Raw genomic sequence first — 57671 nt, 5'->3', positions numbered from 1 at the left:
CGAACTGGGCGACCCGCACGTGCCGCGGGTCGAGCGGGCGCACCAGCCGCTTGATGGCCCCTCCCTTGCCCGAGGCGTCCCAGCCCTCGAACACCACGCAGAGCGGGGGGCCGATGCGCTTGTCCGCGACCTGCCCGCCCAGGATGAGCCGCAGGCGCAGCAGGCGCTCCAGCGCGGCGTCGAGCCGCTCGGCGGCCTCTTTCTTGGCCAGTTTCCGCGACAGGTCGACCTGTGACAACCGATTCATGGACATCAGCCTCGCACCGTCCGCCGGGAGCCTGCCACCCGCCCGGCCCCGTCCGGCACCGGGTGGCGGACAGCGGGTGGCGGACGGCGGGCGGCGGGCGGCTCAGGCGACGGTGATCCGGAAGATCGCCTCGCCCGAGGCGCGCCGGCTCTGCTCGTCGGCGGGCGTCCGGCCGGCCGTGCAGCGCCGGCAGTTGGAGATCGTGACGGTGGCCGTGCCGGGACGCTTGGCGTTGAAGACGAAGTAGCGGACCCCGCCGGCCCCTTCGGCGGCGGGGCGGTACTCCTCACTGATGAACGACGCCACCATGACGTCCGGCAGGTCCGCCATCTGCCAGCTGTCTCCGGCGGAGGTGTTCTCCTCCACCGCCAGGGAGAACCGCGCGCCGGGCGTGAGCCGGACGTCCGCCGTCCTGCCGACGCCCCCGTGGACGATCGTTCCCAGGTCGTAGACGGCGGATCCGGTGCCGCACCCCGTGACGAGCGCCACCACCAGCAGCAGGACGGCCAACCCCGTTCGGTGTATCACGCAGCTCACAGTAGTGACCCCGGCCGCCGATGCCTCAGGGGGCCACGCCGTCCCACTCCTCCAGCGGGGCGCAGTGCCAGCGCCAGTCGCTCTGGCGGGGGCGGCCGGGGAGGTCCGCGCGGCCGTTGGCCCACAGCAGCGTCCGCCACGGGTCGCCGTCGCGCGGCGCCCAGGGGAACAGGCGGCGCAGGGTGGCCGCGCTCAGCTCGGCGGGCGGGGTGAACGGCAGCCCCAGCCCCAGGGCGGCGTCGTAGGTGTGCATCAGCATCTCGTCGCAGGCCATGCCCGCGAACCCGGAGGCGTCGGCCATGCCGTACGGGTGCCAGCCGCGCGCCCCCGCCGGGCTGCCCTGGACGACCCGCGCCACGACCGTGGCGAACACCCCGACGGTGGCGGCCAGGTCCGCCGGGGAGCTGTCGGGCCGCACCCGCAGGTCCATCGTGCTGAGCTCGCGTTCTCCGGCGGCGAAGTCGGTGGCGTACCACAGGAGGGTGTCGGAGATGTGCGCGACCACCTGGGCGACCGTCCACTCCATCCCGGGGATCCCGCTCCCCCAGTCGCCGTCGAGCCCCGAGCCGAGGAAGGTCTGACACTCGTCCGCCACGCGGAGAACCGTTTTCGCGTCCATCGGACGATCCTTCCAGAAGGCCCCGACAACCAGGCCTCCCGGAAGGCCCGGCCGCCGAGCGTCAGCCCAGGCGGGCCCGGTAGACCTCCCTGGCCCGCCCGATCAGCTCCAGGTGGTCGCCGAGCTGCCCGGCGGTCTCGAAGACGCCCTCCTTCCGGAGCAGCGCCTCCATGCCGTCCAGCCATCGCAGGCACCAGCGGACGTCCTGCGCCCTGGCCACGTGGCGGCCGCCGACGTCGAGGTAGACCGGGCTGGTGTGGGCGTGGACGCCGTCGGTGAAGGCGCGCTCGTGCGGTCCGCCGGCGGCCACGGCGACGACGTAGGTGGGGTCGCCGACGGCCAGCTCGGCGGTCAGCTCGCCGGGCGGCCCCTCGGCCAGGACGCCGTCGGCGGTGCGGATCTCCAGCCTCTCCACCTCGGGGCCGACCGATCTCACGGTGACCGTGACCCGGTCCCCCGGCGAGAGGTCCAGGGTGGCGCCGGGCCCGTGGCCGCCGACCGACAGCTCCAGCCAGGGGCCGGTGGTGCCGAACGTACGGCCCCGCCGGACGGCCTCGGCGAAGGATCCGGCGGTGAGCGGCCCGTCCACCCGGGCGTAGACACGGGCCCAGCCCGGCGGGCTGGACTGGTTGCCGCGCCGGGCGAAGGAGACCATCGCGTCGGTCCCCGCGGTGACCGCGAGCCGGTTGCCCGCGCCGACCAGGCGCCGGTAGACGGCGGCGGTCGCGGCGATCGAGCTGTGGTTGAGCACGTCGAGGCTGTCCACCAGGCCGAGCGCGGCATCGGCGACGATCTCCCTGGCGGAGCAGTTGCGCCCCCACGCCAGCACCCTGTCCGGGACGTCGTCGTCGTGGACCGGCGGGTGGAAGGGATGGCTGTAGCCCGTGATCGCGCCGAGGCCGCGCAGCTCCCGGCAGGCCACGCTGTTGGGCGGCCAGTCCGCGGTGCCCAGGAAACCGGTGTGGAAGCGCGAGGGCGGGGCCGAGACGCCGAAGGCGTAGAGGTGGCCGAGCAGGTCGTTGCGGTATTCGACGCCGACCCTGGCCAGGTGGGTGGCGTCCGACCAGGGCAGGTCCCGGCCGGCCCAGTGCGCCAGCGCCTCGGAGTCGTAGACCCGCTCGGAGGAGACGTTGCCGGCGACCAGGTTGAGCACGTGCAGGTCCTCGCCGTGCTGCATGGCCGCCGCGAGGGCGGGCGTGCCGACCATGTCCCCGGCCCAGTTGAGGTGGACGTGCATGTCCCCGCCGTACCAGCCCGCCGCCGCCGCGTCGTAGAGCCGCTCGGGGGTGAGTTCGACCAGGGTCTCCACGCCGGGGACGGGGCTGAGCGCGACCTCGGCGGAGCCGTACTCCATCCCTCTGGAGACCCGCACGGTCAGCGGCTCCGCCGGGACGTCCAGCACAAGGTCGTCGCCGTGGAAGTAGGGCCGGACGTGGTGGTCGCGCCGGGCGGGGGCGCCCTCGGGGTACCAGCCCTGCCCGTGCTCGCCGTACACGCTCCATCTGCAGGGGAACCCGGCGCGCAGCCGCAGGCGGGCGGCCGCGGCGGGGCGGGTCAGGGGCGCGAGGTCCACCCGCGCGCCGTCGGCGACCACCTCGCTGGCGCTGGTGATCCTGATGAGGCGGGCGCCGCGCGGGCCGACCTCGTGCGGGTGGCCGTCCACCAGCACGGTGACCGGCTCGTCCCGGGCGGAGTCGACCAGCAGCGTCGTGCGCAGGGGCCGGCCGTCCAGTACGGCGTGCGCGTGCGCCTCGACGGCGCGGCCCTCCCCGGTGAGCCGGAGGGCGGCGAGATTGTCGGGCAGGGCGCCCGCCAGGACGTCGCGCACGACCTCGTCCATGTCGAGCTCGGTCAGCCGGTCGCGCAGCTGCCGGGCAGGCGTGGCCGGGTGGCGGGCCCGGAGCGTGCCGTAGCAGACCTCCCAGAAGGTCGTGGTGCCCATCAGGTAGGCGTCGGTGGCCATGGACTTGACGTAGAAGATGGGGTCCTCGCCCCAGGTGACCCCGTGGCCGGCGAGCAGCGCCCCGTACTCCTCCAGCGCCCGCGCCACGGCGGGGGGCACGGCCGGATCGTCGCACATAGATCTCTCCCCGTGATGAGCTCCTCGTGATCGCCGTCATCGTGGCACGCCCGGAACGGGCCCCGGGCGGACCGGAGGAGCGGAAAGAGCTGTTTTATAACTGCCTGGGGGGCACAAATGATCCCCTGACGGTCAGCACTCATCCCCGGGGGGAGGCCCCGGGGACGGAGGCGTCAGGTCACCGGCGTCGCGTCCCCGGCGGTCGGCGCCGTGCCCAGGCGCATCCTCATGGCGTGCTCCACGAGAGTGATCAGCACCTTCTTGCCCGACTCCCGCCTGCGGGCGTCGCAGAACACGACCGGGATGTCCTCGTGGAGCGTCAGGCCGAGCCTGACCTCGTCGAGGTCGTAGCGGCGGGCCCCGTCGAAGCAGTTGACCGCGACGACGAAGGGCGTCTCGCGCCGCTCGAAGTAGTCGAGGGAGGGGAAGCAGTCGGCCAGCCGGCGGGTGTCGGCCAGCACGACCGCGCCCAGGGCGCCCAGGGCCAGCTCGTCCCAGAGGAACCAGAACCGCTCCTGCCCCGGGGTGCCGAACAGGTAGAGCCGGTAGGCGTCGCCGATGGTGATGCGGCCGAAGTCCATCGCGACCGTGGTCGTCTGCTTGGTCTCCACCCCGGACAGGTCGTCGATCCCGAGGCCCCGGTTGGTCAGCGTCTCCTCGGTGCGCAGCGGCGCGATCTCGGAGACTGCGCCGACCAGTGTGGTCTTCCCGGCCCCGAAGCCGCCGGCGACCAGGATCTTGATCGCCTTGGGCAGCTTGACCCGCCCGGCGTCACGGCTAGAGTGCACGGAGTCCATCGAGCACCGCCCTGTACAGCCTTTCGTCGTGCATGTCCGTCTCCGTATGAGGCTCTTGCAGGGCGATGAATCCCTGGTCGAGCAGGTCGCTGAGCAGGACACGGATGGTGCCTGCGGGAAGGTTCATGTGCGCGGCGAGCTCCGCGACCGACTGGGGCTGCTGGCAGAACCGCACGATGGCCAGGCACTCCGGGTCGAGGCCCGCCTCCCTCGGGGAGGTGGAGCGGACGGTCACCGCCAGGGTGATGAGGTCGAACCGGCCCTGGGTCGGTTCGGTCCTGCCGCGGGTGAGGACGTACGGCCGGACGATCGGCCCGGCCTCCTCGCCCACCCACTGCGTGTCGGAATGCTCCTCAAGGGGGTTCATCGCGGGACGTCGTCCATGGCGGACCCCGCCGCCCGCGCGGGCGAGGTGAGGTACTGGCCGACCCGGGTGACGAGCATGGCCATCTCGTAGGCCACCAGGCCGACGTCGGCCTCGTGCGTGCAGAGCACCGCCAGGCAGGCTCCCTGGCCGGCGGCGGTCACGACGAGATACGCCGACCGCATCTCGATGATGGTCTGGCGGACCGCACCGCCGTCGACCCGGTCGCTGACCCCCCGTCCCAGGCTCTGGATCGCCGAGCCCACGGCGGCCAGGTGCTCGGCGTCGGCCTGGCCGAACCCCGCCGACGCGGCCAGCAGCAGGCCGTCGGCGGAGAAGACGATCCCGTGCTCGGCCTCCCCGACTCGGGCGACCAGGTCATCCAGCAACCAGGCCAGGTCGGTGAAAGATCCTGTTCCCTGCACCACTCGTTGTCCTCTTTCTGCCGGTTTCTGCCGGCGGGCGTCCGGTCACCGGCCTCCGGCGGCTCGCCGGCGCCGGGCCGGCACGCGCGGATCCGAGATCATCACTGGTGTCACATGTGGGGCTCTCCGCCGCCGGCGGGATCACCACCCCGCTCCAGCAGCTGCGCCGCGTCGGAGCGGCCGCGGCGCGTGCCGTCCTGGAAGGAGGCCATGGCCGCGCGGATCGTCTCCGGCGAGCGCTGGTCGCCGTCGTCCTCCTCGGGCGAGGGCGCCACCGGCGGCGGCTCCTCCTCCTGCAGCGGAGCGGCGAGGTGGGTCTGCGGGACACGGCGCGGCAGGCCGCCCGGCGTGTGGCTGGTGTCGGGCGGGGGCATGACGGGCGGCAGCGAGGAGCCGGGGGCGCCGGACGCGCCGTTGGCCGCGTGCCGGCCTCCGGCCGGCTGGCCCGTCTCCCGCCGCCGGGGCAGCGCCGCAGCGCGGGCGCTCTCCTCGATGGGGCTCTCCTCGATGGCGCTCTCCCTCCTGTCGGACGGCCCGGCGGCCGGGACGCCGCCCGGGCCGGTGCCGCCGGTGATCTCCAGTGGGCCGCCGCCCAGGCCGCGCGGTGCCGGCAGGACCGGCGCGCCGCCGAGCGCCGTGCGGGCCTGCGGCACGCTGACGGCGGGCTCCGGCTCGGCCTGCCCGGGCTGCTCGGTGATCAGCTCCTGCGGGATCAGGACGACGACCGTCGTGCCACCGTACGGCGAGGCCTTGAACGTGACGCGGATCTCGTGCCGCTCGGCCAGGCGGCTGACCACGTACAGGCCCAGGCGGGCGTTGCCCGACAGCTTGAGCTCCGGCGGGTTGGCGATCCGCTCGTTGGCCTCCTTGATGTCCTCCGGGCTCATGCCCAGGCCCCGGTCCTCGATCTCGATGGCATACCCGTGGGCCACGGAGTGCCCGCTGACCTGCACGGTGGTATAGGGCGGGGAGAAGGAGGCGGCGTTCTCGACCAGCTCGGCGACCAGGTGGATGACGTCGCCCACGGCCCGCCCGTCCAGCGCGGCGTCGCCCAGGGGCAGCACGTCGACACGGGTGTAGTCCTCGATCTCGGCCAGCGAGCCGCGGACCACGTCGATCATCGGGACCGAGTCGCGCCAGGCGCGGCCGGGAGCCGCGCCGGACAGCACGAGGAGGTTCTCGGCGTAGCGGCGCATGCGGGTCGCCAGGTGGTCGAGCCGGAACAGGTCCCGCAGCTCCTGGGGGTCGTTCTCCCGGCGCTCCATGACGTCCAGCACGCTCAGCTGGCGGTGGACCAGCGACTGGGTGCGGCGGGCGAGGTTGCGCAGGATGTCGGCGATGTCCCGCCGGAGCTGGGCCTGTTCGGCGGCGACCTTGATCGCGGTCTGCTGGACGGCGTTGAACGCCTGGCCGACGTGGCCGATCTGGTCGTCGCCGAACTTCAGCGGCGGCGCCTCGGCCGCGACGTCCACCTCCTGCCCGTGGCCGATCCGCTCCACCACCGAGGGCAGCCGCTCGTTGGCGAGCTCCCAGGCCGCCAGGCGCAGCTTCTCGAGCTGCTGGATCAGGGCGCGGGCCGTGGTGATGGACAGGACGACGGAGGCGATGACCGCCAGCAGCCCCAGGCCGCCGGCCAGCGAGAGCCGCACGATGACGCCGACCGCGACCGGGGTGGCCCGCTGGACCACGCCGTCGCCGGCCGCCAGCACCACCTCCTGCAGCTGCGCCAGCGCGGGCTGGGTGGTGGAGGTCCACTGCCTGAGGGTGACGGGGTCGGACAGGGATATCGGAGTGCTCCGGACGAGCTGGTCCTCCATGGCGCGCATGCGGGTGAACGGCTCACCGGCGGCCAGGCGCTGGTAGGACTCGCGGTCGGCGGCCGGGAGTTCGGCCACGGTCTCCTCCAGCAGGAACCGCCGGGCGCCGACGACCTGCGCGAACAGGTCGCGTTCGTCATCGGTGAGCCGGCCCGCCGCCAGCGCGCCCGCCACCAGGGCGTCCTCCCTGGCCAGGATCTCCCGGGCCCGGCTCAACTGGATGATCGTGCGGGTGTCCTTGGCGATCTCCTTGTCGTCGAGCGTCGCCATCGAGTCGTAGATGCGGTAGAGGGAGTCGATGACCCCGGTGAACGCCGCGGCCGCCGGGATCCGGCCGCTCCGCCCGGCGTCGATGTCCTTGCGGCCGGAGCCGAGGCCGTCCAGCTCCTGGAACACCTCGGTGACGCGCTGCTCGAGGGCCGCGCTCCCCAGCAGCCGCACGTTGCCGCCGGTCGCGAGCCTGCGGAAGTCCGCGCCGGCCGCGTCGGTCCGCCTGCGCTGGGCCTGCAGCAGTCCGCGCTGCTGCCGGGCGGTGCCGGGATCACCCAGGATGACCAGGCTGAGCCTCCGCTCCGCCTGCAACTCCACCAGGAGGCGTTCGCTCGGCTCGGCGATGCCCGAGTCGAGAGTGGCCACTCCGAGCATGTTCAGACCTTCGCGCACCGTCACCCATGCGGTGAACGCCCACAGCGCGATAAGGGACACCAGAAGCGCCGTGACCTTGGTCCGCAAACGCGCGTTGCGCAAGCGCATAGCATCCATCCTGGTGAAAGTTAAAGGAAATCACAGTACGTTTCACGGCAATTAACGCGTGTGAATAATCGGCGCCGCATCATGTGATCGGCGACATCCGCTCCGCACCCGGAGAACCCTAGCAATGTCATCAAATACACTCAAGGCGGCATTGATCTCCCGGACTCATCTGTCCTTTTCCGGACAAAATTATCCACCGAATTCCGGTTACCCTCCGTCATCGCGACCGGGTCACCCGGCCGCGACGGCCCGCGCGGAACGCGCCAGGTGCAGCGCCCCCAGGACGGCCGCCGTGACGATCGCCACCGGCAGATACAGGTCCTTGTCATGCCAGAGCGGCGGCGCGCCGATCGGCGTGCCCCGGTCCCCGACCGAGCCCCGGAGGTAGCGGTACCCCCGTTCCACCGCCTCCGCCCGCTCCCGCCCGCCCGCCGGAGCGGTCAGCAGCAGGGTCTGGAGCGCGTAGGCGGTCTCCTCCGCCGTCCCCTCCCATCGGCCCCAGGACCCGTCGCCGCGCTGGGTGGCGACGATCCAGCGCACGGCCCCGTCCACGGCGCCCGCCGACTCCTCGCCGCCGAACTCCTCCAAGGCCAGCGCGCAGCAGGCCGTCGCGTAGTACGGCGAGGCGTGCCAGCGGTCCAGCCAGCTGCCGTCCGCGCGCTGGCAGCCGCGCAGCCACGCCGCCAGCTTGCCGGTGGCCTCCGCGTAGCGCGGCGCGGCCCCGGGGCGGCGGCGCGCGTACTCCCCGAAGGCGTCGAGCACATGCGCGTTGACCGTCGGGGAGGCCCCCTCCTCCCCGCGCCAGGTGCAGAAATGGGTGTCCGTCTCATACACCCGCAGGCCGTCCGGCTCGTGGGGCTCCCCCAGCAGGGCCAGGGCGTAGAGCGCGACCGAGGTGGTGTCGGCGTCCGGCGGCAGCCCCGGCCCCGCCGAGGTGCCCTCCGGGCCGAGCGCCTCCCCCAGGCTCGCCACCAGCTGGGGCGGCACGTCCACGGGGACGCCGGCCCGCCGCAGCCAGCTGAGCACCCATCCGCGTTCGAACACGGTGACGGGCAGGGCGCACGGCACCGGCCCGCCGTACCTGCCCGCGACCGCCTCCAGATACCGCCGCACCGGATCGCCGGGGCCGGGCCCGCCCGCCGGTCCGAGCCACGCGCCGCCGGCCGCGGGCGAGGCCCCGATCGTGCCGACGGCCGTGTCCCGGGCGCCGGCGGCCGTCCCGACCAGGCTGGGGACGATCCCCGGGGCCTGGACCGCCGCCTCGCCCGCGACCTCCAGCGCGTGGACCAGCTTCCGCGGGACCGCCGCCCCCGTCGCCAGCCACGTCCGGATCGCCGACAGCTTGGCGTCGTCCATGCCCGCGGGGAGGACCAGCCGTCCGGCGCCGTCCCCCTGCGCCAGATGCGCGTTGATCCGCAGGACCAGGGCCGGCACGATGAGCTCGATCGCCGGCATGTCGGGCAGGGCGGGCCAGCGGTCCTCACGTGACCAGCCGCGCAGCAGCTCCAGGCCGCGGTCGGCGGAGCGGCTCACCGCCGCGGAGTCGAGGCCGGGATCGGGGTCGTCGCGCCGCAGCTCGGCGACGAGCGCCTCGGTCGCGCTGAGCGTGGGCACCGGGGCGTAGCCGCCGGGGGCGCCCCAGCCGCCGTCCGGCCGCTGGGCGGCCAGCAGGAAGCGGACGCGCTCGGCGTGGCCGGTCAGCCACGGGGCCAGGCTCACCAGCCGCCCGGTCTCGTACACCGAGGCCGAGACCTGGCCGTACGGCTCGGCCACGAGCCCGGCGACCAGCTCGCGCGCCGCGGCGGGCACGTCGATCCCGGCCCGTCCCGCCGGCCGCGCGGTGTCCAGCAGGAGGAGATCGTCGACGCTCACAGGCTGCCCCAGTAGTCGCCGACCTGGTAGAAGCCCGCGCAGAAGTCCATCTGCCGCTCCAGGTAGCCGGCCAGCTCGGGCCGGTCGGCCCGGATCGGGTCGATCAGCTCCCGGCTCAGGGCGGCGAGCCGGGCGGCCTCACGCTCGACCTCCGCGCGGGTGACGCCGAGCAGCAGGGAGTTGAGATCCCCCCAGCTCAGGTCCCGCCCGTAGGTCCCCATGTCGTTGAGCAGGCGGATCACCCGCTGCACCGCGCGGGCCGCCTGGCGCACACGGTCGAGGTCGGTGACCGCCGCCGTCTCCTCGGTGTGGATCCAGTGGGAGACGAAGGCGAAGCAGAAACCGAGGTTGTCGGCGTTGCCGAGATACTCCCCGAAGCTCGGTGTGGCGCCCTCGCTCTTCCAGCGCCACTCCCGCAGCATCGCCTCCAGCATGAGCCGGAGCTCCTCGCGCCAGACGGGGCCGAGCACGGGGAAGGCGGGCGCGGCGGTGAGTCCGTCCCGGATGTCGGCCAGCAGGCGCGTGAGGTCGTCGCCGGGGACCGGCGGAGCGCCCTCGGCCACCTCCAGGCACCGCCGCGCGACGTCCTCGGCCTCCGCCCGCGAGGTGGCGACGTAGTCGACGAGCCAGTCCAGGCCGAACGCCCACAGGCAGACCTTGTTGGCCATCCGCAGCTGTTCGGCGGTGAACCACGGCCCGCTGAAGGCCATGGCCAGCGACAGGGTGCTGTAGAGGGCCTCGTCGAACGGCTTGGCGGAGAACAGGTCCGGATAGGCCAGCGCCCAGCCGCGCATCTCCCGCTGGGACTGCCCGGCCACGGCGCAGACCGTCCCGGAGCCCGCGGCCGCCGGCCAGGCGGCGAGGGCGGGCTGCGCCGTCATCACACCCGCCCGGGGACGCGCTGGAGGGGGTGGAGGTTCAGCTCGACCTTCTGCCTGGGGCGCAGCGAGGCGGCCGGCGCCGGGGTGAACGGACCCTGACCGGTGACCGTGGGGCGGAAGCGGCTCAGGATGGCCGCCACCAGCAGCGGCGCCTCGACGTAGAACAGGTGCTGCCCCAGGCACTGGTGCGGCCCTCCGCCGAAGGGGAAGTAGGAGTATTTGTGCCGGCGCTCATTGCCTCCGGGGGCGAACCGCTCGGGGTCGAACTCCAGCGGGCGCTCCCAGAACTCCTCCAGCCGGTGCGTGGCGTAGGGGCTGATCAGCACCTGTGAGCCCGCCCTGACCGGCACGCCGCCGATCTCCCCCGACTCCATGGCCATCCGGGGGAAGATCCAGCCCGCCGGGTACAGCCGCAGGAGTTCCTGCAGGACCATGCGGGTGTAGACCAGCTCGGGCAGGTGCGCCGGGACGGCCGGTCCGGCGCCGACCACGCGGTCGATCTCGTCATGGAGCCTGGCCGCCACCTCGGGGTGGGTCTCCAGCAGCGGCCACAGCCAGGTCAGGGTCATCGCGGTGGACTCCGAGGCCGCGCCGTAGACGCTGACCAGGTCGTCGCGGATCTGCCGGTCGACGGCCTCCCCGCCCTCGTCCCCGCGTGCCCGGCAGAGCGCGGAGATGACGTCGAGACCGCCGTCGGGGTCGGCCCGCGCCTTGCGGATCACCGGGAACACCACGTCGTCGACCGTCCTGACGGCCCTCATGAAGGCCCGGTCACCGGGCACCCGGACGGAGTAGGGCGCGAACGGCATGAGCAGCCTGAAGTTGATCGACGTGGCGGCCGTGTCGTAGGCCGGCGCGAGGCGCTCCCCGTCCGCACGGGTGATCTTGTCGCCGAACAGCACCCTGATGACGGCCTGGTTGACGATGCCGGCCATCTCCTCGGCGGCGTCGATGGGCCGCCCGTCACGGGCGTAGCTGTCCAGTTCCTCGACGCGCGCGGTGATCGTCCGCGCCATCTCCTCGGCCAGCGAGGCGACGTACCGGACGGTGAACAGGGGCTGCAGGATCTTCCTGCTCTCCTCCCAGGGCCGGCCCTCGCCGAGGATGCTGGCGCCGAGGATGCGTTGCAGGGGGCGCCAGAACATCCCCTCGCGCCGGTAGTTCGTCCAGTCGGCCCGCAGCACCTGCTGGACGTGCTCGGGGTGGGTGACCAGATAGGGCCGGAACGGCCCCAGGTTGAGCCGGACGACCTCCCCATCCGCCTGCCGGCCCAGCTCGGCCAGCGCGTTGACCGGATCCCTCATGAACCGGGGGAGGATGTGGCGGGCGGGAGCGGTCCTGGCCCGCCGTACCCCCCGCGTGCCCGTATCGATCGACATCGTTGAAGCTCCCACTTCGCATGGAACGGATCCACGCAGCGTGACCACCGCCCACGGCGAACCGGGGCGGTACGGGCGCAATCCGGGGATCCGCCACTCCGTCGTGGCCGATCCCCACACGGGAAACAGGTCAGGGCCGGTCGACCGGCGACCCTTCTGCGACCTTCCCAAGCCTCGCCATGCGCCTTATCTCACACTCACGTATCCGAAGAGTGCTTTATTGCGACATTCGTAACGCTCGGGACGAAGTATCACATGATCCACTCAGACCATCAACCCGGAAACGGAACAATAGTTTTGTCGACCCACAAATGAATCGTTCCACTAAGTGGCAATTCACATGAAATGGACACAATACACATCAAGCATCTTGACTGGAAGTCACGCAACGTAGTCATGGCCACACACTCCCGCCCGCGGCCGGGCGGCGCGGAGCCGGCGCGGGCCGGCGTCGGGCGGGCCGGCGTCGGAGACCCGCGGGGAGACGGCCGCGGCACGGGCGGGTCAGTGCGTGAAGGCCGCCAGGAGACGGTCGGCGGCCAGGGAGGGCGTCAGGGTCCCGGCCTGGACGTCCCGTTCGATCTCGGCCGTGATGGCGGCGACCTCGGGGTGCTCGCGCAGCCTGGCCAGCAGGCGCTCGGTCACCAGGGACCAGGTCCAGGCGACCTGCTGGTGCCGGCGGCGGGCGGCGAGCTCGCCGGAGGCGGCCATGGTCTCCTGGTGATGGACGAGCTGCCCCCAGAGCTCCTCCAGACCGCTGCCCTCGCGTCCGCTGCAGGTCAGCACCGGCACCGACCGCTCCGAGCGGAGCAGCCGCAGCGCCCCCGCCAGCTCCCTGGCCGCCTTCCTGGCCTCCAGCTCGTGCGGGCCGTCGGCCTTGTTGACCGCGATCACGTCGGCGAGCTCCAGCACGCCCTTCTTGATGCCCTGGAGCTGGTCGCCGGTCCTGGCCAGGGCGAGCAGCAGGAAGGTGTCCACCATGTCGGCGACGGCGGTCTCCGACTGGCCGACGCCGACGGTCTCCACGAGCACGACGTCGTATCCGGCCGCCTCCACCACGACCATGGCCTCGCGGGTCGCCCTGGCGACCCCGCCCAGGGTGCCCGAGGTGGGCGAGGGGCGGATGAAGGCCGCCGGGTCGGCGGCCAGGCGGGACATCCTGGTCTTGTCGCCGAGGATGCTGCCCCCCGTCCTGGTGGACGACGGGTCGACGGCGAGCACCGCCACCCGGTGCCCCTGCCCGGTCAGGTGCACGCCGAGGGCGTCGATGAAGGTGGACTTGCCGACACCCGGCACGCCGGTGACGCCGATCCGGCGCGCCTTGCCGGCCAGCGGGGCCAGCGCGACCAGCAGCCGCTGGGCCAGCTCCCGGTGGTCGGCCCTGGAGGACTCCACCAGCGTGATCGCCCGCGCGATCCACGCCCTGGAGCCCTCCTTCACCCCCTGCAGATAGTCCTCAAGCGCCCGCGTCATGGCCCAGCCGGGTGAGCAGGTCGCCGAGCAGCCCGCGGGCGGCGTCGGCGATCACGGTGCCGGGCGGGAAGATGGCGGCGGCGCCGGCGGCGCGCAGCTCGTCGAAGTCGCCCGGCGGGATGACGCCGCCGACCACGATCATGATGTCGCCGGCGTCCAGCTCGGCGAGCGCCTCGCGCAGGGCCGGCACCAGCGTCAGGTGCCCGGCCGCCAGCGAGGAGACCCCCACCACGTGCACGTCGGCCTCGACCGCCTGACGGGCGACCTCCTCGGGCGTCTGGAACAGCGGGCCGACGTCGACGTCGAAGCCGAGGTCGGCGAAGGCCGTGGCGATCACCTTCTGGCCCCGGTCATGGCCGTCCTGCCCCATCTTGGCCACCAGGATCCGCGGACGGCGGCCCTCCAGGCGCTCGAACTCGGCGCACGCCGTACGGACCTCGTCCACGCCCGACCCCACCTCCTCGCGGTACACCCCGGAGATCGTGCGGATCTGACCGGCGTGCCGTCCGAACACCCGCTCCAGCGCGTCGGAGATCTCCCCGACCGTGGCCTTGGCCCGGGCCGCCTCGACCGACAGCGCGAGCAGGTTGCCGTCGCCCGCCGCGCCCTTGGCCAGCGCCTCCAGCGCCTGGGCCACCCGGTCGGCGTCGCGCTCCTCGCGCAGGCGGCGAAGCTTGTCCAGCTGCTGGGCCCGGACGGCGGTGTTGTCGACCTTGAGCACGTCGATGACCTCGTCGGCGTCGGGCCGGTACTTGTTGACGCCGATGACCGGCTGGCGGCCGGAGTCGATGCGCGCCTGGGTGCGGGCGGCGGCCTCCTCGATGCGGAGCTTGGGCAGCCCGGCGTCGATCGCCCGCGCCATGCCCCCGGCCGCCTCGACCTCCTCGATGTGCCCCCAGGCCCTGCGCGCCAGCTCGTGGGTGAGCCGCTCGACGTAGTAGGAGCCGCCCCAGGGGTCGATCACCCGGCAGGTGCCGGACTCCTGCTGGAGCAGGAGCTGGGTGTTGCGGGCGATCCGCGCCGAGAAGTCGGTGGGCAGGGCCAGCGCCTCGTCGAGGGCGTTGGTGTGCAGCGACTGGGTGTGGCCCTGCGTGGCGGCCATCGCCTCGACGCAGGTGCGCACGACGTTGTTGAACACGTCCTGGGCGGTGAGCGACCAGCCGGAGGTCTGCGAGTGGGTCCGCAGCGACAGCGACTTGGGATCGGCCGCCCCGAACCCGGACACCAGGCGCGCCCAGAGCAGCCGGGCGGCCCGCAGCTTGGCGACCTCCATGAAGAAGTTCATGCCGATGCACCAGAAGAACGACAGGCGCGGCGCGAACCTGTCGATGTCCAGGCCCGCCCCCACCCCCGCCCGCAGGTACTCCACCCCGTCGGCGAGGGTGTAGGCCAGCTCCAGGTCGCACGTGGCCCCTGCCTCCTGGATGTGGTATCCGGAGATCGAGATCGAGTTGAACTTCGGCATCCGCTCGCTGGTGTAGGAGAAGATGTCCGAGATGATGCGCATCGACGGGCCGGGCGGGTAGATGTAGGTGTTGCGGACCATGAACTCCTTGAGGATGTCGTTCTGGATGGTCCCGGCGAGCTGCTCGGGCGCCACCCCCTGCTCCTCGGCCGCCACGATGTAGAGCGCGAGCACCGGGAGCACCGCGCCGTTCATGGTCATCGACACGCTCATCCTGTCGAGGGGGATCCCGTCGAACAGCTGCCGCATGTCGTAGATGGAGTCGATCGCCACCCCGGCCATGCCGACGTCCCCGGCCACGCGCGGGTGGTCGGAGTCGTAGCCCCGGTGGGTGGCCAGGTCGAAGGCGACCGACAGGCCCTTCTGCCCGGCCGCCAGGTTGCGCCGGTAGAAGGCGTTGGACTCCTCCGCCGTGGAGAACCCGGCGTACTGCCGGATGGTCCACGGCTGGTTGACGTACATGGTCGGGTACGGTCCGCGCAGATACGGCGCGGCGCCCGGATAGGTCTCCAGGAAGTCCAGGCCGGCCAGATCGTCGGCCGTGTAGAGCGGCTTGACCCCGATCCCCTCGGGCGTCTCCCACTCCAGCCCCTCCGGGTCCTGCCCGGTGGCCCGCCGTACGGCCCGCGCCCATCCGGCCGGGTCCGGCGTGACGGGGCCGCCCTCCAGCCCGATTCCGGAGAAGTCGGGAATCATCGAGCCACCCCCAGGTCGTCGAAGGTCGTGCGGAGCACGCCGAGCGCGTCGCACCCGGCGTAGAGGTTGGCGTCCACGCCCACGTACTCTCCCTTCCCCGCCAGCCACACCTTCGCCGCCCCCGCCTGCCGCAACGCGGCGGCCACGGCCTCGGCGTGCTCGACGTACAGCCTGTCGCTGGAGCACAGGCACGCGATCTTCGCACCGCTCGCGGCGAAGGCCGCGGCGATCCGGCCGGGGTCGACGCCGGACGCGGCGGCGCCGGGTCCGGCGGGATCCGCGCCCGGGCCGCCGGTCACGGTGGCGATGCCCCCGGCCTGGAACAGGTTGGCCGCGAACGACGCCCTGGCCGTGTGCGCGGCCACCGGGCCGATGACCGCCAGGAACACGCTCGGCCTGGTCTCCTGGGCGTCGGCCAGGTCGCGCAGCTCCTCGAACGCCTGGGCGTAGTGGACGCCCCGGACCGGCCCGGGCCGGGGCTCGCGGACGGGCCGCCGCTCGGCGAGGTCGGGGAACTCGCTCACCCCGGTGATCGGGTCGCGGCGGTGGGCGATGTTCTCCGCCCGCCGCGCCCAGGTGGCCGCGGTCCGGTCGGCGACCAGTCCCGCCTCCAGGGCCGCGGCCATGCCGCCGGCGCGCTCGATCTTCTGGAACCACTCCCAGGCCCGGCCGGCCAGCTCCTCGGTGAGCCGCTCGACGTACCAGGAGCCGCCGGCCGGGTCGATCACCCGGGCCACCCCCGCCTCCTCGACGAGCAGCGAGTGGGTGTTGCGCGCGATGCGCCGGGCGAAGGCGTCGGGGAGGCCGAGACGGGCGTCGAACGGCTGCACGGTCACCGCGTCGGCCCCGCCGGTGCCGGCGGCGAAGCAGGCGAGCGTGGTGCGGAGCATGTTCACCCAGGGGTCGCGGGCGGTCATCATGGCGGAGCCGGTCACCGCGTGCTGCCGCTGCCCCGCCCCGCTCCCGGCCCCGCACACCTCGGCGACCCGCGCCCAGAGCCTGCGCGCGGCGCGGAGCTTGGCGATGGTGAGGAACTGGTCGGCGGTGGCGGCGTAGCGGAACTCCAGCTGCCCGAACGCCTCGTCGACGGTGAGACCGGCGCCGGTCAGCAGCCGCAGGGCCGCGACCCCGGCCGCGACGGAGCAGCCGAGCTCCTCGGCGTCGCTGCCGCCCGCGTCGTGGTACGGCGTGCCGTCCACGACGACCGCCCGCAGACCCGGGTGGCCCGCGACGCAGCGCCGGGCCAGGTCGACCGCGGTCTCCGGGTCGCCGAGCGGGTCGGCGCCCAGGCTCCCGGCGAGCTCTCCCGGCCCCCTCTCCCGGACCGGACCGTCTCCCGCCCCCCGCTCCCCGGTCTCCGGGGAGGGGGCCGCGGCGGCCCGCTTGCCCTCGGCCTGTCCGGAGGGGCCCGCGGCGGCCCGCTTGCCCTCGGCGACCGCGAACAGCGCCTCGGCCGCCTCGCGGGTCCGTTCCCCGGCGTCCAGGGTGATCGAGATCAGTTCCAGATGGACCCGCTCCAGGACGCGGGGCAGGTCCTCGGGCTCCAGGGCGAGCCAGAGCGAGTCGACGCCGTTCTCCAGGTCGGCCAGGACCGCCTCGGGATCGGCCACCTCGTGCCGCTGCCGCACCTCCCAGCTCCCGCCCTCCGGCCGGGAGCCGCGGATGTAGGGGGCCGCGCCCGGCAGGCCCGGATCATCCGGGAGGTCCGACGCGTCGTAGAGTGGCGCGATCGTCACCCCGTCGTAGGTGACCGAGGCCAGAGCCTCCTCGGGGGAGCCGGTCTCGGCTCCGGACTTTCGCAGGACCCCGAGCGCCAGCTCTCGCCACCGCTCCCGCGTGGTCGGCGGGAAATCGGCGGCCGATCGGAGTCTCTCAGGCGGCACCGTCATGCACCGGATAGTAAGCGCCATCGCTGAAGAACATTCTTCCGGGGTCCGGTCGGGACGGTCGCCGGCGGCTCAGGTGACGGGCTCCTCCCAGGTCGCCTGCCAGGTGGCGCGGTTGACGGCACCGGTGGCGGCCAGGCCTTTCTCCCGCTGGAAGGCGCGGCAGATCTCCCGGGACGCCTCGCCGTACATGCCGTCGACGTCGATGCCCCAGCCGCGCGTCCGCATCTGCCGCTGCCAGGTGCGGACGTCCTCGCCGATCATGACCGGCGGGTATTTGAGGACGCGGCCGGGGAAGGACGGGTGCGGCTCGGGCGGGTCGCCGGGGCCGCCGCCGGGCCGGGGCGCGCCGCGCCTCACCCAGGCGTACAGCGGCCCGCCAGGGCAGTCGGTGGAGTAGCCGTCCCGGTGGCCCTTGATCTCGTTGCCCGCGCCGCCCTTGTCGCGGAGGTATTCGACCGCGTCGAGGATGCCGTGCAGGACCTCGTCGGTCGGCTGGGTGAACCCGGAGGAGCCGACCAGGCCGAGCACCGCGTAGTGGCCGCTGTTGAGCCCGGAGCCGTTGGCGGCGGGGAGGTGGTTGGGCCCGCGGCCCTCGAACACCTTCCGGTGCGGGCAGACCAGCATCGAGTATCCGACGTCGATCCAGCCGTTGCCGTCCATGTGGTGGTTCTGGATGGACCTCACCAGGGCCACGCATCTGGCGTGGTCGTTGACGATGTCCGGGCTGACCTGGCCGCCGGTGTAGTGGACCTTGACGCCTCTGGTGGAGCCGAGCCGGCCGTAGGAGCCGCGTGGCGGCCGGGCCCCCCACTCGCGACGGGTAACAAGATCGATGGCCACGGGACTCTCCACGGTTCGAGTGACGGGGGCCTACCGGAGCGTAATGGGTGACACGTCGCGACATGGCGCGTTTTATCAACTGATCTACCAGTAGATCATCATGGAACGGGGCTCCGTGTAGTGATCCTGCGGAAGAACAGCCGTCCTCTTTCCAAGGGGGAACCGCCTAAACACCCCGCCCCGGAGCATGTCCATGCCGGACGGGCGTCGATAGCCTTGCCCCCATGGCCGCGACCCCCCTCACCCCTGACGACCCGGACCGGCTCGGCCCGTTCCGGCTGGCCGGCAGACTCGGCGAGGGCGGTCAGGGCGTCGTCTACCTCGCGCACGCGCCCAGCGGCGAGCCGGTCGCGGTCAAGTCGCTGTTCCGTGGCGATCCCGAGACGCGGATGCGGCTGGCCCGTGAGCTCTCGGCCCTGGAGAGCGTCGCGCCCTTCTGCACGGCCCGCGTGCTGGCCGCCTCGGTCGACGGCCCCCGCCCCTACGTGGTGAGCGAGTTCGTCGACGGCCCCTCCCTCCAGCAGCGGGTCCAGGAGCGCGGGCCGCTGCGGGGCGGCGAGCTGGAGCGCCTGGTGGTCGGCACGGCTACCGCGCTGGCGGCGATCCACGCGGCCGGGATCGTGCACCGCGACTTCAAGCCCGCCAACGTGCTGCTCGGCCCGGACGGCCCCCGCGTGGTCGACTTCGGCATCGCCAGGGCCGACAGCGCGGCCACGATGACCTCCGGCCTGATCGGCACCCCCGCCTACCTGTCCCCCGAGCAGATCGCCGGGTCCCCGGCCTCGGCCGCCTCCGACGTGTTCGCCTGGGCGGCCACCATGCTCTACGCGGCGGGCGGCCGCTCGCCGTTCGGCGCCGACACCCTACCCGCCGTCCTGAACCGGATCGTCAACCACCGTCCCGACCTGTCCGCGCTGCCCGCCAGGCTCCTCCCGCTGGTCGCCTCCTGCCTGGACAAGGACCCCGCCGGCCGCCCTACGGCCCGCGCCCTGATGGTCAGCCTCGTGGACCCCGGCGGCCAGAGCCGGCCCTCCGTCGAGGAGGCCGCCAGGGCGGGCAGCCGGATCGCCGCCGGCCCCGCCACGCCCGCGACCGCCGCGTCCGCCCCCGCCACGCCCTGGACAGCCGACCCCGGCCTCGGCGTCACCGGTCCCGGCCGGTCCGCCCTGACCACGGAGACCCCGCGGCGGGGCCGTCGCGGGGTCGTCACCGGGGCCGTCCTGGCGGGGGTCGCGCTCGTGGTCGCCGCCGGGATCGGGGGATGGCTCGTCCTGTCCGAGCGCCCGGCCACCGGCGTCCGGGGCACGGACTCGCGGACCACGCCCGCCCCGGTCACGGGATCCCCGGAGGCCACCGCCGGGCCCACCGCCGGGCCCACCGCCGACCCCACCGGCGGATCCACCGCCGGGCCCACGCCGGACCCGGCCGGGACCGGGACCCCTCGGCCGCCCACGGGTGGCCGGAGGATCCCCGCCTCCTATGCCGGGACCTGGTCGGGGCACATCACGCCGAGCGTCGCCTTCGGCCTCCAGGAGCACGACGTGGAGATCGTTCTCGCCGCCGGCAGGAGCTCCGGCGCGTGGACCGAGCCGACCTCCGGCTGCACCGCCGTCCTGGCCCTCACCAAGGTCACCGCCACGGCGCTCGCCTTCGACCTGAGACCGGACAGGCCCGACGAGTGCGTCCCGGGCACGTTGACCCTCACCCGCAAGGGCGGCGCCCTGGCGTATCACTGGGTCGACGGCCTCGGCCTCGGCACCTCTTACAGCGGCGACCTGGCCAAGGGCTGATCCGCCGCGGACCGGCCCCGCGCTCCGGCCCGGCCGCGGCGGCCCCGCGCTCCGGCCGCGCACTCTCCGGCGCGGGAGGCGGGAGCACGAGAGGCGGGGGGACGAGAGGCGGGAGCGCGGGAGGTCAGCGGACCAGGGCGCCGTCGCGGGCGACGATCCGGCCCGACTTGACGACCAGGGACCGGCGCGGGCGCACGCACACGGCCTCGGCCGCGTTGCGGGCCCCGACCACCACCAGGTCGGCCCGGTCGCCGACGGACAGACCGTAGTCCCGCAGCGCGAGGGCGCGGGCCCCGCCGTAGGTCGCGGCCTCCAGCGCGAGCTCGACGTCCTCGTCGCGCGGCCCGGTGCCCTTGGCCTGGAACATGGCCCGCTCCAGCATGTCCCCGGTGCCGAACGGGCTCCACAGGTCGCGTACGCCGTCGTTGCCCAGGGTCACGGGGACCCCGGCCTCGCCGAGCAGGCGGAGCGGCAGCAGGCCCCGGTTCGGGGCGACCGAGGCCAGCGCGATCCCGGCCCCGGCCAGGCCCGAGATCAGGCTGTCCCGGGTGGCGGGGTCGGCGTCGGCGAGCGCGAAGGCATGGCTGATCGTGACCTTGCCGCCCAGGCCGAGGGCCTTGGTCCGCTCGATGATGAGCTCGAACTGCCAGGCGCCGAGCGTGCCGCCGTCGTGCAGGTGGATGTCCACGCCCGCGCCGTACCGCTCGGCCAGGGCGAACACGGCGTCCAGGTGCCTGACCGGGTCCCGGTCCACCCCCGCCGGGTCGAGCCCGCCGATCGACTCGACCCCGGCCTTGAGCGCCTCCTCCAGCAGCGCCTCGGTGCCGGGACTGATCAGCATGCCGGCCTGCGGGAAGGCGACGAGCTCGGCGGAGATGCGGCCACCGTGCCGCTCGACCGCCTCGCGGACCGCCTCGACCGAGCCCAGGCCCACCAGCGGGTCGACGTCCACGTGCGAGCGGACGTGCGTGGTGCCGCAGACGATCATGTTCTCCAGCAGCGCGGTCACGAAGTCGGCGTTGGGGATGCCGAACTCCGGCCGCCGCTCCTGGCCGTTGCGGATCTTGCCCATCAGGCCGGGGGGCGCGTCGTGCGACACCCAGGGGCCGCCCCACAGCGTCTTGTCCAGGTGGGCGTGACCGTCGACGAGGCCGGGGAGCACGAGCCCGCCGGCCAGGTCCTCGACGCCCTCCCCGGCACCGTCCCCGCCCTCCCCGGCGGGCCGGCGGCCGCCCGGGATCTCGCGGATCTCGGCGATCCGGCCGTCCCGGACCAGCAGGTCGGCGGCGCCCGCACGCCCCCAGATCCGGGCGTCGCGCAGCAGCAGCTCGGCCATCGTCATCCCTTTCTCTCCTCCACGGTGCCGTCCACGGCGACGTTAGTGGTATACCGCTAACCGGGCAAGTTAGGCTGACCACTGCGGAAGGCGGGAGGGGCGGAGTTGAGCGCGTTGCGCGACCGGGTCTACGAGACGCTCAAGCGGCGCATCGTCGAGGTGGAGCTGCGGCCGGGCGAGCGGCTGGTGGAGCGCGACCTCGCCGCCGAGCTCGACGTCTCCCGCATCCCGCTCCGCGAGGCGCTGCGCCTGCTGTCCGCCGAGGGCCTGGTGATGATCGTGCCCAACCGGGGCGCGCTGGTCAGCCCGTTCACCCCGGCGGACGTGCGGGACCTGTTCGACGTGCGCGAGAGCCTGGAGGTGCTCGCCGCCCGGCTGGCCGCCGGGCGGGCCGACGCCTGCGGCCTGGCGCGGCTGCACGCCCTCCTCGAACGCGCCCGCGACGCCGTACGGCGGGACGACCGGGGGGAGATCGCCGCCGCCAACGCCGAGTTCCACTCCGAGATCGTGCGGGTCTCCGGCAACGCGCTGCTCGACACGCTGATGCGGCCGCTCGACGCCCAGCTCCGGCGGCTGTTCCGGCTCACCTCCGACCGCGACCCCGGCCGGCAGTGCGCCGAGCACGAGGAGCTCTACGCGGCGATCGCCTGCGGTGACGCGGAACGGGCCGCCGCCTGCGCGCTCCGCCACGTCGCCGAGGGCCGCGAGCCGACCCTGGCCATGGCCGAGCGGTGGACCGCCGACATCGACCCGGTCAAGGTGACCCACACCCGCCGCCGCAGGCCCTCCGCCTGACACCGCCCGCCGCCGGCCCCCTCAGGCTCCTGAACCTCCTGACACCACCCACCGGCCCCTCAGGCTCCCGAACCTCCCGGACCTCCTGACACCACCCACCGCCGGCCCCTCCTGGACCTCCCGAACCTCCTGATCCCCCGAGACACCGCCCCCGGTGTGTCCGGCACCCGCCGCCACCGCGCGCTCTCCCGCCACGGCCATCCGCCCCGCCCCGCGGGTCCCCGCTAAAACCCGTCGACCGGCGGTGCGGCGGAGAGGATCATTACCGTCATGTCCGTACTCAAGGAGGTCCCCTTCACTCCGGAGCCACGCCCGGCCGAACTGCCGATGAAGGTGTGGCTCGACGACGGCGACTCGGCGATGGACGTGATCGACGCCCTGGCGCTGTCACCCTTCGCCACGGGCGCCCAGCCCTGGTCTCGGACCGTGAGCCTGGAGCGTGTCCGGCTCGACGCCCCGCTCGCGCCGGCCTCCGGGACGCTGCTCCGGGCCGCGCGGGAGGACGACGGCCGCGAGTCCCGGCTGGTCTGCGGGCAGGGCTGGACCCTGCGCGTGGTCCGCTACCGCAACCGCGCCGCCACGGTCAGCGTGACCGCGGTCGACGACGAGCTGGCCCGCTCGGTGATCGAGGAGGTCACCAAGGACGCGGTGGAGGCCGCCCCCGAGAGCGAGCATGTCGAGATGGGCTTCTGGTGGTGGGGTCCCCACGGCAGCCGCCGCTCCGGCAGGCCGATCACCGCCTCCCCCTGGGCCAGGATCAGCGACAACTACGCCAGGTCCCTGGACGGCCCGCTGTCCCGCCTGATGTCCCTCACCCCCTCCGACGTGCACGGCCGCCTGGTCCTGCTGCACGGCCCGCCCGGCACCGGCAAGACGACGCTGCTGCGGGCCCTCGCCCACGAGTGGCGGTCGTGGTGCCAGGTCGACTGCGTGCTGGATCCGGAACAGCTTTTCAACTCCCCCGGCTACCTGATGGAGGTCGCGGTCGGCTCGGACTCCGACGAGGACGGCGAGAAGTGGCGGCTCCTCGTGCTGGAGGACTGCGACGAGCTGATCAGGTCCGGCGCCAAGGAGGCGACGGGCCAGGGCCTGTCCAGGCTGCTCAACCTGACCGACGGCCTGCTCGGCCAGGGCCGCGACGTGCTGGTGGCCATCACCACCAACGAGGACCTGGCCCGCCTCCACCCGGCGGTGGTCCGCCCCGGCCGCTGCCTGACCCAGATCGAGGTGGGCGCCCTCCCCTACGGCGAGGCCGTCCGCTGGCTCGGCGGCGCGGAGGGTGTCCCCCCGGCGGGCGCCACCCTCGCCGAGCTGTTCGCGCTGCGGGACGGCGTGGCCGGCCGCCCGGCCGCCGCCGCGGAGACCACCGGTCTCTACCTGTGAGGAGCGCGCGGCCCGTCCGGGCCTCGCGTTCGGAGGACTCCGGCTGCGATGAGCGGCTATGGTCGGCACAGGACCTCGGGGGGAGTTCCGTCACGTATTGCGAGGTTCCTCGTTGGCGAAGGTGTACGTCTCCTCCACGTTCCAGGACCTGGTCGAGTGCCGCCACCGCGTCCGCACGACGCTGCGGCAGATGGGGCACACCGACGTCGCCATGGAGTACTACGTCGCCGAGGACGCCCGGCCGCTGGAGCGCTGCCTGCGGGACGTCGCCGACTGCGACCTCTACATCTGCATCGTCGCCCTGCGCTACGGCTTCGTCCCCGACGGGCACGAGCACTCCATCACGGAGCTGGAGTTCCGCAGGGCCCAGGAGCTGGGCAGGCCCACCCTGGCCTTCGTCCTCAAGGAGGGGGCGAGCTGGGACACCGGCCAGATCGAGTTCGCGGCCTACCCTCAGCTCCAGCGCTTCCGCGAGAAGCTGAGGAAGTCCTTCCTCACGGGCGAGTTCACCGACGCGGGCGACCTCGGGAACAAGGTCGCCACCGCCGTCCACGCCTGGGGGCGCGAGCAGGACTCCGCCCGGCCGGGACACCTGGTCAACTGGGGCTCCTACCGCGTCTCGGTCACCGACCGGCACCGGCTGGTGCGCCTGCAGGTCATCATGGGCGCCCGCCAGGACCGGCCGGTCGAGATCCCGCTGTCCGAGGTGTTCGTACCCCAGCCCTGCCGGCGCGGGCGCCCCGACTACGACGTCCCCGAGGAGAGCGGCACGCGGGCCGACCCCGCCGAGGAGGCGGCCGGTCCCCTGCTGGTCCACCGGCCGGACGGGCCGGCGACCGCCATGATCGGCCGGGAGAGCCGCCAGGTCGTCCTGGGCGGTCCCGGCAGCGGCAAGAGCACGCTCCTGCTGAGCACGGCGCTGCGGCTGTGCGAGGACCCGGACGCCCCGGTCCCGATCCTGGTCGAGCTGCGGCAGTACGCGCTGGACCCGTCACGGAGCCTGCTCGACTACATGGTCGCCAGCCTGAACCGCGACCACGTGATGGACCTCGACCCGGCCGGGCTGAAGGATCTCCTGCTCAACGGGGAGTCGACGGTCCTGTTCGACGGCCTGGACGAGGTCCTCGGCCCCAACGACCGCGCGAAGATCACCGGCGAGATACGGGCGTTCGCCCGGGCGTTCCCGGGAGCGTCCGTCGTCGTGACCTCACGCCTGGCGGGCTACGACGCCGGCGAGCTGGAGCAGGCGGGGTTCACGCACTACACGCTGCTGGACTTCGGGATGCCGGAGATCAGATCCTTCGTCCCCAAGTGGTATGAGTTCTACACCCTGCAGGGCGACGAGCGGGACGCCCACGGTCTGATCCGCCGGATCGCCGACAGCGCGCGGCTGCGCGAGCTGGCCGGCAACCCCCTCCTGCTGACCATGATGGCGGTCATCTACAAACACTCCGACCTGCCCGAACGCCGCTGGCAGCTGTACGGCAAGTGCACCGAGGTGCTGCTGGAGGACTGGGACGTCAAGCGCAAGAAGATCGGCCGCGAGGAGCTGCTGAGCTTCGTGATGACCGCCGAGCAGAAGGCGCAGCTCCTGCAGCGGGTGGCCATCGCCATGCTGAACGGCGCCCGGCCGGGCCGGGAGCTGAACGCCATCGCCCGCGGGCCCCTGCGCCGCATCGTCTCCGGCTATCTGCAGGAGACCTACCGCCGCTCTCCCGGCGAGGCCCTCGGCATCGCCGACGAGATCCTCGACCACCTGCGCGAGCGGACGTACGTACTGGCCGAGATCGGCGAGGACGTCTTCGGTTTCGTCCACCGCACCTTCATGGAGTTCTTCGCCGCCGGCCACATCCTCGCCGAGTTCAACTCCCGCGAGTCCGACTTCGGCTGGCTCACCGACGAGATCTTCGGCTCCCGCTGGCACTCCGACGACTGGCGCGAGATCCTGCTGCTGCTGGCCGCGATGCTCAAGGGCCAGGGCTCCCCGGTCCAGAAGGTGATCGAATACGTCGGTCACCAGATCCCGTACCAGGCGGCGCTCGCCTTCTCGGCCCGGCTCCTCGGCGAGGCGGGCGCGGAGCCATGGGCGGCGGGGCTGGTCGAGAGGGTGGTCTCCGCCACGGTCGCGACCGCCGGGATGGGCCGGACCGACAGCCGCGACGCGCTCGTCGCCGAATACCTCTCCGCGCTCTTCCTGATAGGGGACGCCGTCCCGCTCTCCGACGCGGCCAAGGCCCGGATCCAGTCGCTCGCGGGCATGAGCGACATCCGGGCGCGGCTGACCGCCTTCCAGCTCGGGGTCGCGCTGCGCGGCCGGGCGGACCGGCTGGACTTCACACTCGCCGCGCTGTCCGGGGACGAGGCGACGAGCCGGGGCGCCATCGCGGTGCTGGAGCGCGAGTGGCCGGGCAACGAGCGGGCCGGCCACGCCCTGCTCGACGTCTTCGACTCCGACCGGCACGCCCGCGTCCGTGGCGAGGCGCTCAGGGCGCTGACCAGGAGCTGGTCACTGGACGAGGCCCTCCTGGAGGTCATCGCCGCCCGGGTGGACCGGGAGCGCAGGCACATCACGGAGATCGCCGTCCCCTATCTCACCGGACACTGGGCGGGTGACCCGCGCGCCCTCCGGCTCACCGTCGCGTTCACCGCGCTCAAGGTGTTCGGCCAGGAGTTCTACTTCGACCAGCCGTATTTCGAGAGCTCCTACTCCCTGATCAGGGAGTCATGGCGGGAACCGCTCCTGCAGGAGGTCCTCCACGCCGTCAACGAGGACCATCCCGACGCCAGGACCCGGCTGCTGGCCCGTCTCGTCCTGGTGCGAGCCCAGGAAGGTGACCGGCCCCCGGCTGCGGTCACCGGACTTCTCACCGAGGCCCTCCAGATGCTCCCATCGGGCACGGCGATGGACACCGCGCTCTCCTCCATCGCCGAGGCGGAGGAGAAGTACGAGTGGATGAAGCACGTCGCGCTGACCACGGAACACAGGAACATCCATTACGCGTGCTGCAGCGCGCTGTACAAGTTCGTCACGGATCATCCCCTCCGCGACAGTTACACCCGCGACATACTGGACTGGCTGCCCGCACAGCTCAGGAACGGCTCCAGCACCCCTCACCCCCCGAGCGCGGCATACCTTCTGCTGTCCGCCGGAGCGAGCGCCGACGAGATAGAGCGGGAGTTCCGCGGAGGAGACCTGCAGAGGCGGCTCACCGGACTGCTCGTCACGGTATGGAGGCACCTGCCGCTGGATCTGTTGGATCTACTGGATCTGCCCTACCTGGTCTCACAGCTGGCCACCGCCGGCCCGGGAAGCGACGAGCAGCTGTATCTGATCGCAGAAAGCCTCTCCCCCCATGACGATCCTCTGGACGAGGACACCGTCCGGCTCGTGAACTCCTACGCCCGCGGTGACGAGAGCTGGAAGATACGGGCGTTCGCCCTGTCGCTCCTCGCCTTCTGGGGGACGCCTCACGCCGAACTGGCCGATGCCGTGGCCTCGGCCGTCACGCTCCAGGGGAGCGTCGAGGATCCGCGTTGGGCGTGGCGCGTTCTCGAGGTGGCCCGGTCCGGGCACCCTCCGGAGAGCTGACCGTCACGGGGGCGGCCCGGACCGGCCCCGGGAGGCGGCAACAAAACCCGTGCGGCGCGCGTCCAACGGGGCATGAAACGATCCAACGGTGCCGGGCGGCTGGCGGCTCTCTCGACGGTGATGGCGGGCGTGCTGGCGGTGTCGGCCGCGTGCGGCTCCCCCGCCCCCTCCGGACAGTCCGGACAGGACAGCACACCGGCCCGGGCATCCGCCGCCGGGGCCGCCGTCTCACCCGCCGCGGACGTACGGACCGCGGACACGCGCGCGGGCGTACGGCACGCGGGCGCGGGCTCCATGGCGGCGGGCACGCGATTCACGGGCGCGGGTACCGGCACGGGCACGCGGTCCACGGGCGCGGGCTCGACCGCGGCGGGCACGGAAGCGGCGGAATCCGGCTCCTCCACCGCGGGGTCGGCGGTCGGGCGGTGCCGTACGGAGGCGCTCGCGGCGCGGATCGGCCCGGTGGACGCCGGGGCGGGCCAGCGGTACGCGCCGCTGGTGGTCACCAACGGCTCCACCCGGACCTGCTGGGTGTACGGCTTCGCCGGCCTGATCATGATCGACCGCGACGGCGACGCGCTGCGCACCAGGACGCGCAGGGAGAACGTCCGGCCGCACCGGGTCACCCTGCGGCCGGGGGCCGGCGCCCACGCCAGGATCCACTGGACCGAGGTGCCCAGCGGCGGCGAGCGGAGGTGCCCGGTCTCCGCACGGCTGATGATCATCCCGCCGGACGAGGTCGCGCACCTGGAGATCCCCTTCACCGCCAGGGTCTGCGACGACGGGCGGCTCGACATCACCCCGATGGCCCCGGGCACGCGCCTGTGAGAGGCCGGATCCGGACCCGGACCCGGATCCGGCGGTCCGGGGACGGACGGTGACCCGAGGCCGCTCCCCGGGAGCGTGACCTGGCCGGACGCGGGACGGCCGCCGCCGGCCGGACCATGCCCGCGATCACGGCCCGGTGGAGTGTCCGGTACGGTCTTTCGCGTTGTCATTTGTCGCAGTAGGCGAAGGGGACCGACACCGTGCGAAAGGCGCCGTTCATCGCCGTCCTGGCCGCAGCCCTCACCGGCTGCGGCCTGGTGCCCGCCCCCTTCGCCCAGCCGGCCGCCCCGCCCAGGACGGCCTCTCCCACCCCGTCCGGCACGGCTCCGACCCCGGCCTCCACCACGGCCCCCACCCCGGCGCCCTCGCCCTCCGCCTCGTCCGAGGGCATCCGGCTCACCGTCTCCGACGCCAAGAAGGCCGCGGCGTCCTGGGTGGCCGAGCACAACAGGACGGTCCGGGATCGCGACTGGTGGGACGACGCGTCCAAGAGGGACGAGCTGTTCTGGGAGGGCACCCGGCACGAGGTGGTCATCGATCAGGGCCATGTGAAGGACGGCGACAAGAACAAGTTCCGCAAGCCGATCCGGCTGACCGGCAGGCAGACCTACTACGTGCCCCGCCGGCAACCGCCCGGCGGGGAGTGGTTCCTCCTCCAGGCGACCTACCGGGGACAGGACCGGCCGCACGTCATGGCCTTCTGGCGGCCGGAGGGCGAGTCCTTCAAACTGGCCGCGAAGACCCCGCTGCACTACGGCCGGCGGGTGCCCGCACCGCGCCTGGACTCCGAGGGATACGTCACCGCCGCGTCGCGCGTGGACGGCACGGCCATCGCCCTGGAGTACATGACCTTCTGGAACGGCTCCACGCACAAGCGGGCGGGAACGCTCGGCTACCGGCTGGCCAAGGACAACTACAGCCGCCTCGCCTACCCCAGGGTCGTCAAGGGCCTGTACGGGACTTTCAGGTCGTTCACCCCCGCCTACGGCTTCCGCACCCGGGACGGCGGCTCGTTCTACGTCTTCAGCCTGCTCAACAACCCGCAGTCGGTCGTGCAGGTCCTCACCGTCGGCGGCTCCCTGCCCCCGGGCGGCAAGACGATCCAGGAGATCGCCGGCGACTGGTACGCCTAGCCGGATCCCGGGGAGACCTCCCGTACGCCTGGAGCGCCTCCACCGGCGGGGCCGGACGGCCGGGCGCCGCCGGTTCACTACGATCATGACGTCTCGACGTCCCACGAGCATCAGGAGAGTCATGCCCGTCGCCGATCTGCGGCAGTTGCTCCGCGGGCTGCCCGTCTTCCCCGAGTCCATGCCCGCCTTCGACCCGGCCACGGCGCCCGACGACCCGGACGAGCTGTTCGTCGAGTGGCTGCGGGCCGCGATCGCGGCGGGGGTCCCCGCACCCCACGCCATGACGCTGTCCACCGTGGACGACGGGCGCCCGGCCGCCCGCGTGCTCATCCTGAAGAACCTGACCGGCGGCGAATGGCGGTTCGCCACCGGCTCCACCAGCCCCAAGGGCCGCCAGCTCGCCGCGCACCCGCACGCGGCGCTGACCTTCTTCTGGCCCACGGTCGGACGGCAGATCCGGATCCGCGGCGCCGTACGGCCCGCCGACCGGCAGGACAGCGCCCAGGACTTCCTCGCCAGGCCGCCCGGCTCCCGGGCGGAGGCGCTGGTCGGGCGGCAGAGCCAGGTGCTGGCCGACCCCGCCGAGCTCGACGCGGCCCTGGCCGGGGCGTACGCGGAGATCGAGGAGGATCCCGGTCTCGTCGCCCCGCACTGGACCCTGTACGGCGTGCGCGCCGAGCAGGTCGAGTTCTGGCAGGCCGACGCCGACCGGCGGCACACCCGGCTGCGCTACCGGCGGACAGGTGATGACTGGTCACGCGAGATGCTCTGGCCGTAACCGGCCGCCGAGCGCTCCCCGGCCGTGGAGGAGCCCGGCGGGGCCGCCGCCCGGATCAGGGACACGCGAGCAGCTCGCAGATGCACGAGCCGGTACGGTCCGGCTGGACGGCGACGCTCCTGCTCCCCCTGGTGCTCCCCCTGGCCGGTTTTCTCCGCCGCGCCGTCACCGAACGGATCCGGCGCCAGAGATCGGCCCGGTGTCCCGGCGGCTTTGATGCGCCAGGATTCGCAGGGCGTCGGCGGAGCTCGGGTCGTTCGGGGTGTATATCTCAAGCCGGTGGTCGGGGCTGTCGGGCTGAAGCCAGACCTGGTAGTCCACGCTCGCGGCACCGACGGTGGGATGTTGCAGGTGCATGGTGCCCACGGTGCAGTCTGCGACCTCCCCGATCGTCCACATCATCGCGAACTCGTCGCTGCGCATCGTGAGCTCTCCGATCAACTCCGCCAGGCGGGCGTCCGTGGGGAACCGGCCCGCGGTGAGCCGGAGATAGGCGACGTGGATGCGGGCCAGCTCGTCCCAGTTGCGGTGCAGGTCGCGGGAGAGCGGATCGAGGAAGAACATCCTCGGGATGGATGGGCGGTGCGTCGGCTCCTGTGGCGCGTCGAATGCGATGTGCTCGGCCATGAGCGCGTGACCTGCACGGTTCCATGCGAGCACGTCGCCACGGCGGCCGAGCACGACCGCCGGCGTCGCGTCCCCGAGTGATTCCAGGAGTGCGAGAACGCGTGGGTGGGGCTTCTCATGGGGCGGTCGGGAGAGACGGGGATTGGCGGGTTGTCGAGCGAGGTTGTGCAGGTGAACGGTCTCGATCCGGTCGAGTTGCAGCACCCGTGCGAGGGCGTCGAGCACCTGCTTGGAGGCGGTTTCCGCCTGCCCCTGTTCCAGGCGTGTGTAGTATCCGGCGCTGACCCCCGCGAGCTGGGCGAGCTCTTCACGTCGCAGGCCGGGAACCCGGCGAGCGGTTCCGAACGTGCGTAGCCCGATCTCGGCCGGCGTGACCCGATCACGACGGCTCTTCAGAAACGCTCCGAGACTTTCCACGACATCGAGCCTAGGCCGACCGGGCACGCCTGTGGGTGTACCTGCCGGGTGCACCCACAGCAGGGGGATGGTTGCCGAGCCTTTCCTGCCGGACTGTCGACGACATGTCTCGACAGCACGCGCACAACTCACCGGGCCTGCGGGCCTGGCTCGGCCTTCTGGTGATCCTCGGGCCCGTACTGCTGGTCTCCATGGACGGGTCGATCCTGTTCCTGGCGATACCCCGGATCAGCCAGGCCCTCAGGCCAACCGCCGACCAGGCCTTGTGGATCCTGGACGTCTACGGCTTCGCCGTCGGCTCCCTGCTGGTCGCGTTCGGCAACATCGGCGACCGGTACGGCCGGCTGAGGTTGCTCCTGATCGGCGCGACGGTCTTCGGCGTCGGCTCCGCGGTGGCGGCGTTCGCGCCCAGCGCCGAGCTTTTGATCGTCGCCCGTGCGCTGATGGGAGTAGCGGGTGCGACCCTTCTGCCATCGGCTCTGGCCGTATTGAGCGAGCTGTTCGCCGACCCGCGGCGACGGGCGCAAGCCATCGGCGTCTTCGCCGCGGCGTTCGCGGCGGGGTTCGCCGTCGGTCCGGTCGCCGGCGGCATCCTGTTGGAAAGGTTCTGGTGGGGCTCGGTCTTCTTGATCAACCTTCCCGTCATCGCCCTGTTCCTGTTCTTCGCGCCGATCCTGCTCCGTGAGGTGCGCGCGACTCGCCCGGGTCGCGTCGACGCGATCAGTGTCGTGACCTCCGCGACCGGCCTGCTGCTCACGATCTACGGCCTCAAGCACGCCGCCGCCGAAGGTCTGTCGATCATCCCGGTTCTCGTGGGGATCGCAGGGCTGGTGCTGCTGACGTGGTTTGTCCGTCGGCAGCGGAGCCTTCGGCATCCGTTGATCGACTTCTCGCTCTTCCGCGACCGGGTCTTCACGGTGGCGATCATCACCGGTCTACTGCCGTTGGCGGCGTGGTCGGCGGCCGCGTACCTGGCGGGCATCTACCTCCAGTCCGTCCTCGACCTGCCCGTCCTGCACACGGCGCTCCTCGCGATTCCCGGCGCCGTGGTTCTCACCATCACCTGCGTCGTCACCCCCTTCGTGGTCGATCGCATCGGAAAGCGGACCGCCCTCATCCTCTGCCACTTCTCCATCGCGACGGGCCTGCTGTTCCTGCTCCCCACGGCGATCACGGGCGGGATCGGCTGGTACGTCGCCTCCACCGTCATCTCGGGCGTCGGCTACGGCATCTGTTTCAGCGTCGTCGCCGACACTGCCGTCGGTGCCGTCCCCGCGGAACGAGCCGGCTCGGCGGGCGCGCTCGCAGAGACCAGCAACGAGATCGGCAACGCCCTCGGCATCGCGCTCCTCGGCTCGCTCGCCGCTCTGGTCTTCCGACTTCAGGGGCCGGACCTGGCCCCCACCCTGGACGAGACCCTCCAGCTTCCGGACCTCGCGCCCGCGGTGGTCGCGGAGGCGGAGACGGCCTTCGTCTCCGGCCTGCACCTGGCCGCCGCGGTGGCCGCCGCCCTGCACATGGCACTCGGCGTTCTCGCCCTCCGCTGGCTCCCCAGATCCGTGACAGCACAGGTCGACTCCGATCCCGAGGACACCACAGTGGAGAACCGGCATGCCCGCACCCGGTAGTCGTCACTGTCAAGGCCGTCACGCCCTGGCCCGGAAGATCTCCCACGGCAAGGACGGACAGCTGTATCAGGGGTAGCGGTGCCCACGGTATCGGCACCCTTGACGCTCTGGCTGTCGACGACCGCCGCCGACGGCTCCGGATCCCGCCCGGCTCCGGCGCGGACGCGCCGGAGCAGCACGTCCAGGATCCTCTGGGTGACGCCCTGCTCCTCCCAGCGCACGAAGTGCCAGTACACCGTCTGCCAGGGCGGGACGTCGACCGGCAACTGCCGCCAGGAGCATCCGGTCCGCACCACGTAGGAGATCGCGTCCACGATGTCCCGGCGGGGATGCTTCTCCTTATGGCCGTCCCGGTGCGCAGCGGGAAGCAGCGGTTCGATCAGCTCCCAAACACGCTGTCAGGCCTGGAATGGGGGCTGCCATCGGCATTGCTCTGCGCGGGCCTGCCCATCGCCGCCTTCCACGCCGGCGGGGGCTCCATGGCCAAGGGGGACCGTGGCCGCGTCGCGCCGCTGCTGCTGGCGGCCACAGCCTTGGTCGTGGGGTTGTCAGTGTTGATCATGGCTGGTGCGCCTGTCCAGGTCGTCGAGGTGATGGTGGCACCGCTGGTGATGCTCGCCGTACTGGCACCTCTCACGGCCCGCTGGGATGTGTCCTGGCACACCGCGACCCCGGCGGTCTGCGTCACCTGGGCCGTGATGCGTCTTGGCCCGGCGGCCGCCGCCGGTGTGGTTGTGGTCGCCGCCTCAGCATGGGGGCGTGTGCGCCTGGGCGAGCACACGCCGCCACAGACGGTGGTCGGAGCGGTCATCGGCACCTCGACCGCCGCGATCGTCTTGACGGTCGCCTCTTGACCCGCCGTGCCTCCCCGGATATCTCCGATACCCAGAGCCGCTTTACAAGCACCTGCTGCGCTGCGCGCGCATGTCACGTGATTGAAAGGATCCCCGCCCTCGATGACCGCCACCGTCGATCCGGAAAGCTCTGCCACCTGTCCGATCGCCCATCCCTTCGATCAGGACGCTGACGGAGTCAACCAGCCCGGCCTGTACAAAAACCAGAAGTACCACGACATCCGGGAGGCCGGCACCGGCGTCGCCGACGTCCTTCGCGCCAACGGCACCCTCGGCAAGCTCATCACCCGCTACGACGATGTCATGGAGGTCCTGCGCGACCAGAAGGTGTTCTCCCGGGAAGCCGCTCGCGACGTCGACGACGTCGGTCTCGAAGGCACCATCTTGGGCCTGGACGGAGACAACCACGCGGCGGTACGCAACGTCGTCAAGGACTGATTCACCGCGCAGGCGATCGAAAAACGCCGCGAGGAGGTCGAGGACCGGGCCGCAGCCCGGCTGAAGGCGATGATCGACGAAGGTGAGCCAGCCGATCTCCTTGATGCGTTCACCATCCCCCTGGCGCTGGACACCATCGGCGACATGATGAGCTGTTGATACGCGCCCTGTACGCCGCTGGACGCCGGTCAAACGTCAACGAGGTGCTCGCCGAATTGCTGGCGTCACTGGCGTGCCCGTGCATGATCTGCCGGCGTCCACTGCGGGCCGGGCCGCACTGCTGCGTTCGGTATTGGATGGGCGGCGGATGTTGATCGTGATCGACGACGCTGCAGCGCTGAGGCTTTTCATCCTGATGGCCTGGTGCGGCAGGCCTGCGGAGAACAGTGCCCCCGTGAAACCTGCAGGAGCGTGCAGCGAAGTGATCCACCGTCCGCCTGCCAACCCGCGGGGGCTGCAGACGATGGATCCTGCTCACCTCGATCCGGGAACGACTCCGCCCAGGTAGGTGGACTCCTCCAGCAGCTGCGGCGTCATCGTGATCCCGGTGAGGCGCTCGGCCATGAGGAACGCCGGCCCTTTGTGGGGGGCGGCGATCGAGTAGACGGGGGAGTCGATCCGCTCCAGGATCTCTGCGAGTTCGTCCGGCATCTCCTCCGAGTAGCTTTCGTGGGGCCTGAACATGAACTGGATCCTCCCGTCGTCGATCCGGTGGGAATAGCCTTCGTCGTGCGCGAACTCGAACCGGATCTTCCCGTCGTCGATCCAGTAGAAGTAGTCCATGTCATCGACGTCGAGGTAGAAGTGGGAGATGAGACGGGTGCCCGCCGACAGCGGCATGATGATCTCTTCGGTGACGCCGAGCCCGCTGCAGGCCTCGACGAGGAGCACCCAGTCTCCGACGGCGACGGCACCGAAGGTCTGCCACCGGATCAGCTCATCAAGCGTCACGCGAGAGCAGTCTTCGACCCGGACGCCGAGCCGGGTCACCACTTCCTCAAGCGTCAGGCCGCGGACGTAGGTGAAGCAGTAGGCATCCGCGAACTCGGGGAAGCGCTCACGGGAGAACCAGGAGTAGTCGTCAGGAATCGCGATCATCCCGTCATGCTCGCAGCGCCCACCGACACGATAAGATCCATTTCATCCTGAGTAGCGGCCTTCTTCCACGAGCTGCAGCACAAGGATCGCCTGCACGAGCGCGGTCGCTCGATGCGGGCAACAGCGCAGCCTGGTCAGCACCTTCCAGCCCTTCAAGGTCGCGACGGCACGCTCACCGATGGCCCGGACACGGGCATGGGCGCGGTTGACGTCCCGCTGCCCGCGCGACAACCAGGGACGATGGCGATGCCGCTGGAACGGCGTCCGAACCGTGCCGCCCGCGCCTTGACAACCCTTGTCCGCAAAGATCTTCACGCCGGCGCTGGTCAAGGCATCGATCAGGCCGGCCTTCCGAGCGGCGCTCACGTCGTGCACGGCGCCCGGCAGCGCGGGCGAGGCCCACACCAGTCGGCCCATGGGGTCGGCCAGCAGTTGCACGTTCATTCCATGCCGCCTGTGGTTGCCGCTGTAATACGGCCGCTCGTCGGCGAGGCGGTCGATCGGGATGAGAGGGCCGTCCAGGATGGTGTAGGCCGGCCGGGATGCGCGCCCGACGGCGGCGTGCACGTCGTCGGCCAGGGCGGCCAGGAGATCGGCGGCTTCGCGGACGTAGCGCCAGGCCGTGGGGGTCCCCACGGCGAATCCGGCGGCCAGGCGGGCGTAGGTGTCGCCAATGCGCAAGCGGGCCAGGACCAGTAGCGCCTGCTGCGCCGGGTCTGACTTCCGCCACCGGGAGCGGCGTTCGGCGTGCCGGGTGCGGATGAGCTCGGCCAGGCGCATCAGGGTGTGGTTGGACAGTGGAATCGCGGCACGGTAAGACAGCAACGAGGCTCCCGGTTGGGGCATCGGATCTTGGTCGACTGCTGTCTTGTCGGGAGCCTCCTCTCATCCGCCGCTGCTTTCCGCAGACCTATCCTGACCAGCGCCTTCACGATGGAAAGAGCTCCGTAGTGACCGGGGCCGCTTCCGGGCCTTCCGTGAAAAAGCGTTCCCCCGGGAGGCGTTGCTCGCTGGAGCCAGACCCGACCTGAACGCCGACACCTTCGACGCGCTGGAGGTCGAGGTCGAACGGCAGGAGAAAATCGCCGGGTGGGTGGCCTCGTGACCGAGTATCTCCGCACATCCGGACGGCACCGCGCCGGCCTGCCGCCCGCCACCGTATATCGCCGCTTGTGGGACGGCCCGGCCCGCGCCGAGGCCGAGCGGCCGGGGCCGGCACCCGTAGTCGCTCCGCCAGGCGGGGAACCTTCATCGGGTGCCACCGGTCGGTGTGGTAGGTCCCGGCGACCGTGCCGGAGCGGGACCCGGCACGTCCGGCCCCTGAGACCGCGCGTTACCGGCGGACGCCGTCCGATGCCGGCAGGGGGTCAGCCCACACAAGCCCGAACCCACAGAGGAAGGTGAAGTCGGCACCGCGGTGCGGGTTGACGCCTAGGCTCCTGGGACGTTCTGGGGGCTCATCACCTGGACCCGGGTGGAGCACCACCGAGGCGTTTCACCACCGGTGGACAGATCTTGGTTCGATCGCACCGCCGGCGGCCCCGACTTCATGTTCCTGCACGAAGCACTCCCGGGTGACGTGATGGAGGGTTGCTGGAACATTGATCTCAAAGCTCCGGAGGCCTGTGAATGGGACTCGCCGAAGACACCCCCACCCTGGCGCCCGCGCAAATACGTAAAACGGCGACCGTCACCGTCGGCCTGCTCATGGGCGTCTGGGTGATCGACTACGTCGATCGGGTGATGATGGCCGTCGCGTTGCCGTTCATCGGCGAGGAGTTCGCGCTCACCAAGACCGAGCAAGGCTGGCTGATCACCGCCTTCTCCCTGGTCTATCTGCTGTGCCAGGTGCCGGGTGGCATCCTCGCCGACAAGTTCGGCGCCCGCCGCCAGCTCATGGTCTCTCTGCTGCTCTGGTCGCTCTTCACCGCCCTCACCGGTATCGCCTGGGGTCTGGCATCCCTCCTCGTCATCCGTGCTCTCTTCGGCGTCGGCCAGGGCCTCTTTCCCGGCGCGTCCTTCAAGGCCATCGCGGAACGCACCACCCCCGCCGTCCGCGCCACCGCCGCCGGCGCCATGCTCGCCTCCAACCAGCTCGGTGCCGGCGTCGCCCCGCTCGTCGTCGCGCCGCTCATCCTCGCCCTCGGCTGGCGCCACACCTTCTGGGTCACCGCCGCCGCCGGTGTCGCCATCGGCGTTCTGCTCTGGAAGCTGCTGCCCAAGGCGCTGCCCGCCCACCTCAACGGCTCCGACGTCGTTCAGGACAAGGGGACCAGCCTCGGCGCCGTCATGCGCTCGCCATCGGTCTGGAAGTTCGCCGCCCTCTTCTGCACCACCAACATGCTCGGCTACGGCTTGATCACTTGGGTGCCCAGCTACCTGCTGGAGGAGCGCGGCATCTCCCTCATCAACACCGGCGTCATGTCCGCCATCCCCGGCCTGGTCTCGTGCGCGACCGTCTTCCTCGGCGGCTGGCTGTTCGACCGCTTCTTCCACGACAGGGCCCGGCTCTACGTCATCCCCCTGCTCCTGGTCACCGCCGTGCTCCTGGTGCTCATGCTGATGGCCGACTCCGCTGTCGGGTTCACCGTCTACCAGACCCTCGCCATGGGCGTGGCGGGCCTTTCCGCGATGGGCATCCTCGGCATGCCCGTGCGCGCCCTGCCGCCCGCCGTCATCGGATCGGGCATGAGCGTCGTCAACGTCGGAGGTCAGATCGCCGGCGTCCTCGCCCCCGTCCTCATGGGGTTCCTGGTCGACAAGTTCTCCTACACCGCTGCTTTCGGCCTGCTCATCGCCACCACCGTCCTCGGCGCGCTGATCGCGTTGATCGTGCCCCAGCGCCCTGAGCAGTTCAGCCTCGGAACGAAGGAGTTCGCGTGACGACATACGATCTGGTCCTCGCCCGCGGCCGGGTCATCGACCCCGAGACCGGCCTGGACGCCGTACGCGACGTCGGCGTCAATGGCGGGGTCATCCAGGCCGTCTCCGACCAGCCGCTCGACGGCGTCACCACCGTCGACGTGGCCGGCCTGGTCGTCAGCCCGGGCTTCATCGACCTGCACAGCCACAGCATGGACGTCGCCGGCCACCGCCTGCAGGCGCTCGACGGCGTCACCACCGTCCTGGAACTCGAGGCCGGCGCCTACCCGGTCGCCGCCGCCTACCGCAGGGCCGAGATCGAGGGCAGGCCCCTCAACTACGGCTTCGCCACCTCCTGGGCCGTGGCCCGTATGGCCGTCCTCCTCGGCCTCGACACCAGCGGCGACCTGAGGAACGACTTCCTCGCCAACATCGGCCGCGAGGAATGGCAGCGCGCCGCTCCGCGAAATGTCGTCGACCGCATCGTCGGCATGTTGGAGCGCGACCTCGGCGACGGCGCGCTCGGCATCGGCATCCTCGTCGGCTACGCGCCCCGCGTCGATCCCTCCGAGTACCTCGCCGTGGCCGCCCTCGCCGCCCGCGTCGGGCTGCCCACCTACACCCACGCCCGCGAACTTGTCGAGATGGACCCCACCACTCCCGTCGACGGCGCCGAGGAGATCGTCCGCGCCGCCGCCGAGACCGGCGCGCACATGCACTACTGCCACGTCAACAGCACCTCCATCCGCCATGTCGACCGCGTGCTCGGCCTGGTGGAGAAGGTTCGCGCCGAAGGCTCGCGCGTCACCACCGAGGCCTACCCCTACGGCGCGGGCATGACCGGCGTCGGCGCGGCCTTCCTCGCCCCGGAGCTCCTCCACCGGCGCGGGCTGACCCCGCACTCCATCGGCCTGCTCGGCGCCGAGGGGCGTATCCCCGACGCCGACACCCTGCGTCGGATCCGCGAGAGCGAACCCGGCTCGGCGGCTTTCGTCCACCTGCTCGACGAGGACGACCCCGCCCAGTTCGACTACATCCAGCGGGCCCTCACCTTCACCGACGCCGCTGTCGCCACCGACGCCGTACCCCTCCTGTGGCGCTCGGGAGCACCCGACCCGCTCTCTTGGCCGCTCGGGCCCGACGCCGTCACCCACCCTCGTACGGCCGGCACCTACGGCCGGACACTGCGCAGGCTCGTCCGGGAGAACGGTGTCCTGTCGCTGCCCGAGGCTGTGCGCCGGTGCACGCTCATCCCCGCCGACGTGGTGGGCTCGGGTGTCCCGGCGATGCGGCGCAAGGGCCGTGTTCAGGCGGGCTGCGACGCCGACCTGACCGTTTTCGACCCCGAGACCGTCAGCGACCGTGCCACCTACACCGAGACGGTCAGGCATTCCTCCGGGTTCGTTCACGTCCTTGTCGGCGGCCGGTTCGTGGTCCGCGACGAGCATCTGTTGCCGACCGCCCTGCCCGGGCGCGCTGTCAGAGCCTGATGCCTGGTCCGGGTCGTCTGGTTGACGGCCCCGACCGCCGTTTCGGGGCCGGGCTCCGGTCCAAGCCTCAGCAGGCCGTGACCCGGTCGGGTTCCGGAGCAGGTCCGGTCGCACGGTCCTGCCTGTGGCCGTCCTTGGTGGGCCGCGGGCGGAGCGGCCACCACATGGCCCGGCCGAGGAGTGCGGCGAGGGCGGGGACCAGCGCCAGCGACACGACGAGCGCGGAGAGCATGATGCCCAGCGTCATCGCGAAGGCCATCTGCTCGTTGCCCGGGGACGTGACGAGGCTGGCGAAGGAGGCGGCCAGCACCAGGCCGGCCGTCGCGATGGCCGGTGTCGTGTGCCGTACCGCGCGGGCCACGGCGGCGCGGGCCGGGCCCGGTCGCTGCATCTCCTCCCGGATCCGGTCGGCGATGAGGATGTTGTAGTCGGTGCCCAGCGCCACGACGAACAGGAACAGCACCAGCGGGAGGGTGTAGCTGACGCCCGGAGTGCCGAGGGCGTGCTGGAACAGCAGCGTGGCGGCACCGAGGGTCGCGGCGAAGCCGAGCCCGACGGAGAACATCAGGACCACCGGTGCGAGCAGGCTGCGCAGGAGCAGCAGGAGGATCAGCGCGATCAGCCCGGCCGCGACCGGGAACACGATCTTCAGGTCGTGGTCGACGGCGGCCGAGATGTCGGCGATGATCGCCGCCGTCCCGCCCACGTGTGCCGTCGTCCCGGCGGGCGTGTGCTGGGCGACCGCGGCCCGGATCGGTCCGGAGGCCAGGTCGCGGGCCTGCTGGCTCTGCGGGTCCGCGGTCGTGTACAGGTCGATCCTGGCGGCGCGGTGGTCCTTGTTCAGGACGGTCCGCGCGACCTGGCCCACGCCCTTGACCTGGGTGAGCGCACGGGAGAGGCCGTCGAGCCGACCGGCGGTGAGGACTCCGCCGTCGGTGGCGGTGACGAAGACGCTCGTCGGATCCGACACGCCGGCCGGCAGCGTGCGGGAGATCTCGGCCGCGGTGGCCGCGGCGGGGGTCCGGGCGTCAGAGCCGCCACGGCCGTAGTCCATGTGGATGCCGACCAGCCCGGCGGCCAGCGCGGCAAGCAGGGCGACGGAGCCGGTCAGCATCGTCAGCGGTCGTCGCGTGACCAGTGCCCCGAAGCGGGCGGCACGGCCCTCGCGCGGCTCGTGGCCAAGGGTCCGGGAGGGCCAGAACATCTTGCGGCCGGTGGCCGCGAGCAGTGCCGGCAGCAGGGTGAGGCTGCCGAGCAGCGTCACCAGGACCGCGATGGCGATCGCGGGGCCCATCGAGCGGAACTGCCCGAAGGTCGCCACGCCCAGCGTGGCGAAGGCGGCCACGATGGTCAGCGCCGCCGAGGTGATGGCGGTGCCCACCCGGCCGGAGACCTGCTCGGCCGCCTCGCGGGCTGACTGCTCGGGCCGGGCCCGCAGTTGCTCGCGGAAGCGGAACAGCAGGAACAACAGGTAGTCGATGCCGATGCCGAGCAGGACCACGTTGATCACCCCCGTGATGCCCGGGTCGAGTTTGCGCCCGGTGAGCATCGCGCCACCCACGACGGCTCCGGTCGCCACGAAGCCGATCATGGCGACCGCGAGCAGCGGCAGCAGGGCTGCCAGTGCACTGCGGAACGCCAGCACGTTGAGCAGGATGATGAGTCCCATGATGAGGGCGCCCCCGACCATCGCGGCGGTCTTGTGGGAATCGGTGGTGTCGACGGTGTCGGCGAGAGCACCGGTGAAACCGGTGCGCATCCCCGCCTCGGAGAACTGCGTCCGGGCGGCGTCCCGGAAGGTCCGGTAGACGCCCTGGACTCCCTTGTCCGTGCGATTGCCGATCAGCTCGACGGAGAGCAGTTCGAAACTCCGGTCGGGCGCCATCATCGCCGGGGCGATCCGGGGCGTCTGGGAGCGGTCCGGGACCAGGAACTGCGGGCCGTCGTCTTCCCTCGGCATGATCACCCGGCGCTTGCCCAGCTTCGCCGCCTCGGCCTCGACCCGCTTCTGGTCGGCGGCGCTGAGGGCCTTGCCGTCGGACCGGGCGACCAGCACCGTCACGGTGGTGGCGTCGGGGTTCACCCCGAACCGCTCCTGGGCGATGTGCAGCGCGGCGGCCGAGTCGTAGCTGCGGGGCAGGAAGTTCCCGGTCTGGTTCTGGGTGACGCCGGCGATCAGTGTCGGGGTCAGGGCGCTCAGCACGACACCCAGCACCACCCAGAGGGCGATGACCCTCCATGGGTGTCTGGTGGAGTATCCGGTCAGGGCACGGATCACGATGTCCTCCGGCGGACGGTATTGACTGCGGACGTCTGCCGGGGGCTCCCGGCCGGTATCCAGACCATCACTCCGAGAGGCGGCAAACCTCCTGGCGGCGGATGATCCGGACCGGGGCCCTGGGTCCTTCCCCCGGTCCGGGACCAGGACCCTGGTCCTGGTCCCGGACCGGGGCCGCGTCCGGGACGGGGGCCGCGGACCGCCGCCGACGGTGCTGCCACCGCGGCTGCTGTGCAACCCTGATCCGGGGGCCGGGAGGCCGGATACAGGGGGAACAGACATGCCCAGGGACCGACACGTCGGGCCTGGCGATGCCCGGGAGCTGCCGCACATCGACAGCGCCGAGCCGCCGTGGACCCGCAACGACGCACTCGTGACCGGCGGGGCGTGTGTGATGAACCTGCTCAGCTACGTGTTCTTCGACGACCCCGACGGCCGATACGCCGTGAGCGTGGTCGGGTTCCTCCTCGTCGCGCTGGCGGCCCTGCCGCTGCTCGCCCGGCGCCGCCATCCGGTGGCGGCGCTCGCCGCCGTACTGGTGCTCGATGCGACGGCCACCCTGACCGTGCCGCTGCCCAGCCACTTCGGTGCCGTCCTGCTGGTCGCCCTGTACTCGGTCGCCAGGGCCTGCCGCAGCCGGGTGACCGCGGTCGCGGCCGTCGCGACGGTGTCGCTGACGCTGCTGAGCCAGAGCGGCGGCCGGGTTCCGCCCTGGCAGGACGCCGTTTTCGCGCCCCTGTCCACCCTGATCGTCGTCGGCGCCGCCATGGCGGTCAACCGCTGGCAGCAACAGGTGGCGGCCAACCGCAGACTCCTTGCCGACCGTGCGGTGGCCGACGAACGCCGCCGTATCGCACGGGAGTTGCATGACATCGTGGCCCACCACATCACCACCATGCAGCTGATGGCCGGCGGAGCCCGGGCCAACATCGCCGAACCGGAGGTGGTCCGGGACGCCCTGGTCACCCTGGAGTCCTCCGGGCGGCTCGCGCTGCGCGAGATGCGCCAGCTCCTCGACGTGCTGCGGGCCGGCGACGAACCGGAGGCCGCGCCGTCGCTGCCCCAGCCCGGCGCCGACGACCTCGACCGCCTGGTGGCCGAGTCCCGCCTTGCCGGGCTGCCGACCGAGTTCAGCATCCACGGGCAGCGGCGCCCGCTGCCGCCGACCGTCGGCCTCACGGTGTTCAGAATCGCCCAGGAGGCCCTCACCAACGCCCGCAAGCACGCGGGGCCCGCCCGCGCCTCCGTACGGCTGACGTACCGCCAGGAGCGGATCACCCTCGAGGTGTGGGACGACGGCGGGGGCACACCGCCGCAGGAGAGGGCACCGACGGCGGGCTCCGGCGGTTACGGCCTGATCGGCATGCGCGAGCGCGTCGCCCTGCACGGCGGCACCCTCAGCGCCGGCCCGCAGGCCGGCGGGGGGTTCGCCGTGGTGGCCGACCTGCCGCTGACCATGGACGAGGCGGCCGAGGCGGCCGTCCAGCACGAGGAGGCACATCGATGACCGGGACCGGGCCGACGCTACCGAGGATCAGGGTGCTGATCGTGGACGACCAGCCGCTGGTCCGGCGCGGCCTGTCGCTGATCCTCTCCCCCGACCCGTCCTTCGAGGTGGTGGGAGAGGCCGAGAACGGCGCGCAGGCCGTCACCCTCGCCCGCCGACTGCGCCCCGACGTCGTGGTGATGGACATCCGGATGCCGGTCCTCGACGGGGTCGGCGCGACCAGGGAACTCGCCGCCACCGTGCCCGACTGCCGGGTCCTGGCCCTGAGCACCTTCGACCTCGACGAGTACGTCGTGGGCGCCCTGCGCGCCGGAGCCTACGGGTTCCTGCCCAAGGACAGCTCCCCGGAGGACCTGAGCGCGGCGATCCGCACCGTCCACGCCGGTGAGGCCGCCGTGGCGCCGCGCCTGCTCACCCGGCTGATCTCCACCTACGTACGGGCACCCCATGGTACGCGGCCGACCCCTACCGGCCTGGGTGAACTCACGCCCCGCGAGGTCGAGGTGTGGCGTCTGATGGCCACCGGCCTCGACAACACCGGGATCTCCCGAACCCTGGACATCAGCCTCTCCACGGTCAAGAACTACATCACCAGCATCTTCGACAAGCTCGCCGTCCGCGACCGCGCCCAGGCGGTCATCGTGGCCTACGAATCGGGCCTGGTCACCGCCCGCGTGGCAGCCGGGGACCCGCCCGGCGACGGGCACACCGGATAGCGGGGAGCGGTGCGCCCACTTCCCGCACGGGGTGGTGTCGAGAAGGGCCAGGACATCGGGGGTCCTGCTTGGCGGGTGCGCCGTCGGCGAGGAGGGCGCGGCCGTCCTCGGTAGCACCGGTGCGCGGCTGGTGGCCGGGAATGTCACCGCCGCGGCCACCGGCGGCCGCTCGGACACCCCCGGCACCACTCGATGACGAGGGGTGCCGCCGCGGCACCCCATGACCATCGCTACCGGTCCTGCCGCACGAGATGATCAGTCGGTCGGTGAGGTGCCGCAGAGTGCGTTGTCGATCAGGTGGGCAGTGGCTTGGCCCTGCTCTCGTGTGCCGGGGTAGGTGGTGCGTGAGACGATCACGCTGGTGCGGCCGTCCTGGGTGACGGCGTTGTCGGTGATGAACCCGGGTGTGCCGCCGGGGTGCGACCAGGCCGTGACCCCGCAGCTCAGTCGCTGCTTGGCCATGCCCAGGCCGAACTCCCTGCCGGGCGCGCCGATGGGAACCGTGGTCGTCATCTTCTTCAGCTGCTGCGGCGGCAGTAGCTTCCCGCCCAGCAGCGCACGCCAGAACCTGCTCAGGTCGCCGGTGGTGGTGACGGCCTCCCCCGCCGCACCGGCCCAGCCGAGACTGAGCAGGGTGACGCGGAACGGCCGGGAGGTCTTGGCGTCCTGGGTGTAGCTCTGCACGTGCGGCTTGGGCAGGAGCGGGGAGTCGCCGGGCAACGTCGTGTTCCGCAGCCGCAGCGGCGTGATGATCCGGCGCTTCACCTCCTTGCGCCAGGAGTTCCCGGTGGCCCGCTCGATGACCAGCCCGGCCAAGAGGTAGTTGATGTTCGAATAGCTCCAGCGGGCGCCGGGGGCGAAGAGCGGGCGGTGGCCGACGCTGAGAGCCACCAGCCGCCGCGGGTTCATGCGCAGGAACCGGTAGGTGCGGTAGCCCCGCTCGGTGCGCATCTTCTCCTCGATGTCGCCCACGGAGTCATACAGGCCGCTGGTGTGCTGGAGCAGGTTTCTGATGGTGATCGCGCGCCCGTCGTTGCCGTTGCCGCGCACCAGCCCGGGAAGCCACCGTTCGACGCTGTCGTCAAGGGACAGGCGGCCCTCCGCCTCCAACTGCAAGATCACAGCAGCGACGAAGGTCTTGGTGTTGCTGCCCATCCGGAAGTGCCCGTCGAGCGGGATCGGCACGTTGCGGCCCCGCACCGCCGTACCGCTCGCCGCGGCCAGGTCACCGCCGGGTGAGACCACCCGCGCCTGCACTCCCAGCGTGCCGGCGTCGCGGATCGCATCCAGATCCGCCTGCAAGGCCGCCCGATCATATCCGGACGACGATGCGTGAGCCGGACCCACCGCCGGCGCACCGACGGACGCGGCCACGGCCGCTGACGCCACGGCCGCATGGAAACGACGCCAGCCCACACTCTTCATAATCATTCTTTGCCTCCCGGCAGATTCGATGCTGCCCACCATGGGCCGCTCCGGCCCTCGGGCAGGCGGTCCCCGCCGAGGGGCCCGTGGCCGCCGCTCCCGCCACGCCTGCCGTCTCCCCTTCGACGACGCGGGCCGCCTCCGCTCCGGCGGAGCCGGTCGAGCGGGTCTCCCTCGCTCCGCCGCCCGCGGCCGCCGCCGCACTGGTCAAGATCCCGGCCGACCCCGCTCCGGCGGCCCCGGCCGCGCCGCTCTCCCCGCCCGGGCAGGCTCCCGCCGATCCGGTCGCGCCGATCGGCACCGAGGCGTTGCGGCGGCTGCGCAGGCTCGCCGCCTCGGCAGAGTCCGAGCGCCCCGCTCCGGCCGGGACCGGTCAGGACGGGGCTCAAACGGGCACCGCCTCCACCGCTCCCGCCGAGCGGCCCGTGGCCGCCCCCAGGGCCGCCGGCCGGCTCCCCGAGCGGCCCACGACCGCCGAGGAGGCCGTCGAGCGGTCCACGACTGCTGAGGAGGCCCTGGAGCGGTCCGCGGCCCCCGCCGACCCCGCCGGGCGGCCCACGCCGGTCGAGCGGCCCGGACGGCCTGTGCTGCCCGAGCGGCCCGCGGCCGCGGCGGGTCCCGCCGAGCAGGCTCCCGCCGAGCCGCGGTTCATCGGGCCCGCCCCGGTCCGGCGGCCCGCCGGACCGGAGGTGCGGGCGGGCGACGCGGCGGCGGAGGCCGACAACGGCCTGTGGACCAGGCACCGCAAGGGGCAGCCGGCGCCGATGGGGCAGTCCGCCGAGACGCCGAGGACCTGGCAGCAGGACCGGCCCGCGGGGACGTCGGCGGGCGTGTCGATCCGGGCGGTCCCGTCCGGGGCCGAGGCCAAGGCCGACCCGGTGGCGCCCGCGGTGCCGGTGCCCCGGCCCACCCATGGCGAGGCCAGGGTGCGCCGGGTGGAGTCGGTCGTCGGCCGCGACTCCTCGGGAGGCTGGCGACGGCTGGCCCAGGTGGTCATCGGGCCCGGCGGCACGGGCCGTACGGACGGATCGGAGATCGACGAGGCACGGACCAGGGCGGTGTTCGCCGGCAGCCGCCGGGTGGTGGTGCTGGGCTGCACCGGCGGCGCCGGGCAGACCACGACCGCCCTCATGCTCGGCCACACCCTCGCCAGATACCGCGAGGACCGGGTGCTCGCGGTCGACGCCAACATCGGCATCCACGCCCTGTCCAGCCGGATCCAGGGTGAGTCGCCCGAGACCCTGACCTCCCTGCTGGCCGGCCTCGACAACGTCCACGGCTATCTGGGCATGCGCGCCTACACCAGCCGCTGCGCCTCCGGCCTCGAAGTCATCGCCGGCGACAGCGACTCCGGGGCCGAGCAGCGGCTCTCCGACCGCACGCTCTTCTCCGACCGGCGGCTCAGCCAGACGATGGACATGCTCGACCGGCACTACAAGCTGATCGTCATGGACCCGGCGGCGGCGCTGGCCGCGCGGGTGCTGCCCTACGCCGACCAGCTCGTCCTGGTCGTGCCGGCCAGCGAGGACGGCCCGGACGCGGTGGCCATGACCTACGAGTGGCTCGACGGCCACGGCTGCGCGGACCTCCGCCGACGCGCGATCATGGTCGTCAACGGGGTGAGCCGCCGCAGCATGGGCGACGTGGAGCAGGCCGAGGCGGTCGCGCGCGGCCGGTGCCGGGCGATCGTGCGGGTGCCCTGGGAGGACGAGCTGGCCCCCGACAGGTCCGAGCGGGTGGAGCCGTCGCACCTGCGGGCGCCGGGCCGCCGGGCGTATCTCGCGCTGGCCGGAGTCGTGGTGGCGGGTTTCGGAGCGGCACAGGCGATCCGACCCAGCGAGGAGGAATTGGCCCAGTGATCCCCCGGGCGCGAGGAGACGTGGTGAACGGGCGTAACGAGGTGGGCACGTGAGCGAGCGTGGCGGGCGAGCCGCCGGTCACAGGGGTCCGGCCACGCGGCCGGTGAAGGAGGTCGTGTGAGCCGCGCCTCGCGGGCACGCAGTCGTCTCGCCGTCCGATATTTCGACGACCGGATCCTGCTGACCGACTCGTCGGTCTGGGCCTACTTCCGGTTGCCGACCGTGAGTTACGAGTTCGTCACCCCCGAGGAGCGGGAGGCGCTGGTCACCAACATCACGATCGCCCTGGCGGCGATCCGGATGCCGGACGCCGAGGTGCACCTGCGGGTGGCGCACCGCACCTACCCGGCGGCCGAGTGGGCCATGGCGCTGAACGCCACCTCCGACGAGGGCCCCGGCTGGCGCGACTACCTCGAGGAGATGTACCGGCACGTCTGGGCGAAGGACTTCTGGAGCAAGGAGGTCTATCTCGGCGTACGGCTCGGCGCGCGCGGCAGGCAGCTCGGCACCGGGGTGCTGTCCCAGCTCTTCGGCCTCTACCAGCGCAGCGAGAAGGTCCTGGGCATCGACGACGACCACGTCCCCAAGGCGGAGATCGCCAAGTGGTCGGAGCAGGCGGAGCGGCTGGGCCGGGCCCTGTCCGCCAGCGCCCTGTACGCCCGGCACGCCACCTCCACCGAGATCGCCTGGCTCTTCCAGCACGCCGCGACCGGCTCGCTGGGCGATCCGCCCGCCTCGGCCAGCCCCAAGCGGCGCTGGGGCCAGGGCGAGATCGAGTCCCTCGTCGAGGGGCAGATCCACAACGGCAGGTCGCTGCTCCGGATCGAGCAGCCCGACGGCGACTCCTACGTCGCGCACCTGTCCTTCGCCCGGTTCCCCGACCTGATGCCCTTCCCCGACGGCGAGCCGTGGATGCACTTCGCCGACCAGCTCCCCTTCCCGGTGGAGATCAGTTCGAGGATGCGGCTGATCTCGCCGGTCAAGGCCAGCAAGGACGTGGCGCGCAAGCTCGCCCACGCCCGTGACATGGACATCCACATCCGGGAGGCGGGCGCCGAGGCGCCGCTGGCGCTGGCCGAGCAGATCGACGCGGCCCGCATGCTGGAGCACGGCATCACCAAGGAGCGCCTGCCCTTCGTGTACGGCTGGCACCGGTTGATCGTGTCCGCTCCGACGGAGGAGATCTGCATACAGCGGGTCGAGGCGGTCGTGGAGCACTACCGCGACCTGGGCATCGACATCGTCAACTCCACCGGCGACCAGTTCTCGCTGTTCTGCGAGGCGCTGCCGGGCGAGCGGGTCCGGGTCAACGCCTACGCGCAGCGGCAGCCGCTGCGCACCATCGCCGGCGGGATGGCGACCGCCACCGTGGACCTGGGCGACCGGGCGGACGAGGCCAACGCCGGCTGGATGGGACCCTACGTCGGGGAGACCCTGGGCCGGGCCCGGAGCATCGTGCACTTCGACCCGCTGGTGGCGGCCACGCGCAACCGGCCGACGGCCATCGCGATCACCGGCGAGCCCGGCGGCGGCAAGACCACGCTCGCACTGCTGATGATCTACCAGATGGCGTTGCGCGGCGTGACGGTCGCGGTCATCGACCCCAAGGGCGACGCCGACTCCCTGGTCCAGCTGCTGCAGCGGCGGGGCCGGAAGGCGCGGGTCATCCCGCTCGGCTCGGCCGCGCCGGGCCTGCTCGACCCGTTCTCCTTCGGCGAGGACATCGCGGCCAAGAAGACGATGGCCAGCGAGACCCTGCGGCTGCTGCTCCCGCGCATGTCGGAGGAGCGCGAGTCGGCGATGATCCAGGCGGTCGCGGCGGTCTCCAACGGTGTGGACCCCTCGCTGGGCAAGGTCGTCGACTTCCTGGAGCAGACCGAGGACGCCGCCTCCAAGAACCTGGGCGCCGTGCTCCGCTCGATGTCGGAGATGCATCTGGCCCGGCTCTGCTTCGACCCCTCGGGCGGCGACCAGATCGACACCGAGGGCTGGACCACGGTCTTCACCCTCGGCGGCCTGACCCTCCCGGACGCCTCCACCGGCCGTGACGACTACTCCTACGAGCAGCGGCTGTCGGTGGCGCTGCTCTACCTGGTCGCCCAGTTCGCCCGGGGCCTGATGAACGGCCTCGACCGGCGGACCCCCAAGGCGATCTTCCTGGACGAGGCCTGGGCCATCACCTCCACGCCGGAGGGCGCCAAGCTGGTGCCCGAGGTCAGCCGGATGGGCCGCTCCCGCAACACCGCCCTGGTGCTGGTCTCGCAGAACGCCGGCGACCTGCTGAACGAGCAGGTGACGAACTGCCTGTCGTCGGTGTTCGCCTTCCGCTCGACCGAGCGGGTCGAGGTGGAGCACGTGATGGCGCTGCTCGGGGTGGAGCCCTCGGAGGAGCACAAGGCGATCCTGCGCTCGCTGGGCAACGGCGAGTGTGTCTTCCGAGATCTGGACGGTCGTGCGGGCCGTATAGGGGTGGACCTCATCTCCGACGAGCTGGTGCGGTGGCTCGATACGAATCCGACCCACGACAAACCGGGCGAGAACGTGCATGATCTTTCCGGGGGCGACAGAGTCAGTAGGCCGGGGGCTGCGGCGCTGGAGGTGCGGTCATGAAGGGCTCCCGCAAGGGGCTGAAGAACTCCCGCAAGGGACGACTACGCAGGCGGATCGTCATCGCGCTGGTGGCGCTGGCCGCGTTTCTCGCGCTCCCGCTGCTGTCGCCGGCGGGCACGTCCACCGCCGTCGCCGCCGCTCCCTGCGACCTCTCGCCGGACCTGGCTCCCGAGGTCGTCGGCTCGGGCGTGGACGGCCTGCTCAAGCCGCCGGCCCCGGAGACGGCGGGAGCGGCGGCGGCCAGACCGGAGGCGCCGGCCGCGCCGGCGCCGACCTCCGCCCCGGCCCCGCAGGGCAACTACGCCACCTACGGCATGAGCGGCCAGTTCTGGCACACCCACCAGCTCGGCTGCGACGACGTCGCGGCGGTGATGGGCAACACGATGGCCAACACGATCTTCTCGTGGGCCAAGGCACTCGACCGGCTGACCATCACGACCTATCAGGCCGCGGCCACCGAGGGCCCGCTGGAGTCGATCAAGGCTGTCGTCGACGACATCGTGATCAGCCTGTCCAACGCGATGTACTGGCCGTACCTGCGGCCGATCGTGATCCTCGGCGCCATCTGGCTGGCCTGGTACGGCCTGATCCGCAAACGCGCGACCACGACCGCCGAGGGCGTCATCTGGATGGTCCTCGCGGTCACCGTCGCGGTCTGGTTCTTCAGCCGCCCCGGCGACTTCACCGGCATGGGCAAGCTGGTCACCGACAAGACCAGCGAGGTCGTCAACTCGGCCTTCTCCGGGCTGCCCGGCGCGGGCGGGACATCCTGCGTTCCTGCCAAGGGTGACACCAATCCCCAGATGAAGTCCGGTGGTTACGGCCAGACCGGCGTCCCGGGGGTCGAACAGAACGCCGAGGCGCTCTGGTCCACCCTGATCTGCAAGCCGTGGCTGATGGGCGAGTTCGGCACCGCCGACCCGGCGGCGCCCCAGGTGGCGGCATACGCCGCCAAGTTGCTGGACGTCCAGGCCATCGACGAGACCGAGCTGCGGGCGACGCAAATCCCGAACGTCAGCGCCCACCAGGCACGATACGAGGCGGAGATCGCCGACAAGCTGGAGAACACGCCGATCTTCTTCCTCTTCCAGGGAAAGGATTGGACAAACAGGCTGGGCATCGCGATCGGCGCGCTGCTGGCCGCGATGGTCGCCGGACTGCTGATCTTCCTGGTGGCCGTCTCGCTGCTGGTGCTCAAGGTCGGGTTCCTGCTGCTGCTGATCCTCGCGCCGGTCTTCCTGCTGATCGGCGTGCATCCGGGGTCCGGCCGGATCATCGCGATGCGCTGGGTGGAGATGGTGGTCGGCACCCTGCTCAGGCAGGCGGTGCTGACGCTGGTCCTGGGCGTCCTGGTGTACGGCTACGCCCTGATCATCTCCACGGCGATGCCGTGGGGCATGCAGGTCATGTTCATGGCCCTGCTGACGATCGCGGTCTTCTTCTACCGCCGGCCGTTCCAGCACCTGTTCGCCTCCATGGACGGGCACACGCTCACCACCCGGATGCTGGGCGACGCGGCCTCCGCGCCGACCCTGCAGCGCGCGGCGGGCGTGCTGCCGCCGGTCGCGGCGGCCCGGGTGGGCCGCTGGGGCATGCGCAAGGCGGAGCCCGTGCTGCAGGCGGCCGCGCTCGCCGGCGGCGCCTCGGTCGCGACGGCGGCCGCGGCGGTCGCCCAGGGCAAGGTCCGCGGGGAGGAGGGCGGCTCGGCGGCGAACACGCCCTCCGGCGCCCGGATCCCGGCCGGCGCGCAGCCCGCGCCGCTGGACACCGACGCCCAGACGGGCACGCGGCGCAAGGCCACCGGCCGGCCGGTCACCGCGGCGCGCGCCGGCGCGGCGCCGCCGCTCAACCTCTCCGGCGGCACCGCGACGGGCGGCACCACCGCGGGCGGCGCCGCCCCGGCCCGTTCCGGCTCCGGGGGCTCCACCCGCGGTGGCGGGGGCGGCTGGTTCAGCGGCCGCTCCGGCGGCTGGGCCCCGCAGGGCGGGTCGGCGGGCGGGTCCTCCCCGGCCTCCTCCGGCGGCCGGTCCTCCGGCGGGTCGCCGTCGTCCTCGTCGGGCGGCGGACGGTCGGGCGGGAGCGTCTTCGGCCCCGGCGGCGGCTCCCGGCGCTGGGACTCCGGCTCGCGCGCTCCGGAGCCGCGCGGCTCGGGATCGCGCAACGGTTCCGGCTCGGGCTCCGCGCCACGCGGCGGCTCCCGGAGCTCCTCGGGATCCGGCGGCGGCATCTTCGGGGGCTCCCGCGACTCCTCGGGGTCGGGGGGCGGCATCTTCGGCGGCTCCGGCAGGTCGGGGAACGGCGGGCGCGCGGACAGGTCGTCCGAGGCGCCCCCGCTCTGGCTGCCCAGCCGGTCCGAGCGGGGCGGGGGGACCGATGAGACGGCCGCGCCCTTCTGGCTCCGCGCGTCCAACCCCGACAAGGACTGACGATGGTCGAAGGGGGCAGCCGTCGAGGGCTGGTCTTCGCGGTGCTGGTCATGATGCTGGCCGCGGTCGGGATCTATCTGACCATGTGGCCGGACTCCGGTGACGAGGGGCGGCCGCAGCCCGATCCGGTGGGCGTGAGCCGTACGGTGCCCGGATCGCGGGCGGCGGTGAGCGCCGAGCCGCCCCGGCCGTCGGCGACGGCCAGCAACGCGCCCTTCGACGTCTACTCCTACCTGCCGATGACCAAGCAGGAGCTGGCCGCCGCCGCCGACTACGCCCAGCGTTTCACCGCCGAGTACGGCACGTTCAGCTACGACGAGGACCCGGCGGTCTACGGGGACCGGCTCAGGGGATACACCACGACCGAGTTCGCCGGTGTACTGCTGCGCACGGTCACCTCCCCGGGCAGCGTCGAGGCCAACCGCGCCGACGAGGTCGTCTCCGTCGGCACGGCGCGGGTGAAGGAGATCCGGCAGATCCAGAACACCTCGGTGGTGTTCGTGGTCACCGGCACCCAGGACGTCACCGCCAAGAGCGGGCCGAAGGAGCGGACCGAGGACTACGCCGTCACGCTCATCGAGGTCGGGGCCGACTGGCGGGTCCACGATCTGCAGCCGGCCGACGAAGGCCAGGACGGCGACGACGGGTCCGCGCGGAGTGGGGAGAGCGGATGACGGGCAAGCGGGTCCGCCTCGTCCTCATCATCGCCGTCGCCGGGCTCTGCCTGCTCACCCTGGTCCTGGCGCCGATGATGATGATGAGCACCTTCCCCTCCTTCACCGGCGGCGGGCTGCCCGACTGCGAGGAGGTCTCCAGGGCCGCGGGCGAGCAGTCCGAGACCGCGGGCTCGGACATCCCGGCGGACTACCTGAAGCTGTACCGCAAGCACGCCGAGAAGATCGGCGTGCAGTGGAACGTGCTCGCCGGGGTGGGCAAGCGGGAGACCGACCACGGGCGGTCCACGCTCCCCGGGGTGCGCAGCGGCACCAACTACGCCGGGGCGGCCGGGCCGATGCAGTTCCTGATCGGCACCTGGGGCGGCAAGGCGAAGATCAAGATTCCGTCGCAGTTCAACGGCTACGCCTCCGACGGCGACGACGACGGCTGGGCCGACGTCTACAACCCGGCCGACGCCATCCTGGGCGCGGCGAAGATGCTCAAGCGCAACGGCGCGCCGGAGGACGTGCGGCGTTCGCTGTTCGTCTACAACCGGGCCTGGTGGTACGTCGACCAGGTCATGGAGATCGCCGAGAAATATGCCAAGGACGGCGCGGTCAGCGTCCCGCCGGAGGCGGAGGCGGCCTGCGACGAGCCCCTGGTGGCGGCGGCGCCCACCGAGACGGTCGCCGGGATCCTGGACTACGCGCTGGCCCAGCGCGGCAAGCCGTACCTGTGGGGCGGCACCGGACCGGACGCCTTCGACTGCTCGGGGATCATCTACATGGCCTACCGGAGCGTCGGCCTGACCATCCCGCGAACGACCTTCGGTCAGTGGCCCTTCGGCGTGAAGATCGCACCGGGCGACGAGCAGGCCGGGGATCTGGTCTTCTTCAACGCGGGGCCGGGCACCGGGGTCGACCGGCCCGGTCACGTGGGAATGGTGGTCTCACCGGGCAAGATGGTCGAGGCGAGGTGCCGGCTGTGCGGGCCGATCAAGGTCACCACCTATCGGGACCGCATCGGCATCGTGGGGTTCACCCGGCCGCTGCAGAACCCCGATGTTCTCGCACAGCTCAGGTTGAAGGAGCAGGGCTGACAGAATCGAGGGCCATGGACAAGGTCGTTGTGGGAGCCGCGATCGTCGACGGCAGCGGCAGGTTGCTCGCCGCCCAGCGCGCCGAGCCTCCCGAACTCGCCGGTGGCTGGGAACTGCCCGGTGGAAAGGTCGACCCGGGGGAAGACGATCGGACGGCGCTGATCCGGGAGTGCCAGGAGGAGCTCGGCGTCCTGGTCGAGGCCGGGGCGCAGATCGGCGGCGACTGGCCGCTGTCGAGCGGTTACGTGCTCCGGGTGTGGCTGGCCGAGATAGTGGAGGGCGAGCCGGAGGCCAAGGAGCACCTGGACCTGCGCTGGCTGCCCATGGACGAGCTGTATGACGTGCCGTGGCTGCCCGCGGACCTGCCGATCGTGCGCGCCGTACAAGGTCAGCTCCGCGAGGGTTGAGCGGCTACGCATTGTGACATAACAATAGCGGGATGTGTCGTTGGCGTACGTCCGTATCGGGGGATCGGAGAAGTGCGGTGACCGGATGGTGGCAGCGTGCCCGGGTCGTGTCGGCCCTGGGGACGGGGGCGCTCGTGCTGGGCGGAGGACCGGCCGTGTACGCGGTCGGGGCGGACGACCCCGCCACGTTCCCCGCCGAGGCGGCCGAGGCCGACGAGCTCAACTCCTGGTCGCAGTGGGTCCGCGCCGACGACGTGATCCGGTTCCGGGTGTGGCTGGAGGGGTCCGGCACCGACGCGCGGCTGGCGGTGGAGACCACGCCCGCCGAGGCGCTCAGAAGCATCGAGTGCCCGCAGGAGGGCGCCCAGGTGCCGCCCGGCGGCGGCGCCCAGATGTGCTCCCTCGGGGTGGTCGACACGCGCAGGTCGGTTGACGTGCTGCTCACGATGCCCGACCGGGACGAGGACATCGAGCTGACCGCGGTGGCCCGGATGCGCAACCGCGACGGTGCGTGGATCACGCACACGGCCCGGACCACGATCGAGAACCCGGCCTCCAGGATCGCCGAGATCATGAAGGCGGCGCAGACCGTCGGGGCCGACCCCGTCCTGCCCCGGCCCGCCCCGAACGTGCCCCCGCTGCCTCCGGGCAGCCCCGCGGGGGCGTCGGGGAGCGCGGAGGCGGCGGGACAGGCCGGGCCGGCCGGTGCCGCGACGGCCGCGGACCGGCCGTCCACGCCGCCCGCCTCGCCGGTGACGTCGCACGGCCCCGCGGACCCGGGGCAGGCCCCCCAGATCCCGCAGAGCCTGCCGGAGCCGGTCGCACCGCTGAACCCGCCGGCGCTCGCGGCGCCGCAGGTTCTGGGGGAGCCCGGGGCGCGGGCGGTGCCGCCGGACCCGCGGCCGAAGGGCGGGGAGGGCATGCGGATGACCCTGGAGGAGGCCCCGGCGCCTCGGGGGAGCGCCGCTGTGTCCGGAGGATCCCGGACCGAGCAGGCCGGGCCGGAGGTCTCCGGCACCCCGAGCGCCGCGCCGGACCGGGGTGGGGCGTCCGCCGGCCCGCTCCGGCCGGAGAGGGTGGCGGCGCGGCGGGCCGGGCGGCGGGAGGAGGCCGCGGCCGCCAGGGCGGAGACGGTGTCGCGGCGCTCGGCGGAGCTGGCCGAGGCCGGGCAGATGCCCCCGCTGACGGGAGAGGTGCCGCAGCTGCCGGGGCCGATGCCGCAGGCGCCAGGACCGATGCCGCAGGCGCCGGGGCAGCCGCTCCAGGTGTGGGACGACCCGAATCTCCGGATGCCGCTGGCCGCGCCGGCCGCGTCGCCGCCGTCGGCGGCCACGACGGACCCGCAGCCCCTGGGCGCGCCGCTGCCCCGGGACGTCGACGGGCCGGGCCGGGAGATCGGGCCGGTCGCCGAGTCGGGTCCACTCCTGACCGGGATGCGAGGACTGCCCGCGGTGGGGACCGCGATCGGGGGCCTGCTGGGGCTGCTCTGGCTGCAGATGAAGGTCCAGCGCCGGCGTGAGTCGCGACCTGTGTTGTAAAAAGCGCTTTGCTGTTACTTTTGCCCAACTAGTATTTTCCTTGACTCAGTCTGTTTGGGAAATCCGCGGAGGGCACCGGTGACGCGATCACGGCGTACGGCGGCCGTCTCCGCCGTTGTCATGTCCTTGGGGCTGAGCGGCGCGCTGCTGCTGGCCGCGGCGCCCCTCACCACCTCCACCCCGGCCGGCGCGGCCACCCGCCTGGTCGCCGCCGACCCCTCCGAGATCCCGGGCTGTGACGCCGATCCGGCGGGGCCGTGCGAGGAGCCCACGCCGATCGTCACCGTCACGGTCACCGAGGACCCCGGGCAGGAGCCGCCGCCGCCGACCACCCCGGTGCCGCAGAAGACGGTGACCACCACGGTCACCGTCCCCCCGAAGACGCCGACCCCGAAGCCTCCCAAGACCACGGCCCCGCCGGCGACGACCGCCCCGCCGGTCGTCCCGCCGCCGTCGAACTCGGCCCCCATCGAACCGCCTCCCGTCGTCGGCACGCAGCCGTCGACGCCCGAGGAGTCGGAGTCGGAGGTCGTCTTCCCCACCACGGAGCAGAGTCCGACCGAGCTCCCCACGGCCACGCCCGCGCCGACCAACGCCCCGACGTTCGAGGACACCACCCCGGCCCCGGTGCCCTACGAGATCCGCAACGCCAACTCCGAGTTCGACAGCGCCACGCTGAGCAGCCAGCTCGCCATCCCGGCGCTGATCCTCGTGCTGCTGGTGCTGTTCGCCGTGCTGATCTTCGAGGGCAGGCTGCGCCGCCTGGCCCACGCCGCGGCCATCCGCCGCGCCGGCCCCCGCGCCCTGGGCCACCAGCGAGGCGACGCCATGGGCCCGATGGGCTACCCGATCGGTCCCGGCTACGGACCGGCGCCCGGCTTCCCGCACGGCACCTACCAGAGCGGTACGGCCTACGCCCCGATAATCAGCTTCGTCCCCATGCAGATGTACGCCCCGGCCTATCCGGAGGAGTACGCGCCGGAGCAGTATCCCCAGGCGTACGAGCAGTCCACGGCCTACCCGCCTCAGCCGGGCTACGACCAGTCGGGCCATGAGCAGTTCCAGCCCGGCTACGACCAGCCGCAGGGCTACGGCCGGCAGCCCGTCGGCTACGTGGAGCACCCGCAGGGGCAGGCGCCCCACGGGCCGATGGGGCCGGAGGCCCCCTTCCACGGCGCCGCGCCGTACGGCCCCCCGGGGGACTTCCCCCAGGGCGGTCCGCCGTTCCCGGGCGGTCCCGGTCCTCAGGGCGGTTTCGGTCTCCAGGGCGGCCCGCCGTCCCCGGACGGCCCCGGTCCCCAGGGCGGTCCGGCCGTCCCGCAGGGGCCCGGTGAGTTCCCCGGCGCGCCGTTCCCGCAGGAACCGCCGTACGTCCGCAGCCACGCCCAGGAGCCGTTCCCTCCCGGCCCGGAGCAGTTCCGCGACCACCCGCGGCCGGGCCGGCCCGACGACCTCCTCCCCGGTGCGCCCGGCGGCCTCCCCCAGGGCGGTCCGCCCCCGCACGGCGCCGAGCCCTTCCACCCGGACGGTCCGCCGTTCCCGGGCGGGCCCGGTCCTCAGGGCGGTCCCGGTCTCCAGGGCGGTCCGTCGTCCCCGCAGGGGCCCGGTCCCCAGGGTGGTCCGGCCGTCCCGCAGGGGCCCGGTGAGTTCCCCGGCGCGCCGTTCCCGCTGGAGCCGCCGCACGCCGGTGACCCGGGCCGGGGGCCGTTCCCCGGCCAGGAGCCCCTCGTCGGCCCGCCGCCCGCCGAGCCCACCGCCACGGCGGTCTACCCTCTGCCCGGTCAGGAGAGCGGAAAGAAGCGGCGCGGGCTGTTCCGCCGCTCCAAGTGACGGCGCCGGCGCGCCCCGCCCGACCACGCTGGGGACGCGCCGGACCGGCCCTGGAGAGTTCGTGGCGCGAGGTGACCCCGCGTGGCCCCCGCTTCGAGGTCGGGCAGCAACCCAGTGAAGACGTCGGCGTAGGCGGTCC

The 57671-nt window shown here is 72.6% G+C and carries 43 protein-coding genes and 1 pseudogene (1 of these 44 running past the window's edge); 22 read left to right on the top strand and 22 right to left on the bottom strand.

What is annotated here, in order from left to right; genetic code table 11:
• The 15 genes from ACWDS7_RS04880 to ACWDS7_RS04810 form a co-directional block, all read right to left on the bottom strand.
• On the bottom strand, positions 1-247 hold the start of the coding sequence (locus ACWDS7_RS04880; RefSeq protein WP_451928148.1) for a polyphosphate kinase 2 family protein. It extends 539 nt beyond the left edge of the window; 247 of the gene's 786 nt are visible here — the first part of the coding sequence; it begins with the start codon at positions 245-247; its stop codon lies off the left edge, out of view.
• 102 nt (positions 248-349) lie between these two features.
• Positions 350-775 (bottom strand): protease inhibitor I42 family protein, encoded by a 426-nt coding sequence (locus ACWDS7_RS04875; RefSeq protein WP_451928147.1) that lies wholly within the window; start codon positions 773-775, stop codon positions 350-352.
• A 34-nt stretch (positions 776-809) separates the two neighbouring features.
• Entirely contained in the window at positions 810-1403 is a 594-nt protein-coding gene (locus tag ACWDS7_RS04870; RefSeq protein WP_451928146.1) for a maleylpyruvate isomerase N-terminal domain-containing protein, read from the bottom strand.
• Between the two features lie 61 nt (positions 1404-1464).
• Complete coding sequence (locus ACWDS7_RS04865; protein ID WP_451928145.1) at positions 1465-3483, bottom strand: CehA/McbA family metallohydrolase; 2019 nt, start codon at positions 3481-3483, stop codon at positions 1465-1467.
• A 173-nt stretch (positions 3484-3656) separates the two neighbouring features.
• On the bottom strand, positions 3657-4280 hold the full coding sequence (locus ACWDS7_RS04860; protein ID WP_306858134.1) for a GTP-binding protein: 624 nt from the start codon (positions 4278-4280) through the stop codon (positions 3657-3659).
• Complete coding sequence (locus ACWDS7_RS04855) at positions 4261-4647, bottom strand: DUF742 domain-containing protein (RefSeq protein WP_306858132.1); 387 nt, start codon at positions 4645-4647, stop codon at positions 4261-4263. Before ACWDS7_RS04855 ends, ACWDS7_RS04860 begins: the two co-directional genes overlap by 20 nt.
• Positions 4644-5072 carry a roadblock/LC7 domain-containing protein gene (locus tag ACWDS7_RS04850; protein ID WP_306858131.1) on the bottom strand — a complete coding sequence of 143 codons (429 nt, stop codon included), beginning with the start codon at positions 5070-5072 and terminating at the stop codon, positions 4644-4646. Before ACWDS7_RS04850 ends, ACWDS7_RS04855 begins: the two co-directional genes overlap by 4 nt.
• A gap of 107 nt (positions 5073-5179) precedes the next feature.
• Positions 5180-7639, bottom strand: coding sequence for a nitrate- and nitrite sensing domain-containing protein (locus ACWDS7_RS04845; protein WP_451928144.1), 2460 nt, complete (start codon positions 7637-7639; stop codon positions 5180-5182).
• Positions 7640-7870: 231 nt separating this feature from the next.
• Positions 7871-9511, bottom strand: a complete 1641-nt coding sequence (locus ACWDS7_RS04840) for a prenyltransferase/squalene oxidase repeat-containing protein (protein ID WP_451928143.1) — start codon at positions 9509-9511, stop codon at positions 7871-7873.
• On the bottom strand, positions 9508-10392 hold the full coding sequence (locus tag ACWDS7_RS04835; protein ID WP_451928142.1) for a terpene synthase family protein: 885 nt from the start codon (positions 10390-10392) through the stop codon (positions 9508-9510). The genes ACWDS7_RS04840 and ACWDS7_RS04835 overlap by 4 nt, the downstream gene beginning before the upstream one ends.
• A complete protein-coding gene (locus tag ACWDS7_RS04830; protein WP_451928141.1) occupies positions 10392-11771 on the bottom strand; it encodes a cytochrome P450 in 1380 nt (459 codons plus the stop codon). Before ACWDS7_RS04830 ends, ACWDS7_RS04835 begins: the two co-directional genes overlap by 1 nt.
• 504 nt (positions 11772-12275) lie before the next feature.
• Entirely contained in the window at positions 12276-13244 is a 969-nt protein-coding gene (gene meaB, locus ACWDS7_RS04825; RefSeq protein ID WP_451928140.1) for a methylmalonyl Co-A mutase-associated GTPase MeaB, read from the bottom strand.
• The gene (scpA, locus tag ACWDS7_RS04820; protein WP_306858125.1) at positions 13228-15405 is read right to left on the bottom strand and encodes a methylmalonyl-CoA mutase; all 2178 of its coding nucleotides are present in this window, start codon (positions 15403-15405) and stop codon (positions 13228-13230) included. The genes meaB and scpA overlap by 17 nt, the downstream gene beginning before the upstream one ends.
• Complete coding sequence (locus tag ACWDS7_RS04815; protein WP_451928139.1) at positions 15402-17294, bottom strand: methylmalonyl-CoA mutase subunit beta; 1893 nt, start codon at positions 17292-17294, stop codon at positions 15402-15404. The genes scpA and ACWDS7_RS04815 overlap by 4 nt, the downstream gene beginning before the upstream one ends.
• A 69-nt stretch (positions 17295-17363) precedes the next feature.
• Entirely contained in the window at positions 17364-18134 is a 771-nt protein-coding gene (locus tag ACWDS7_RS04810) for a peptidoglycan recognition protein family protein (RefSeq protein ID WP_451928138.1), read from the bottom strand.
• 224 nt (positions 18135-18358) lie between these two features.
• Here ACWDS7_RS04810 and ACWDS7_RS04805 point away from each other — a divergent pair, with 224 nt between their 5' ends.
• Entirely contained in the window at positions 18359-19924 is a 1566-nt protein-coding gene (locus tag ACWDS7_RS04805; RefSeq protein WP_451928137.1) for a serine/threonine-protein kinase, read from the top strand.
• Between the two features lie 124 nt (positions 19925-20048).
• Here ACWDS7_RS04805 and ACWDS7_RS04800 read toward each other — a convergent pair whose 3' ends face one another.
• Positions 20049-21266, bottom strand: a complete 1218-nt coding sequence (locus ACWDS7_RS04800) for an amidohydrolase (RefSeq protein ID WP_451928136.1) — start codon at positions 21264-21266, stop codon at positions 20049-20051.
• A gap of 99 nt (positions 21267-21365) precedes the next feature.
• On the opposite strand from ACWDS7_RS04800, the gene ACWDS7_RS04795 reads away from it, so the two are divergent.
• The 6 genes from ACWDS7_RS04795 (at position 21366) to ACWDS7_RS04770 (ending at position 29766) form a co-directional block, all read left to right on the top strand.
• Entirely contained in the window at positions 21366-22055 is a 690-nt protein-coding gene (locus tag ACWDS7_RS04795; RefSeq protein ID WP_306858117.1) for a GntR family transcriptional regulator, read from the top strand.
• Between the two features lie 270 nt (positions 22056-22325).
• Complete coding sequence (locus ACWDS7_RS04790; protein ID WP_451928135.1) at positions 22326-23438, top strand: DUF5925 domain-containing protein; 1113 nt, start codon at positions 22326-22328, stop codon at positions 23436-23438.
• Positions 23439-23559: 121 nt separating this feature from the next.
• Positions 23560-27027, top strand: coding sequence for a DUF4062 domain-containing protein (locus tag ACWDS7_RS04785; protein WP_451928163.1), 3468 nt, complete (start codon positions 23560-23562; stop codon positions 27025-27027).
• Positions 27028-27099: 72 nt separating this feature from the next.
• Positions 27100-27855: a DUF4232 domain-containing protein gene (locus ACWDS7_RS04780; protein ID WP_451928134.1), complete on the top strand. Its 756-nt coding sequence runs from the start codon at positions 27100-27102 to the stop codon at positions 27853-27855.
• 200 nt (positions 27856-28055) lie between these two features.
• Positions 28056-28988, top strand: coding sequence for a hypothetical protein (locus ACWDS7_RS04775; RefSeq protein WP_451928133.1), 933 nt, complete (start codon positions 28056-28058; stop codon positions 28986-28988).
• Positions 28989-29109: 121 nt separating this feature from the next.
• On the top strand, positions 29110-29766 hold the full coding sequence (locus tag ACWDS7_RS04770) for a pyridoxine/pyridoxamine 5'-phosphate oxidase (RefSeq protein ID WP_451928132.1): 657 nt from the start codon (positions 29110-29112) through the stop codon (positions 29764-29766).
• A 165-nt stretch (positions 29767-29931) separates the two neighbouring features.
• Here the strand turns inward: ACWDS7_RS04770 and ACWDS7_RS04765 are convergent, their stop codons facing one another.
• Positions 29932-30810 carry a helix-turn-helix transcriptional regulator gene (locus ACWDS7_RS04765; protein WP_451928131.1) on the bottom strand — a complete coding sequence of 293 codons (879 nt, stop codon included), beginning with the start codon at positions 30808-30810 and terminating at the stop codon, positions 29932-29934.
• A gap of 104 nt (positions 30811-30914) precedes the next feature.
• Between ACWDS7_RS04765 and ACWDS7_RS04760 the strand changes: the two genes are divergently transcribed.
• On the top strand, positions 30915-32438 hold the full coding sequence (locus tag ACWDS7_RS04760) for an MFS transporter (RefSeq protein WP_451928130.1): 1524 nt from the start codon (positions 30915-30917) through the stop codon (positions 32436-32438).
• 245 nt (positions 32439-32683) lie between these two features.
• Here ACWDS7_RS04760 and ACWDS7_RS04755 read toward each other — a convergent pair.
• Positions 32684-32809: pseudogene (locus ACWDS7_RS04755) on the bottom strand (transposase); the annotation flags it as partial.
• Between ACWDS7_RS04755 and ACWDS7_RS04750 the strand changes: the two are divergent.
• Both ACWDS7_RS04750 and ACWDS7_RS04745 read left to right on the top strand, forming a co-directional pair.
• A complete protein-coding gene (locus ACWDS7_RS04750) occupies positions 32780-33292 on the top strand; it encodes a hypothetical protein (protein ID WP_451928129.1) in 513 nt (170 codons plus the stop codon). The pseudogene ACWDS7_RS04755 and the gene ACWDS7_RS04750 sit on opposite strands and share 30 nt — an antisense overlap.
• Before the next feature lie 102 nt (positions 33293-33394).
• On the top strand, positions 33395-33730 hold the full coding sequence (locus tag ACWDS7_RS04745; RefSeq protein ID WP_451928128.1) for a hypothetical protein: 336 nt from the start codon (positions 33395-33397) through the stop codon (positions 33728-33730).
• A gap of 474 nt (positions 33731-34204) precedes the next feature.
• Here ACWDS7_RS04745 and ACWDS7_RS04740 read toward each other — a convergent pair whose 3' ends face one another.
• Positions 34205-34828, bottom strand: coding sequence for a DUF6461 domain-containing protein (locus tag ACWDS7_RS04740; RefSeq protein WP_451928127.1), 624 nt, complete (start codon positions 34826-34828; stop codon positions 34205-34207).
• A 42-nt stretch (positions 34829-34870) separates the two neighbouring features.
• A complete protein-coding gene (locus tag ACWDS7_RS04735) occupies positions 34871-35653 on the bottom strand; it encodes a transposase family protein (RefSeq protein WP_451928126.1) in 783 nt (260 codons plus the stop codon).
• Positions 35654-36457: 804 nt separating this feature from the next.
• On the opposite strand from ACWDS7_RS04735, the gene ACWDS7_RS04730 reads away from it, so the two are divergent.
• On the top strand, positions 36458-37711 hold the full coding sequence (locus tag ACWDS7_RS04730) for an MFS transporter (RefSeq protein WP_451928125.1): 1254 nt from the start codon (positions 36458-36460) through the stop codon (positions 37709-37711).
• Entirely contained in the window at positions 37708-39180 is a 1473-nt protein-coding gene (locus ACWDS7_RS04725; RefSeq protein WP_451928124.1) for an amidohydrolase family protein, read from the top strand. Before ACWDS7_RS04730 ends, ACWDS7_RS04725 begins: the two co-directional genes overlap by 4 nt.
• Before the next feature lie 67 nt (positions 39181-39247).
• On the opposite strand, the gene ACWDS7_RS04720 is transcribed toward ACWDS7_RS04725, so the two are convergent.
• Positions 39248-41458, bottom strand: coding sequence for an MMPL family transporter (locus ACWDS7_RS04720; protein WP_451928123.1), 2211 nt, complete (start codon positions 41456-41458; stop codon positions 39248-39250).
• A 280-nt stretch (positions 41459-41738) separates the two neighbouring features.
• Here ACWDS7_RS04720 and ACWDS7_RS04715 point away from each other — a divergent pair, with 280 nt between their 5' ends.
• Both ACWDS7_RS04715 and ACWDS7_RS04710 read left to right on the top strand, forming a co-directional pair.
• Positions 41739-42965 (top strand): sensor histidine kinase, encoded by a 1227-nt coding sequence (locus ACWDS7_RS04715; RefSeq protein WP_451928122.1) that lies wholly within the window; start codon positions 41739-41741, stop codon positions 42963-42965.
• Entirely contained in the window at positions 42962-43681 is a 720-nt protein-coding gene (locus ACWDS7_RS04710; protein WP_012892675.1) for a response regulator, read from the top strand. The genes ACWDS7_RS04715 and ACWDS7_RS04710 overlap by 4 nt, the downstream gene beginning before the upstream one ends.
• A gap of 255 nt (positions 43682-43936) precedes the next feature.
• Here the strand turns inward: ACWDS7_RS04710 and ACWDS7_RS04705 are convergent, their stop codons facing one another.
• The gene (locus tag ACWDS7_RS04705; RefSeq protein WP_451928121.1) at positions 43937-44983 is read right to left on the bottom strand and encodes a serine hydrolase domain-containing protein; all 1047 of its coding nucleotides are present in this window, start codon (positions 44981-44983) and stop codon (positions 43937-43939) included.
• Between the two features lie 209 nt (positions 44984-45192).
• Here ACWDS7_RS04705 and ACWDS7_RS04700 point away from each other — a divergent pair, with 209 nt between their 5' ends.
• The 8 genes from ACWDS7_RS04700 (at position 45193) to ACWDS7_RS04665 (ending at position 57532) form a co-directional block, all read left to right on the top strand.
• Positions 45193-46965, top strand: a complete 1773-nt coding sequence (locus ACWDS7_RS04700; RefSeq protein ID WP_451928120.1) for a hypothetical protein — start codon at positions 45193-45195, stop codon at positions 46963-46965.
• 117 nt (positions 46966-47082) lie between these two features.
• Positions 47083-49575 carry an ATP-binding protein gene (locus ACWDS7_RS04695; protein WP_451928119.1) on the top strand — a complete coding sequence of 831 codons (2493 nt, stop codon included), beginning with the start codon at positions 47083-47085 and terminating at the stop codon, positions 49573-49575.
• A complete protein-coding gene (locus tag ACWDS7_RS04690; protein ID WP_451928118.1) occupies positions 49572-52001 on the top strand; it encodes a type IV secretion system protein in 2430 nt (809 codons plus the stop codon). The genes ACWDS7_RS04695 and ACWDS7_RS04690 overlap by 4 nt, the downstream gene beginning before the upstream one ends.
• Positions 52002-52003: 2 nt before the next feature.
• Positions 52004-52675, top strand: a complete 672-nt coding sequence (locus tag ACWDS7_RS04685; protein WP_451928117.1) for a hypothetical protein — start codon at positions 52004-52006, stop codon at positions 52673-52675.
• Entirely contained in the window at positions 52672-53757 is a 1086-nt protein-coding gene (locus tag ACWDS7_RS04680) for a C40 family peptidase (protein WP_451928116.1), read from the top strand. The genes ACWDS7_RS04685 and ACWDS7_RS04680 overlap by 4 nt, the downstream gene beginning before the upstream one ends.
• A gap of 14 nt (positions 53758-53771) precedes the next feature.
• The gene (locus ACWDS7_RS04675) at positions 53772-54164 is read left to right on the top strand and encodes a (deoxy)nucleoside triphosphate pyrophosphohydrolase (RefSeq protein ID WP_306863983.1); all 393 of its coding nucleotides are present in this window, start codon (positions 53772-53774) and stop codon (positions 54162-54164) included.
• Between the two features lie 77 nt (positions 54165-54241).
• Complete coding sequence (locus ACWDS7_RS04670; RefSeq protein WP_451928115.1) at positions 54242-55702, top strand: hypothetical protein; 1461 nt, start codon at positions 54242-54244, stop codon at positions 55700-55702.
• Between the two features lie 78 nt (positions 55703-55780).
• Positions 55781-57532: a hypothetical protein gene (locus tag ACWDS7_RS04665; protein ID WP_451928114.1), complete on the top strand. Its 1752-nt coding sequence runs from the start codon at positions 55781-55783 to the stop codon at positions 57530-57532.
• The last annotated feature ends 139 nt before the right edge of the window (positions 57533-57671 follow it).

Source organism: Streptosporangium sp. NPDC003464, assembly GCF_053588315.1.
Note: the sequence above shows the minus strand (reverse complement) of the source record. Positions and strands in the feature narration are given on the sequence as shown.

Excerpts from the sequence above, each read along its gene's own strand:
- ACWDS7_RS04870 (WP_451928146.1), bottom strand. The coding sequence starts at position 1,403 with ATGGACGCGAAAACGGTTCTCCGCGTGGCGGACGAGTGTCAGACCTTC.
- ACWDS7_RS04865 (WP_451928145.1), bottom strand. The coding sequence starts at position 3,483 with ATGTGCGACGATCCGGCCGTGCCCCCCGCCGTGGCGCGGGCGCTGGAG.
- ACWDS7_RS04860 (WP_306858134.1), bottom strand. The coding sequence starts at position 4,280 with ATGGACTCCGTGCACTCTAGCCGTGACGCCGGGCGGGTCAAGCTGCCC.
- ACWDS7_RS04855 (WP_306858132.1), bottom strand. The coding sequence starts at position 4,647 with ATGAACCCCCTTGAGGAGCATTCCGACACGCAGTGGGTGGGCGAGGAG.
- ACWDS7_RS04845 (WP_451928144.1), bottom strand. The coding sequence starts at position 7,639 with ATGCGCTTGCGCAACGCGCGTTTGCGGACCAAGGTCACGGCGCTTCTG.
- ACWDS7_RS04835 (WP_451928142.1), bottom strand. The coding sequence starts at position 10,392 with ATGACGGCGCAGCCCGCCCTCGCCGCCTGGCCGGCGGCCGCGGGCTCC.
- ACWDS7_RS04830 (WP_451928141.1), bottom strand. The coding sequence starts at position 11,771 with ATGTCGATCGATACGGGCACGCGGGGGGTACGGCGGGCCAGGACCGCT.
- meaB (WP_451928140.1), bottom strand. The coding sequence starts at position 13,244 with ATGACGCGGGCGCTTGAGGACTATCTGCAGGGGGTGAAGGAGGGCTCC.
- scpA (WP_306858125.1), bottom strand. The coding sequence starts at position 15,405 with ATGATTCCCGACTTCTCCGGAATCGGGCTGGAGGGCGGCCCCGTCACG.
- ACWDS7_RS04815 (WP_451928139.1), bottom strand. The coding sequence starts at position 17,294 with ATGACGGTGCCGCCTGAGAGACTCCGATCGGCCGCCGATTTCCCGCCG.
- ACWDS7_RS04805 (WP_451928137.1), top strand. The coding sequence starts at position 18,359 with ATGGCCGCGACCCCCCTCACCCCTGACGACCCGGACCGGCTCGGCCCG.
- ACWDS7_RS04800 (WP_451928136.1), bottom strand. The coding sequence starts at position 21,266 with ATGACGATGGCCGAGCTGCTGCTGCGCGACGCCCGGATCTGGGGGCGT.
- ACWDS7_RS04790 (WP_451928135.1), top strand. The coding sequence starts at position 22,326 with ATGTCCGTACTCAAGGAGGTCCCCTTCACTCCGGAGCCACGCCCGGCC.
- ACWDS7_RS04780 (WP_451928134.1), top strand. The coding sequence starts at position 27,100 with ATGAAACGATCCAACGGTGCCGGGCGGCTGGCGGCTCTCTCGACGGTG.
- ACWDS7_RS04770 (WP_451928132.1), top strand. The coding sequence starts at position 29,110 with ATGCCCGTCGCCGATCTGCGGCAGTTGCTCCGCGGGCTGCCCGTCTTC.
- ACWDS7_RS04760 (WP_451928130.1), top strand. The coding sequence starts at position 30,915 with ATGTCTCGACAGCACGCGCACAACTCACCGGGCCTGCGGGCCTGGCTC.
- ACWDS7_RS04750 (WP_451928129.1), top strand. The coding sequence starts at position 32,780 with ATGGCCGTCCCGGTGCGCAGCGGGAAGCAGCGGTTCGATCAGCTCCCA.
- ACWDS7_RS04745 (WP_451928128.1), top strand. The coding sequence starts at position 33,395 with ATGACCGCCACCGTCGATCCGGAAAGCTCTGCCACCTGTCCGATCGCC.
- ACWDS7_RS04740 (WP_451928127.1), bottom strand. The coding sequence starts at position 34,828 with ATGATCGCGATTCCTGACGACTACTCCTGGTTCTCCCGTGAGCGCTTC.
- ACWDS7_RS04730 (WP_451928125.1), top strand. The coding sequence starts at position 36,458 with ATGGGACTCGCCGAAGACACCCCCACCCTGGCGCCCGCGCAAATACGT.
- ACWDS7_RS04715 (WP_451928122.1), top strand. The coding sequence starts at position 41,739 with ATGCCCAGGGACCGACACGTCGGGCCTGGCGATGCCCGGGAGCTGCCG.
- ACWDS7_RS04710 (WP_012892675.1), top strand. The coding sequence starts at position 42,962 with ATGACCGGGACCGGGCCGACGCTACCGAGGATCAGGGTGCTGATCGTG.
- ACWDS7_RS04690 (WP_451928118.1), top strand. The coding sequence starts at position 49,572 with ATGAAGGGCTCCCGCAAGGGGCTGAAGAACTCCCGCAAGGGACGACTA.
- ACWDS7_RS04685 (WP_451928117.1), top strand. The coding sequence starts at position 52,004 with ATGGTCGAAGGGGGCAGCCGTCGAGGGCTGGTCTTCGCGGTGCTGGTC.
- ACWDS7_RS04680 (WP_451928116.1), top strand. The coding sequence starts at position 52,672 with ATGACGGGCAAGCGGGTCCGCCTCGTCCTCATCATCGCCGTCGCCGGG.
- ACWDS7_RS04675 (WP_306863983.1), top strand. The coding sequence starts at position 53,772 with ATGGACAAGGTCGTTGTGGGAGCCGCGATCGTCGACGGCAGCGGCAGG.